42 protein-coding genes, 2 tRNA genes and 1 other RNA gene (2 of these 45 running past the window's edge) are annotated in these 57,671 nt (G+C 48.1%); 23 read left to right on the top strand and 22 right to left on the bottom strand.

Annotation, left to right across the window (positions count from 1 at the left end; all coding sequences use genetic code 11):
- Nucleotides 1–83: the final stretch of a LytTR family DNA-binding domain-containing protein gene (locus EXU85_RS15745; RefSeq protein WP_142773005.1), read on the top strand. The gene continues 643 nt to the left of window position 1, outside the view; the window shows 83 of its 726 coding nt (coding positions 644–726); its start codon lies off the left edge, out of view; the stop codon is at nt 81–83.
- A gap of 93 nt (nt 84–176) precedes the next feature.
- Here EXU85_RS15745 and EXU85_RS15750 read toward each other — a convergent pair whose 3' ends face one another.
- The gene (locus EXU85_RS15750) at nt 177–578 is read right to left on the bottom strand and encodes a LytTR family DNA-binding domain-containing protein (RefSeq protein ID WP_142773006.1); all 402 of its coding nucleotides are present in this window, start codon (nt 576–578) and stop codon (nt 177–179) included.
- Nucleotides 579–1,174: 596 nt separating this feature from the next.
- Between EXU85_RS15750 and EXU85_RS15755 the strand changes: the two genes are divergently transcribed.
- A tRNA-Arg gene (locus EXU85_RS15755) sits at nt 1,175–1,246 on the top strand.
- Nucleotides 1,247–1,691: 445 nt separating this feature from the next.
- Here EXU85_RS15755 and EXU85_RS15760 read toward each other — a convergent pair.
- Nucleotides 1,692–1,765, bottom strand: a tRNA-Met gene (locus EXU85_RS15760).
- Between the two features lie 109 nt (nt 1,766–1,874).
- On the opposite strand from EXU85_RS15760, the gene EXU85_RS15765 reads away from it, so the two are divergent.
- The 7 genes from EXU85_RS15765 to ssrA all read left to right on the top strand — a co-directional run bounded on the left by EXU85_RS15765 (nt 1,875) and on the right by ssrA (nt 8,819).
- Entirely contained in the window at nt 1,875–2,270 is a 396-nt protein-coding gene (locus EXU85_RS15765; RefSeq protein WP_142773007.1) for an START-like domain-containing protein, read from the top strand.
- A gap of 113 nt (nt 2,271–2,383) precedes the next feature.
- Nucleotides 2,384–3,892 (top strand): LptF/LptG family permease, encoded by a 1,509-nt coding sequence (locus tag EXU85_RS15770; protein ID WP_142773008.1) that lies wholly within the window; start codon nt 2,384–2,386, stop codon nt 3,890–3,892.
- Nucleotides 3,893–3,999: 107 nt separating this feature from the next.
- Nucleotides 4,000–4,275: a 30S ribosomal protein S15 gene (gene rpsO / locus EXU85_RS15775; protein WP_142773009.1), complete on the top strand. Its 276-nt coding sequence runs from the start codon at nt 4,000–4,002 to the stop codon at nt 4,273–4,275.
- A 191-nt stretch (nt 4,276–4,466) separates the two neighbouring features.
- Complete coding sequence (locus tag EXU85_RS15780) at nt 4,467–6,593, top strand: polyribonucleotide nucleotidyltransferase (RefSeq protein ID WP_142773010.1); 2,127 nt, start codon at nt 4,467–4,469, stop codon at nt 6,591–6,593.
- A gap of 75 nt (nt 6,594–6,668) precedes the next feature.
- A complete protein-coding gene (locus EXU85_RS15785) occupies nt 6,669–7,532 on the top strand; it encodes an RNA polymerase sigma factor RpoD/SigA (RefSeq protein WP_009282104.1) in 864 nt (287 codons plus the stop codon).
- Between the two features lie 524 nt (nt 7,533–8,056).
- Nucleotides 8,057–8,257 carry a hypothetical protein gene (locus EXU85_RS15790; protein WP_142773011.1) on the top strand — a complete coding sequence of 67 codons (201 nt, stop codon included), beginning with the start codon at nt 8,057–8,059 and terminating at the stop codon, nt 8,255–8,257.
- Between the two features lie 188 nt (nt 8,258–8,445).
- Nucleotides 8,446–8,819: a transfer-messenger RNA gene (gene ssrA / locus EXU85_RS15795) on the top strand.
- Nucleotides 8,820–8,935: 116 nt separating this feature from the next.
- Here the strand turns inward: ssrA and EXU85_RS15800 are convergent.
- The 3 genes from EXU85_RS15800 to EXU85_RS15810 all read right to left on the bottom strand — a co-directional run bounded on the left by EXU85_RS15800 (nt 8,936) and on the right by EXU85_RS15810 (nt 14,949).
- Nucleotides 8,936–10,090, bottom strand: a complete 1,155-nt coding sequence (locus EXU85_RS15800; protein ID WP_142773012.1) for an SPOR domain-containing protein — start codon at nt 10,088–10,090, stop codon at nt 8,936–8,938.
- A 20-nt stretch (nt 10,091–10,110) separates the two neighbouring features.
- Complete coding sequence (locus tag EXU85_RS15805) at nt 10,111–11,787, bottom strand: TonB-dependent receptor (RefSeq protein WP_142773013.1); 1,677 nt, start codon at nt 11,785–11,787, stop codon at nt 10,111–10,113.
- 90 nt (nt 11,788–11,877) lie between these two features.
- On the bottom strand, nt 11,878–14,949 hold the full coding sequence (locus EXU85_RS15810) for a tetratricopeptide repeat protein (protein WP_142773014.1): 3,072 nt from the start codon (nt 14,947–14,949) through the stop codon (nt 11,878–11,880).
- 222 nt (nt 14,950–15,171) lie between these two features.
- On the opposite strand from EXU85_RS15810, the gene EXU85_RS15815 reads away from it, so the two are divergent.
- Nucleotides 15,172–17,043 carry a M61 family metallopeptidase gene (locus EXU85_RS15815; RefSeq protein ID WP_142773015.1) on the top strand — a complete coding sequence of 624 codons (1,872 nt, stop codon included), beginning with the start codon at nt 15,172–15,174 and terminating at the stop codon, nt 17,041–17,043.
- 136 nt (nt 17,044–17,179) lie between these two features.
- Here EXU85_RS15815 and EXU85_RS15820 read toward each other — a convergent pair whose 3' ends face one another.
- From EXU85_RS15820 to EXU85_RS15890, 15 genes are all read right to left on the bottom strand, one after another.
- Nucleotides 17,180–17,665, bottom strand: coding sequence for a GNAT family N-acetyltransferase (locus EXU85_RS15820; RefSeq protein ID WP_142773016.1), 486 nt, complete (start codon nt 17,663–17,665; stop codon nt 17,180–17,182).
- A gap of 161 nt (nt 17,666–17,826) precedes the next feature.
- Nucleotides 17,827–20,016 carry a penicillin acylase family protein gene (locus EXU85_RS15825; protein ID WP_142773017.1) on the bottom strand — a complete coding sequence of 730 codons (2,190 nt, stop codon included), beginning with the start codon at nt 20,014–20,016 and terminating at the stop codon, nt 17,827–17,829.
- A gap of 161 nt (nt 20,017–20,177) precedes the next feature.
- Nucleotides 20,178–21,173, bottom strand: coding sequence for an XdhC family protein (locus tag EXU85_RS15830; RefSeq protein ID WP_246859572.1), 996 nt, complete (start codon nt 21,171–21,173; stop codon nt 20,178–20,180).
- The gene (locus EXU85_RS15835) at nt 21,130–23,445 is read right to left on the bottom strand and encodes a xanthine dehydrogenase molybdopterin binding subunit (protein WP_142773018.1); all 2,316 of its coding nucleotides are present in this window, start codon (nt 23,443–23,445) and stop codon (nt 21,130–21,132) included. The genes EXU85_RS15830 and EXU85_RS15835 overlap by 44 nt, the downstream gene beginning before the upstream one ends.
- A 103-nt stretch (nt 23,446–23,548) precedes the next feature.
- Nucleotides 23,549–24,967: an FAD binding domain-containing protein gene (locus tag EXU85_RS15840; RefSeq protein WP_142773019.1), complete on the bottom strand. Its 1,419-nt coding sequence runs from the start codon at nt 24,965–24,967 to the stop codon at nt 23,549–23,551.
- A 171-nt stretch (nt 24,968–25,138) separates the two neighbouring features.
- Entirely contained in the window at nt 25,139–26,494 is a 1,356-nt protein-coding gene (locus EXU85_RS15845; RefSeq protein ID WP_142773020.1) for a uracil-xanthine permease family protein, read from the bottom strand.
- 111 nt (nt 26,495–26,605) lie between these two features.
- A complete protein-coding gene (gene preA / locus EXU85_RS15850; RefSeq protein ID WP_142773021.1) occupies nt 26,606–27,874 on the bottom strand; it encodes an NAD-dependent dihydropyrimidine dehydrogenase subunit PreA in 1,269 nt (422 codons plus the stop codon).
- A 75-nt stretch (nt 27,875–27,949) separates the two neighbouring features.
- Complete coding sequence (locus EXU85_RS15855; protein ID WP_142773022.1) at nt 27,950–29,296, bottom strand: NAD(P)-dependent oxidoreductase; 1,347 nt, start codon at nt 29,294–29,296, stop codon at nt 27,950–27,952.
- A 104-nt stretch (nt 29,297–29,400) separates the two neighbouring features.
- Nucleotides 29,401–30,267: a nitrilase-related carbon-nitrogen hydrolase gene (locus EXU85_RS15860; protein WP_246859574.1), complete on the bottom strand. Its 867-nt coding sequence runs from the start codon at nt 30,265–30,267 to the stop codon at nt 29,401–29,403.
- A gap of 125 nt (nt 30,268–30,392) precedes the next feature.
- Entirely contained in the window at nt 30,393–31,775 is a 1,383-nt protein-coding gene (hydA, locus tag EXU85_RS15865; RefSeq protein ID WP_142773023.1) for a dihydropyrimidinase, read from the bottom strand.
- A 95-nt stretch (nt 31,776–31,870) separates the two neighbouring features.
- Entirely contained in the window at nt 31,871–32,248 is a 378-nt protein-coding gene (locus tag EXU85_RS15870; protein WP_142773024.1) for a GxxExxY protein, read from the bottom strand.
- A gap of 65 nt (nt 32,249–32,313) precedes the next feature.
- Nucleotides 32,314–33,837, bottom strand: a complete 1,524-nt coding sequence (locus EXU85_RS15875) for an NCS1 family nucleobase:cation symporter-1 (protein WP_142773025.1) — start codon at nt 33,835–33,837, stop codon at nt 32,314–32,316.
- Between the two features lie 102 nt (nt 33,838–33,939).
- Complete coding sequence (locus EXU85_RS15880; protein ID WP_142773026.1) at nt 33,940–34,995, bottom strand: nucleoside hydrolase; 1,056 nt, start codon at nt 34,993–34,995, stop codon at nt 33,940–33,942.
- Between the two features lie 103 nt (nt 34,996–35,098).
- Nucleotides 35,099–36,445 (bottom strand): aminotransferase class III-fold pyridoxal phosphate-dependent enzyme, encoded by a 1,347-nt coding sequence (locus EXU85_RS15885; protein WP_142773027.1) that lies wholly within the window; start codon nt 36,443–36,445, stop codon nt 35,099–35,101.
- A gap of 116 nt (nt 36,446–36,561) precedes the next feature.
- Nucleotides 36,562–38,019, bottom strand: a complete 1,458-nt coding sequence (locus tag EXU85_RS15890; protein WP_142773028.1) for a CoA-acylating methylmalonate-semialdehyde dehydrogenase — start codon at nt 38,017–38,019, stop codon at nt 36,562–36,564.
- 109 nt (nt 38,020–38,128) lie between these two features.
- On the opposite strand from EXU85_RS15890, the gene EXU85_RS15895 reads away from it, so the two are divergent.
- Nucleotides 38,129–38,599, top strand: a complete 471-nt coding sequence (locus EXU85_RS15895) for an Lrp/AsnC family transcriptional regulator (protein ID WP_142773029.1) — start codon at nt 38,129–38,131, stop codon at nt 38,597–38,599.
- A 96-nt stretch (nt 38,600–38,695) separates the two neighbouring features.
- Here EXU85_RS15895 and EXU85_RS15900 read toward each other — a convergent pair whose 3' ends face one another.
- Nucleotides 38,696–39,601, bottom strand: coding sequence for a DUF4349 domain-containing protein (locus EXU85_RS15900; protein ID WP_142773030.1), 906 nt, complete (start codon nt 39,599–39,601; stop codon nt 38,696–38,698).
- A 252-nt stretch (nt 39,602–39,853) separates the two neighbouring features.
- Here EXU85_RS15900 and topA point away from each other — a divergent pair, with 252 nt between their 5' ends.
- The 4 genes from topA (at nt 39,854) to ribA (ending at nt 46,658) form a co-directional block, all read left to right on the top strand.
- Nucleotides 39,854–42,505, top strand: a complete 2,652-nt coding sequence (gene topA, locus EXU85_RS15905; protein WP_142773031.1) for a type I DNA topoisomerase — start codon at nt 39,854–39,856, stop codon at nt 42,503–42,505.
- A gap of 416 nt (nt 42,506–42,921) precedes the next feature.
- A complete protein-coding gene (locus EXU85_RS15910) occupies nt 42,922–45,225 on the top strand; it encodes a family 20 glycosylhydrolase (protein WP_142773032.1) in 2,304 nt (767 codons plus the stop codon).
- Nucleotides 45,226–45,353: 128 nt separating this feature from the next.
- Complete coding sequence (locus tag EXU85_RS15915; RefSeq protein WP_142773033.1) at nt 45,354–46,052, top strand: NAD-dependent deacylase; 699 nt, start codon at nt 45,354–45,356, stop codon at nt 46,050–46,052.
- A gap of 93 nt (nt 46,053–46,145) precedes the next feature.
- On the top strand, nt 46,146–46,658 hold the full coding sequence (gene ribA / locus EXU85_RS15920) for a GTP cyclohydrolase II RibA (RefSeq protein WP_142773034.1): 513 nt from the start codon (nt 46,146–46,148) through the stop codon (nt 46,656–46,658).
- Nucleotides 46,659–46,852: 194 nt separating this feature from the next.
- Here ribA and pucL read toward each other — a convergent pair whose 3' ends face one another.
- Nucleotides 46,853–47,698, bottom strand: coding sequence for a factor-independent urate hydroxylase (gene pucL / locus EXU85_RS15930; RefSeq protein WP_142773036.1), 846 nt, complete (start codon nt 47,696–47,698; stop codon nt 46,853–46,855).
- Between the two features lie 64 nt (nt 47,699–47,762).
- Between pucL and allB the strand changes: the two genes are divergently transcribed.
- The 8 genes from allB to EXU85_RS15970 form a co-directional block, all read left to right on the top strand.
- Entirely contained in the window at nt 47,763–49,121 is a 1,359-nt protein-coding gene (gene allB, locus EXU85_RS15935) for an allantoinase AllB (RefSeq protein WP_142773037.1), read from the top strand.
- Between the two features lie 74 nt (nt 49,122–49,195).
- The gene (locus tag EXU85_RS15940; RefSeq protein ID WP_246859575.1) at nt 49,196–50,470 is read left to right on the top strand and encodes an allantoate amidohydrolase; all 1,275 of its coding nucleotides are present in this window, start codon (nt 49,196–49,198) and stop codon (nt 50,468–50,470) included.
- Between the two features lie 26 nt (nt 50,471–50,496).
- The gene (gene allE, locus EXU85_RS15945; RefSeq protein ID WP_142773038.1) at nt 50,497–51,243 is read left to right on the top strand and encodes a (S)-ureidoglycine aminohydrolase; all 747 of its coding nucleotides are present in this window, start codon (nt 50,497–50,499) and stop codon (nt 51,241–51,243) included.
- A 119-nt stretch (nt 51,244–51,362) separates the two neighbouring features.
- Nucleotides 51,363–51,869 carry a 2-oxo-4-hydroxy-4-carboxy-5-ureidoimidazoline decarboxylase gene (gene uraD / locus EXU85_RS15950; RefSeq protein WP_142773039.1) on the top strand — a complete coding sequence of 169 codons (507 nt, stop codon included), beginning with the start codon at nt 51,363–51,365 and terminating at the stop codon, nt 51,867–51,869.
- Complete coding sequence (gene uraH, locus EXU85_RS15955) at nt 51,866–52,201, top strand: hydroxyisourate hydrolase (RefSeq protein WP_142773040.1); 336 nt, start codon at nt 51,866–51,868, stop codon at nt 52,199–52,201. The genes uraD and uraH overlap by 4 nt, the downstream gene beginning before the upstream one ends.
- 106 nt (nt 52,202–52,307) lie before the next feature.
- Complete coding sequence (locus tag EXU85_RS15960) at nt 52,308–53,540, top strand: M20 family metallo-hydrolase (protein ID WP_142773041.1); 1,233 nt, start codon at nt 52,308–52,310, stop codon at nt 53,538–53,540.
- Between the two features lie 172 nt (nt 53,541–53,712).
- Entirely contained in the window at nt 53,713–57,054 is a 3,342-nt protein-coding gene (locus EXU85_RS15965; RefSeq protein ID WP_142773042.1) for a CotH kinase family protein, read from the top strand.
- 395 nt (nt 57,055–57,449) lie between these two features.
- Nucleotides 57,450–57,671: the 5' portion of a hypothetical protein gene (locus EXU85_RS15970; protein ID WP_142773043.1), read on the top strand. 42 nt of this gene lie beyond the right edge of the window; only the first 222 of its 264 coding nucleotides appear in the window; the start codon lies at nt 57,450–57,452; its stop codon lies beyond the right edge, outside the window.

Here is a 57,671-nt window from a genome sequence, read left to right on the forward strand (position 1 = left end):
CACTTCCAGTTGGGAGAAACTATAGGAACCAGGTGTTAGAGCAGTTACAGGTACGGCATTTCTTCAGGCGGGGCCAGGTTTAACCTGAAAACCCTCCTGTTGGTCCATCTGGTTACTGGTAAACAGGTAAATTATATCGTCATCGGCTAGATAAATATAGTTTATGTTCGTTTGGTCTAGGCAGCTTTTGAATGGGGTTGCACATAATCACGCCATTCTGGTTTGGCCTGGTATGAACCGGTATAGGAATTCTTGGGGAGTTCAATACCTAATTGATCGACAACCGCACTTATTCGTCTACGCCCTATAGGAAGCCGAGCGCCATTGCGCATAATCAAATGGGCAACAATGGAAGAAACGACTATACAGCTATGAATATGTTGTGGGTTAATAAGATTGGCTTTATGAATACGAATAAAATGGGGCCAGCGATCATTATACCATTTTAATGTCCTGCTGGATAAGATGGCTTTACCATTCAGGAGGTGTACGGAACAGTAATTTACATCCCCCGTTAAATAGAGGACCTGATTTGGATCAAACTTATGCTGAAGTTGAGCAGCAGCTAATCGCTTCATGACATAAATGGCTAAAATGGGTGGTAAAATTTCTACAATACGTATCGATAAAAAATAGGAAAATACAACAGGAACTGGTAACTGAGAAGCACAAATAAAATCCAAAAACAAAGAATTAAACTAGTGTGTACTTGCAGGTAAGTTACTACATGTTCAGTAAAGGTAATAAGTTATATAGTTATGCGAATATAACTAATATTAGAGAACTGAAAAGTGATTTTTGAGGAGTTTGATACACTTTTTGTAAAGTATATACATACAAGTATAATAGAAACTTCTGAAATAGTCCAATAATATGCTTGATAGTTTACATAAAAAAAGATCAAAGACGCTATAAATGCACATTTTGGATATAATGGGTGTCGAATTAGTCTCCCAAGGCCGCAGCTTCAAAACTTGATTAAACGGCCCAAAATTTTTCCGTAAGTTGTCCGGCAGCTGTATTTTGTATTTAAAAGATGGGTTTATAAGTAAGTCTAAACGTGAGGTACTTGACCTCTGAAAATCAAGCTTTTTATCCTAACCATAAAGTCCTTGCCTAAATCAATGACCTTTTTTCTGAGAAATCAGGGAAATTGGCTTACTTTTGCAGAGATGGCTTTATGGTGTAATGGATAGCATCACAGTCTTCGGAACTGTTGGTTGGGGTTCGAGTCCCTATAAGGCCACTATTAGCACAGCCCTCTTGGTATTTTAACCGAGAGGGCTGTGCTGGTTTATTGGTAGACCCAAGGTAACTCCTTCAACTGCACGTGCCTAGCCAGATACGTTAAAACTGACTTGTTCTAATCAGCTTGGCAACCCTACCCACTAATCAATTCCGGGTTTTACGCTGATACTTTCGTCGTCATTCGAATTCGTATCCTCAAGGCCATCGTAAATAAAAAAAAACCGGAGACTTCTCGAAACGTCTATTTTTTGCTTGACTCGCGGATAATACGGCATTTTAAAGCAGGCCGTAAGCCCGGATAATAGCTATAAGCGGCCAGAAGAAGCGTATGGATATGCCGAATTGGCGGGAGAGAAAGGATTGAATTTGTATGCCAATTCGTACTTTTTGGATAAAAGAAAACGCCTAATCAATTAGTTGTCAATTGATTAGGCGTTTAGCTGTAGCGGGGAGCAGGATCGAACTGCCGACCTTAGGGTTATGAATCCTACGCTCTAACCATCTGAGCTACCCCGCCGTTTGATTTCACAAAAGTAAGGAAAAATCGGCTTAAGACAAAAAACAGCGTTGACTTTCGCAAAAAAAATCGTTTACCTTTGCCAATGTCCCCTTTAGTATAATAAGTTATGGAGAAATTTAAATTCATCACCGAATATGAACTTCGGGCCTCTCCCAAAATGCTGTTTCCCTACATTAGCACGGCATCAGGCCTGTCGCAATGGTTTGCCAGCAAAGTGAATACCATGCCCGAACAACGGTTCGATTTTCAGTGGGACAATGAAAGCCACATCGCCCGTCAGGTATCAATGCGGCAAAACAAAGGAGTACGCTTTGAATTTTTAGATACAGATGAGAATAACGCTTCCGACAATAACTATGTGGATTTTCGGGTCGATCAGAGCGAACTAACCCAATCGACCTTTCTCCGCATAACCGACTACTCCAGTACTACCGACGAAGAAGAACTCAAAGATCTTTGGGATGGTTTAATGGATAAACTGAAGGAAATTGTAGGGAGTTAAATTTTGTTAATGAATAATGGAAAATGATTAATGAACAACTGATTGACGTTCTATAAGTAAGCCAATCGCCATTTCTCATTCGGAGCCGCCTGTGTGGCACATTATACATTAGAATGAAAAGAATAGATAAATTAATACTCGGCTCGTTTTGGGGGCCGTTTTTTTTGACTCTCGGTGTCGTCATCTTTATTTTTCTGATGCGGCTACTGATGTTTTATATTGACGATTTTGTTTCTAAAGACCTCGATCTGGCCACCTTCGGTCGATTGCTCTTCTATTTTGCCCTCCTCACTATCCCGACTGCCCTGCCATTAGCTGTATTACTATCATCGTTGATGACATTCGGAAATCTGGGTGAATTTTTTGAGTTGACAGCCCTCAAAAGCGCTGGAATTTCGCTTACAAGAGCCATGCGGCCGCTGCTTATTGTCGCCATCGGTATTAGTGCTTTCTCGTTCTGGTTTAATAATTCGGTATCTCCCTGGGCAAACCTGAAAGGATACAGTCTGCTCTACGATATAAAAACCGCCAAAGCTACGCTGAACTTAAAAGAGGGTATTTTTTACAATGATTTGCCTGGTTATAGTATTAAGGTAGACCATAAAATTAAGGGGCCGAAAGACAGTAAAAATGGTGATTTGCTGAAAGGGTTGGTTATTTACAAGCATCCGACAAATGGGTTGGATGCTGGCAATCGCGAAATTATCCTGGCCGATTCGGGGCGGATGTATACCGATAAAGACCGCTCGTATCTTGTTTTTCAGCTGTTCAACGGCAACGATTATCAGGAATATTCAGACAATAATTCCGTTAGTTTCACCGGAGGTGGAGTACCTAACAAAGGCGCCCAGTTCATGCGGAATGGCTTTAAGGATTACCGGCTTGTCATTAGCCTTGAGTCGTTTGGTATTAAGCGTACGGATGAAAATCAGTTTGAGTACCATGAGTACATGAAAAACCTGAACGAACTATCAACGCTAACCGACTCGTTACGAAAAGATTACACGAAGACAAGCCTGAATGTAGCCAGCACATCGAGACAATACTATAATTATCAATTTAAGGCCGATGCAGCCCTTCGGCAAAAGGTAGTGAAAGATGGAAAGTGGGTTGACTCCTTAGTAAAAAAGCGGGCTGTTGCTACTCCCGATTTAGCACAGGCGGCCTTGAGCCAGGCTCAAAATATTCTGTCTTATTCAACGTCCAACGTAACCTACCTGACCGAAAAAGAAAAGGGAGTTTGGAAGTATCAGTTAGAAACCCACCACAAATTCACTCAGTCGTTTTCAATTTTTGTGATGTTTCTGATTGGAGCATCCATGGGCGCTATTATTAAAAAAGGTGGATTTGGCCTGCCAGTTTTGATTGCGATTGTATTTTTTATTTTCCTGTATGTATTGACTATTGCAGGTGATAAGTACGCCAAAGACGGATTAGTCTGGGTTCCCTTGGGTGCCTGGCTGGCCAACATCGTGTTACTACCCATTGGCCTGCTACTTATGCAGCGAGCCCGACACGATTCCCGATTGTTTGATAAAGATGTGTACGTAATTGCCTGGGAACGATTGAAACGGAAATGGAATGAGCGAAAAAGCCAGCAGGCAATGGTCGTTAGTCAATAGGTAGGGTATGCGTCTTAGAAAACTATCGACTTAGGACTATCGTTTATTAACTAATTTCCCTATCTTTGCACCCAAATTCATTTTTTCATTTTATTAGCTGTCTGAAGATGTATCTAACGACCGAAAAAAAACAGGAGATATTCTCCACCTCGGGCCACGCCAAAAGCGCAACGGACACCGGGTCGGCCGAATCCCAGATCGCGCTGTTCACTTACCGGATCAGTCATTTAACTGAGCACCTAAAAGTTCACAAGCACGATTACGGCACCCAATTGGGTCTTTTAAAATTAGTAGGTAAGCGTCGGCGGTTGCTGAATTACCTCCTTCACAAAGACATCACGCGTTACCGGGCTATTCTGGCCGCGTTAGGATTGCGGAAGTAATCGGCTACTTCAAAAAAAGGGAATCTGCTACATAGTAGATTCCCTCATTTTTGTTGTTTCTACAGGGATGTGGTGAAAACCCGTTAAGAGTTAAGAAAAAAAAACGGCAGGCCCGACAGTCGGAGATTTCCGGTGCGCCGGGCCGCCGAAGCGGTTTAAAGCTGTAAGAAGACGTATTCAAAATCTGCTGTATGTTTCAAATCACCACGCAATCCGTTGCGCTGCCCGACGGGCGGGAAATTACCATCGAAACCGGAAAAATGGCCCGTCAGGCCGACGGAGCGGTGGTTGTCAGGTTGGGCGACACGATGCTGTTAGCCACTGTCGTATCGAGTAAAGATGCCAAAGAAGGTGTTGACTTCCTTCCATTATCTGTTGATTATCAAGAAAAATTTGCTTCGGCTGGCCGGATTCCTGGTAGCTTCCAACGGCGTGAAGGCCGCCTGGGAGATCACGAAATCCTGATTAGCCGTTTAGTTGACCGCGCCTTGCGGCCCATCTTCCCGGATAATTACCATGCGGACACGCAGGTAATGATTACTCTGATTTCGGCTGATCCCGAAGTTCAGCCCGATGCGCTGGCCGCGCTGGCTGCTTCGTCGGCTCTGGCTGTTTCGGATATTCCCTTCAACGGTCCGATCTCGGAAGTACGCGTTGCCAAAATTGACGGCCAGTATAAGATCAATCCTAAAACGTCGGAACTCGAACGCGCTACCATTGATCTGATTGTAGCGGCTACTGAGAAAGACATTTGTATGGTAGAAGGCGAAATGGACGAATGTTCTGAAGCCGAAGTGGTGGAGGCTCTCAAAGTCGCTCATGATGCCATCAAACAACAGTGCCAGGCTCAAAAAGAACTGGAAGCCAAAGTAGGCAAAACCGAAAAACGGCAGTACAACCACGAAACGCACGATGAAGTACTTCGTGCCGCAGTTCGTGCTGCTACGTACGATAAAATCTATGAAGCGGTTAGTCGGCAGAATCCAAGCAAAAAAGGCCGTTCTGAAGCGGCTAAAGCGATTCGTGATGAATATATAGCGTCATTTCCGGAAGGTTCGGACGTGAACGTAGGTCTTATAAAGACTTATTTCCACGATCTGGAATGGGAAGCATCCCGTCGATTAGTGCTCGATGAGCGTGTACGCTTAGATGGTCGGAAGCTGGATCAAATTCGTCCAATTACTGCTGAAGCTGGCCTTTTACCGGGTCCGCACGGCTCGGCCCTATTTACCCGTGGCGAAACGCAGTCATTGACTACGGCAACGCTGGGAACCAAAACAGACGAGCAAATTGTGGATCAGACTATGTATCAGGGATACAGTAAGTTCCTGTTGCATTATAACTTCCCTGGTTTCTCTACCGGCGAGGTAAAACCAAACCGGGGAGCCGGTCGGCGTGAAATTGGTCACGGTAACCTGGCTCACCGCTCACTGAAGAAAGTATTGCCACCAGCCGAAGATAATCCATACACCATTCGGATTGTATCGGATATCCTGGAATCGAACGGTTCGTCGTCGATGGCGACGGTTTGTGCCGGGACGATGGCGCTGATGGATGCCGGTATCAAAATCAAAGCACCCGTAGCCGGTATTGCGATGGGGTTGATTTCGGATGGTGACAAATATGCCGTATTGTCGGATATCCTCGGCGACGAAGATCACCTTGGCGATATGGACTTCAAAGTAACTGGTACCGAAAAAGGAATTGTTGCCTGCCAGATGGACTTGAAAGTGGATGGGTTGTCGTACGAAGTACTGGCCCAGGCGCTGGAACAGGCTCGTTTAGGCCGGTTGCACATTCTTGGGGAAATGAAGAAAGGCATTGCCGAAGTGCGTGCTGATCTGAAACCGCATGCACCCCGTGCCATGGTTATCAAGATCGATACCAACCAGATTGGTGCCGTGATCGGACCCGGTGGTAAGGTTGTTCAGGATATCCAGAAAGATTCGGGTGCTGTAGTGAACATTGATGAACACGACAATGCCGGCTGGGTAAGCATCTTTGCGACGAGCAAAGAAAGCATGGACAAAGCCGTTTCGCGTGTGAAAGGCATTGTGGCAGTGCCTGAAGTTGGTGAAACATATGTAGGTAAAGTTAAAACAATTCAGCCCTTTGGTGCCTTCGTGGAATTCATGCCAGGCAAGGATGGGTTATTGCACATTTCCGAGATTAAGTGGGAACGCTTAGAAACGATGGATGGCGTCTTGCAGGTAGGGGAGGAAGTAACGGTAAAATTGATTGACGTGGATAAAAAGACAGGAAAGTACCGTTTGTCGCGCAAAGTTTTGTTACCGAAGCCAGAGAACAAAAATGCGTAAGTCATTGTTACTTTTTTGTGTAATGCAACGTCAAAAGTTAGCGTTATATAGTCACTCCACCGGAGGCAACGTAATATGAGACAGCTAAAAATTTCAAAACAGATTACCAACCGTGAAAGTCAGTCGTTAGACAAGTACTTACAGGAGATTGGTAAAGTGGACCTGCTTACGCCCGATGAGGAAGTAACTCTGGCCCAAAAGATCCGGGAAGGTGATCAACTATCGCTGGAACGGTTAACGAAGGCAAACCTGCGCTTTGTGGTCTCGGTTGCCAAACAATATCAGAATCAGGGTTTATCTCTGGGTGACTTGATCAATGAAGGTAACCTTGGTTTGATTAAAGCCGCCCAACGGTTCGATGAAACGCGTGGATTTAAGTTCATTTCCTACGCTGTTTGGTGGATTCGTCAGTCTATTCTACAGGCTTTGGCCGAGCAGTCCCGGATTGTACGCTTGCCCCTAAACAGGGTTGGTTCGCTGAATAAGATTTCTAAAACGTTCTCTGATCTGGAACAAAAGTTCGAGCGCGAACCATCGCCCGAAGAACTGGCGGCTGTATTGGAGATTTCGGCGGCAGAGGTTGTCGATACCCTCAAGATTTCGGGTCGCCATGTATCAATGGATGCACCGTTTGTACAGGGTGAAGAAAACAGCCTGCTCGATGTACTCGAAAACGACGGCGAGGATAAGCCTGATTCGGGCCTTATAAACGATTCGCTTCGTAAAGAAGTACAACGTGCTCTCTCAACGCTAACACAGCGTGAGGCCGATGTAATCACACTCTACTTCGGTCTGAATGGTGAGCATGCCATGACGCTTGAAGAAATTGGTGAAAAATTCAACCTGACCCGCGAACGGGTTCGGCAAATAAAAGAAAAGGCCATCCGTCGTCTGCGCCATACCTCACGGTCAAAGGCGTTGAAGACTTACTTAGGCTAAACTTCCTGTTTGCTTAGGCAAAGCGGTTCCTGCGAAAGTGGGAGCCGTTTTGTTTTTTAAAGAGGTTCTGGAAACAGACACGGACATGACTCAATTTGCAATTCTGTCTCCGTAGACTAGCGCTGGATGGTTTTACATAACACTGCTACCGGTCTAAATGACTTCTATTCCCGTTCTGTACACCCCGTTTTACTAATCTGATCTCCTTTAACATCAGCTAGTTTTGCCGTTTAATAAATTGGACGATAATCTATATACGTTTTTCGCTTTGTAGCCCCTATCTTGAACACGATACGTATAGGCTGAAAGGCCAACGTTAGTAGAGTGGAAGCTATCTAACTAGTTTTCACTCACGGTGTGGAATAATCCGGAAAGTCCGGCTACCCTGTGGCCGGTTTTTTTATAGCTAGCCAGAACGCTGTGATTGCTAATGGCGGTTCGTTGGCTATTCAGGTTCATTCCACAAAGGCCCAGAAAATAGGTAGGTAATAAGTTTACCTTTGGCATGATTAATCTAATCCATTATGACATCTAATTATAATCCTTTATCTGAATCACAACCCTTTGGACCATGGCTGGAACAAGTCATCAGTGAACTCTCTGAGTTTGGCCACCTTGAGGAGCTAACGATCAAAGAACGCAACTGGCTCTTTACTACCTGGGATAAGTACGACCTATCACCTGCCGAAGCAGCTCAATCGTTTATTAACGAAATGCCTGATTGATGGAGGCCTGGTAGATCAAGACCACGAGTCAGCGACTCAGCTGAATGTCAACTAGGTATCATTATAGTCCATTTTTATACGAACAAAAAGCACCTGCTGGTGAACTAAACAGGCGGGGTACCGGTTAATTCAAACACACGTCATGATAAGATGGCTATAAACGCTTTTTGTTGTGATGTGGTCAATATGGGGGCGACTGGAATTGACAGCTTGCTGAGGTCGCGTGTAAGCATGCCGGGAGTTGACGGTATTTCCCGCCCAAACAAATCGTCAAAACAATAACTGGCGAATATAACTACGCCATGGCTGCCTAATCCGGAGGATTAAGCAATAGCCATTGTCTCCCCGGCCTACGTGCTGCTGGCTGGATCAGGAGGCATCGACTCGCAGCGCTGGCTCGGTTTATGGTGTTAACGGCCGAGTGAGACACAAGCACCTACGGATGAAGCTTGGTCTGGTATACACCGGGCCGATTCCCGACAATCCTAAGTGTACCTAAGCATGTAGAAAGCGCGTTGGTTTCCTTGACTGGACGAGGGTTCAAATCCCTCCGTCTCCACTTTAAATCGAAAAGCCCAAAATTCACTTGATTTTGGGCTTTTCGTTGTATATATCTTTCCTTATACACAAAAAAGACAGCCATATATAGCTGTCTTTTTTGTGTATAAGGATAAAATTTTAATTCTTTAAAATCCAGGATTCTGCACCGGATAGCTCATTGATGGCCGCCATCTTGGCAACCGCTTCATCCCGAACGGCAGAGCCAGCCGCAGCCACTTTATATAATTCTTTCTCGTTGGGAGCAGGCATAATAACAAACGCATCGTCATAGCCCGCTTTACGTAATTGACGTCGTAATTTCAACGCATTATGCTTGCTGAGGAAAACACCGGCAATCACAGTGAAGTGGGGCCCAGTTCGAACAGGCTTGATAGCAGGCGCTACGACTTTTGCCACTGCTTCTGCTTTTACAACGGGTAGCGCTTCTGGTTTCGCTTTTACGTCAACCGAAGCAGGTGCCGGTGTCTCAGCAGGTGCTGGAGTCGGCGTCACGGCTACCGGCTCCGTTGAAAGGGTCGTCGGCTTAACGTCTGGAATGATAGCAGGCGTAGTTTTCTCTACGACAGCCAGCTTTGCTGTTTCTTTTACGTCCGTAGTTCGCTCGAAGAAAGAGGCCGTAACACGAAACAGGCTGGCTGGATCAAGACTGCTTTGAAAAGGTTGCCCTGGCTGGATAACCGAGAAATAGCTAATGGCACCTAACGAACCAACCAGTAGCGCAATGGCTGCTACCCGCCAGTACGGGCGAGCTGGGCGATAAGGCGTTAGCATTACTTCATCTTCCCGAACCAGCACTGGGCCAAGCGCGGTAGTTGGTACCGCTTCGAAAGCAGGTTCAAGTTGGGGTTGACGATTGATCGCCTGAACCGACAGGGCACTCATCCCGTAGGCTTCGCCAAAAAAGTTATGCCGTAAGCTTGGGGAAAACTGCAGGCGACTTTCTTCATTATAGGTGAAAGTACCAATGCCTTCCAATTCAAACTTCCCCGTTGACTCCACCTGCTGCCGTAATTCAGCGACAAACATACTAACATGCCGTTGCGCACCTTCGCGGGTAACGGGTTCATGCAGCATGATGTAGTTGGCCAGAATGCCATCATCGAAACGAAGAGCTTCATTGAACGCAACCCGTTTGCGGGGGGGCAAATACAGACCAGAAGTTTCCGTAAAACTTGCCGATTGATAATGGGTCAGGAAAGCTCCTAACTCAGGTACGACTACGCAGTCGTACTGAAACAGCAACTTTTTAAGGTAGTCGTTGACGGAAGCCATAGTGTGCATCGGTGGAGCGATTAGAACGAATAACTGATTCCTCCGAGAAAGTTAAGTCCTTGTGTTTGATAATACAAATAACGCTGGTAATTCTGGCTAAAGATATTATTCAACGCCACAAAAGCGGACACCTGTTTCCCTAAGAAATAGTCAATTTTTAGGTTCGCATCGTAAATGGGTTTCAGCGTATAGGTGATGCCTGACGTGAAGTTTTTGTTTTGGATGCCCTCATAAAAATACAAATCGGCAGTGACGAATAATTTTTTATTCAGGATGTATGAGTTCGTCCAGGTTGCCGTTGTGCGAGGGCGTCCCCAGGCGGCTTCGAGCCGGTCGAGACCGTAGTTGAAGAAGTTAGCCTTCAGCGTTGATCGGAACTTGTCTTTCTGGGCATAGCTGAGTTGACCCGATACCGTCAGCACATTTGTAATGCCACCATCGTACAGAACAAAGAATTTTGTAGTATCAGGAATGGTGTTGTTAAAAGTCGAAAAGTTTCGGTACCGGGCATAAGACACTTTGCCTTCGTACGAAAAACCGCCACCCAAATCTCCTTTTGTACCTCCGTAAATATCGATTGACTTAACAGTGTTAGCCAATAGGACTTGTGGAGCAAGCCACTTATTCTCACCGAGTAACGAGCGGAGCGTATTGCGATTAATATCGCCGTCGACACCCGCAAAAATGTGAATGTTGCCAATTGGAGCCACGTCAACATCAATCACCGGAAACGCACGTGTTTCATTGATACCCTGCCGTTGATCGGTTTGGTTCACGGCATTGATACCCGCCGTTATCGTGAAGAGTGAAGATGCGTATTTAAACGTCGGCTTTACCCGAAACAGGTTGCGGTTATCAATGATGGAACCATCCGTTCGTTGGGTTACGTAGGCATCGGCGGCTACGAGTGCGTAAACGTTGTCGGTAATGCCAAGCGACGCATTGAGGTTTGTGCCCCAGTCAGTTTCAGACGCATTGAATCGGTCACTCAGTGAGGTAATTCCCGTACGAAGCGAGTAATCAATCGCGTTGTCCGAATTCGTATTTTCAATGCCAAGTTTAAAATTGATTGTATTGAGCCGCTGTTTGATCAGGTCAGGATTGAAGGTAGATTGGGCGGCATATTCGCGACTATAGCCGTAAAAATTATAGGCGTTACGATCAAAGCCGAGATCGGCTTGTAGTTTGAACGCATCGGTCAAGTATTTCCCCGTTACCCGAACCCGTGTATCGCTTTGCGCTGAATTCTTACCATCGACCGGGCCAAGTCCTGAAGACAAATGTCGAACTGATCCTTCTAACGCAAGATTCGATAGCGCATTGATACCCACGAAGCCTTCGCCCAGAAATGAACTGTAATTCCCTGCCCCCAGCTTCACATAGTTGCTGTAGGCAGGGGTATCATCGGCCTTCCCCAGGGCGGGGTCCAGTACACCGGGCGTGATTTTAGGGTCGCCAATGGTTAGTTTCCGATCTTCGAATTCGTATGTCAGCTTCCGTTGTTCAGCCGACGGTTTTACCGATGGAATCTTATTAAAGATCCGGTTAGCGGGTGGCAGCTCAATTTTACGGCTTTTCTCGACAGTAATTTCCTGATTATCGACTTCGCCTTCTTTCACCGGCCGCGTAGGCTTAGGCTGCTGCGCATAAAGCGTTGCCGACAGGGAAAGGAGGGTAAGGGTGAGACGGTAGTGCATAATGGATAATGTAGAATGACTAATGGATAATGTAAAATGATAGGGTATGCGCAAGGCATTATCCATTAGTCATTTTACATTATCCATTGGTTAGTTTTTAGACTCCAGCGTGGCTAGTTTTTGTTTGGCTTCGGCAACGATGGCTTCGTCGGATGAGTTTTCGATGATGGAATTCAGAACGGCTTTGGCCTGGGCGGGTTCGTCGAGGGCGACATTATTGTCGGATACCAGAATGAACGCCTTGCCTTTCCAGTATTCAAAATCGCTGAACTGCTCATTGAACTTTAGCAGCAGTGCCACCGACTCTTTGTACTTTTTCTGTTTGTACAGAATCTCGCCGAGGTGATATTGAGCTTCAGCACCGTTTACGTCTTTGGCGAGCGCGATGGTTTTCTCGAAATCAGCCTGCGCGGTTTTGAAGTCGCCTTTCCCCAGGGCCACTTTCCCGAGCATTAATTGCGCCCGGTTCTGCGCGCCAGGCACCACATTACCCGTGGCAACTAGTTCGCGGGCCATTGCTGCGGCTGAATCAGGTTTTGGATAGGCAAAATAGGTATCCATCAAGCCCAACTGAGCCGCTACCTGTTCCGCTTTGCCATTGGCTTTGCTAATGATGATCTGGTAATTCCGAATGGCACGTGGGTAGTTTTTCTGTTTAGCTTCCAGCTCGGCCGCCCGTGTAGCCGCCCGAACCAGATAATCCGATTTATTATCGGCAACAACTAAGTTATAGTACCGAAGCGCACTGGCAGGGTCGTTGGTCTGGCGATACGATTCGGCCAGATAATAGCGAGCTTCGTTGGTGCTGGGGCTGTTTGGATACTCCTGCATGAACGATAGCAACGACTGAATAGCCTGTGGGTATTTTTCGTTGGCGTAGATATTCTTGGCGTTCTCGAACTGAACCCGCTCCACATCTGTACTACCGGGATTGCTTTTCTTATACTGACCCAATACCTGCGAAAACTCTTCGGGTCGACCGGCGTCGTTCAGTGTGTTCTGAATACCAAGTAGTGCACTTTGCGCCTGTTCCGAATCGCCGTAATTATCTAAAATGCGTTTGTAATCGGCTACGGCGGGGTCATATTGCTGGACGTTGCCGTAAGCAATAGCCCGCTTCAACAGAGCCGCTGGAACGAGTGTGCTATTGGGCTTATCCTGAATTAGCTTTGTATAACCCTGGATAGCCGCCTGATAGGAACCTTTCTCAAAATCGACGTTCGCTTTCTGAAGGAGTGATTCATCGACAAAGCGGGAGTTCGGAAACTGACGTTGCACCTGATCGAACTGGGCTTTGGCTTCAGCGTCGCGGCCTACGTAGCTCAAAATGACAGCTTTCTGGTAGGCCGCGTAATCTTTATCGGCCGCATTCTGTGCAATGGCCTGATCGTAGTAACGCATTGCGTTTTCATACTGCTTGGCCGAAAAATAGGTATCGGCTAACCGGATCGTTGCATCCTGAAACTGCGCTCTGTCGTCGGAGCCCGCACCACGACTCACAAAATCGCGGAAGTAGGGGAGCGCACGGGCGTAGTCCTTTTTATTGTAATACGCATAGCCGAGGGCATATAAGCTTTTGCTGGCATAATCGCCGGAGCCTGATTTGGAAATGCTGGCGTAGAGCGGAATCGCCGTATCATATTGCTTTCCTGCCGAATACGATTCGGCTTTCCAGAACTGGGCGGCCTGTTCCAGGCTTTTATCGACCGGGAATTTTAATGACTTGTCCAGATTCGCCACCGCTTGCGGATAACGTTCAGCATTGAAATCGTTTACGCCCTGATTATAGGTCAGACGTTGGTAAGTCGCGTTGATTTTGGACGTCCGTCGTTTCAGTCCTTCAATGTAGGAAATAGCCGCAGGGTAATTATTGGATGCATAATACGCTTCACCGACCAGTTCATTCGCTTCATTTTCAAACTTACTGTCGGGATATTGCTTCAAAAAAGCAGTCAACTCTTTCACGGCATCAGCCCCGTTATTCTGATCCAGTTGCAGTTTCGCATGGGTGAACCGAGCTTCTTCCTGAATCGTACGATTGAACGACAGCCGTCCCGCCTGATCGAATGCCGTCAGGGCGTAAGTTGGGTTCTGAGTCTGTAAGTAGCTTACTCCCAATGTATAAGCAGCGTATTGGGCCGTTGTGTCTTTCCCGCCCGCTAAGGGTTTAAGCTGAGTAATGGCATCGTTATAGGCCCCGGTACGGAACAGCGACTGGCCATACCGGAACTTTACGGCACTGGGCGCTTTGGCACCTGCCGCATTGATATATTGCTTGTAATACGGAATGGCTCTGGCAAACTGATTTTGCTGGTAAAAGACTTCGGCTGTAAACAGAGCTACTTCGTTCAGGCTACCACCACTGTTTCGCTTAAGTAGAGGCTCCGTATATGCCAATAAATCATCGAATCGGCCCTGCTTGTAGAGCGCCTGCGCAATCCAGTTCGGAACCTGATTTTGGTAGGTTGGGTTGGTTTCAATCCGGCGGAAATCGGCAACGGCTTCGTTGTAATTCCGGTTTCGGAAATTAATCACTCCGGCATAATAAGACGCAGCTGGTGCATCGGCCGAGCCAGGGTCGAGTTTGACTTCATTCAGAAGCGGCAGGGCATGCTGTAAATCCTGCGTACTATAATAGGAGAGGGCAAGCTGATATTTATAGGTGATCTGCTGGGCACTGCTACCACCTTGCGCTACAGCCTTTTCCAGAAAGCTAATAGCTTTGGTATAATCCTGACGGTTGTAATAATACGTTCCTAAATCGCCATATAACTGCCCGGCTTTAGGGTGCTGGCTGTGGTTTTTGACGAAGCGATCCACCAGCAGCTCTGCTCCTGGCTCATCGATGTAAAGGCTCGTCAGCGCAATGTAATACTCGGCTTCAACCGCATTTTGGTCACCGGTATTGAGTAAAGTCTGAGAGCCGTCGCCCCGGCGGGGTTCGAGATATTGTCGGAATTCGTAGCGGGATGCGGCATAATTGGCTTTCTCGAAAAGCTCAAGCCCATTTCGGTAGTGATAATCGGGTTCGGCATTACTCTGGGTACGTTGAGCTAATGCTGGTAGTGTAGTAAATAACCCAACAGTCAGAGCGAACAGCAACCGATACGAAATTCTGCGGTTCGACTGGTGTTGATCTGATTGGGTGGTTGAATAGGGCATAAATAAATGTATGGTTGGTTTGAGGTTTACGGTTTACGGTATTCAGCTAAATGGCGTGAGCATGTTGGCTCGCCTGTAACCGAAAACCTTAAACCGAGAACCGAAAACTGTAAACTTTGAACCTGGAACTACCATATAAGCCGATTGCGTCGTAGTTTCGCCTGGGAATTGACAAATATCAGGTCAATTCTGGACAAAAAACGAAGGTATTCCTGTTTCCGTATGAAAAAAAACGCCCGGCTTCTGTATTTACTTACTGTCTGGACATTTTTTATTCCATTTTCATCAACTGCTACCGGCTTACTGGCCGATGACGAAAATCCCCCAGCAACTCCGCCCAGTGTAACGTATGTGCTCTCGATGCCCGAACCACAGACGCACTATTTCGAGGTTGAAATGCAGCTGAAGAACATAGCAGCCGCAACAAATGCCAAGAAAAACGGCTACGTCGACATTAAAATGCCCGTCTGGACACCCGGTTCGTATCTGATTCGGGAATATGCTAAAAACGTGGATAGCTTCAATGCTTACGTTGGGGACAAGAAAGTGCCGAGCGAGAAAATTCGTAAAAATGCCTGGCGGGTATCTACAAATGAGGATAACCTGACCATCCGCTATAAAGTATATGCCAATGAACTCACAGTGCGGACGAGTTTCGTGGATATAGAACATGGCTATGTGACACCCGCTGGCGTGTTTATGTACCACGACGCGCTTAAAAACATTCCCTTGCGCGTGGTTGTGCAACCGTACAAAACCTGGAAAAACGTGGCAACGGCGCTGGAGCCAGTAGCCGGGCAAGTCGGACGCGACGCCAGCTTTACCTACGAAGCGCCTGATTTTGATTTGCTGGTCGATTCACCTATCGAGATTGGAAACCATAAAACGTTCAGCTTTACCGCTTCGGATATACCGCATACGGTATCGATGTTTGGCGATGTTGAGTATAACGAAAAGCGGTTAGCTGAGGATTACAAACGGGTTTGTGAAGCCGCGGCTACCGTAGTGGGTGAACATCCGTGTAAGCACTACACCTTTATTGTGCATCATATTCCACCGGGCGGGGGCGGACTGGAACACCTTAACTCCACTACACTCGAAACGACGCGTAACGCCTATGCTACGGAAGCCAACTACAAACGGTTTCTGTCATTGGTAGCGCATGAATATTTCCATCTCTGGAATGTAAAACGTATTCGGCCAGTTGCGTTGGGGCCGTTCGATTATGAGAATGAGAACTACACGCACATGCTCTGGTTATCTGAAGGCTGTACGTCCTTCTATCAGGAATATATTCTGCGCCGGGCCGGATTCCACACGCCCGAGGCCTACCTGACTCTGGTTGCCAGCGGAATTACGGAGATTGAAAATCAGCCGGGTACGCGTATACAGTCGGCGGCCGAATCGAGTTGGGACGCCTGGATTAAAGGGTATCGACCAAACGAAAATTCGGCCAACACCCAGATTTCGTATTACAGCAAGGGGAGTGTATTAGGAACCCTGTTGAATCTGGCAATTCTGTCAGGAAGCAACGGCCAACGCAATATGGATGATCTGATGCGACTCCTGTACAACGAGTACTATAAAAAGCAGAAGCGCGGTTTTACAGATAGCGAATTTCGGCAAGCGGCTGAACAGGTTGCGGGGCGTAAACTCGACGACTTTTTTAACATCGGCGTCAACACGGCAGAACCCATTAATTACGACGCGTATTTTGCACCTGTTGGCATGCAATTAGTGAATCTGGCGAGCAGAACGCAGGATGGTTTTCTGGGTGCGGCCACAACGATTGCCAATGGTAAATCAACGATTTCGAGTGTTCGACGCGGGTCAGCGGCTTACAATGATGGACTGAACGTGGGCGACGAAATTATTTCGGTCGATAAAGTTCGGGTGGGCGATGATCTGCTTCGGGTTATCAGCGGTCGGCGGGTTGGTGAGACGTTGAAAGTGTTAGTGAACCGGGCCGGTTTCGTCCGCGAAATACCGGTTACGCTTACCACAAACCCCTTGGTGAGTTACCGCCTGGAGCCCTTGCCGAATCAAACGGCAGAGCAGAAGGCATTGTATAGCAAGTGGTTGTATATCAAGTGAGTAAAAGGATTTAACCACAGAGGCACAGAGAACGCAGAGATAAAAATGCTAGAGTGTTAGCTGTTTATTTCTCTGTGTTCTCTGTGTTCTCTGTGCCTCTGTGGTTAAAAATTGGTTGATTTTTTGGTTTTACCCGTCAAAGCTTTCGGTACATAATATAGGCGTTTGTCAGGCCGTTTTGCTGATGATTAAAGGCTTCCGGGATTTCTCCGATGATCGTAAACCCTAATTTTTCCCAGAGCCGCACCGCTTGTTCATTGCTCTTGATCACGATATTGAACTGCATGGCTTTATAGCCGAGTCGTTTCGCTTCCTCTATCGAAAACGCGCCCATCGCTTTCCCAACGCCTTGCCCTGACGCACTGGGTGCGGTCATATACGAGCCATTGGCGATGTGTGAACCAAGATCAGGTTGATTGTCTTTCAGCACGAATGTTCCGACGATGATGCCGTTTCGTTCAGCTACATAAGTATGTTTATCGGGGCCACACCAGTAAGCCAGCATTTTTTCTTTCGATGAGTTTGGGTCGAACACGTAGGTGTCACCACTGGCAATTACGGGTTTGATAATTTCCCAGATTGGCTCCTGATCAGCCGGGGTTGCCTTTCTTATGTCAATCATACAGTTAGCTCGTGAAAAAGAAAGATAGCATGCTAGTTAAACAAAAATTTTAACCACAGAGGCACAGAGAACACAGAGTAATAAAAAGGTTGGCTTTTGCCTTTTAAGACTCTGTGTTCTCTGTGCCTCTGTGGTTAAAAAAACACAGTTACCAAAGTTTGTTATTCGCCAGGGTGGTAGGTTTTTTCGGCAGTGGCCATGACATCTTTCTTGTAAAAAAGAATGTCTTTGTAAACGCCCTTCCGATACCCATCCACCTGATCGGTAAAGTGGGATGAGTTAGGGTCAGAGCTGGAGCCGCCGGTAAGAATCGATTTGCCTTTTACAGTTTTACCAAATTCAACGACAGCCGCAAAGGTGTTTCCTGTGATTCCGTAACGCTTCTGGGTTTGAGGGCCTTTTTTGCTGACGTATGCGTTGAGTGAACCCATAAAACCCGGTGTGCCATTTACCGCCCAGCTTGGTTTAGCATCACTAAATGACGTTCCTTTATCCACTCGCTGGTAGCGATTGATCGTGCCCCAGGCGATTTCCCAGGTGCCAAAGTCTTTCTTTAAATCGCTGATAACCTTCGTAAAGGCATCGAGCATCTCTTTGGCCGACAGTACATCTGTCGAAATCGTAGCCCCGTTCGTGATGGAATAGCGTTCCTCCGTTGAAACGGGCTTTTTCAGCCGTGCTACATTTAATTCAATGATTTTTTCCAGCCAGGAGACGGCAAGTATCGTTGCTACAGAGCTACTATCTGCCCGAAAATTCCAGGCTTGCAACGTTTGAATAGGTGCAGCCAGAGCCGCATAAGCTGTATCGGCTTTTAGAGTTTCGTAGGCGGCAATTAACTTCGGAATATGGCGCTCACCATTGGGCAAATAAGGATCATGGGCAGCGGTGATCACATCGTCGATACTGGCGTTGGTGAGGTTAGTCAACACCCGGATGGCACTGACCGCTCTGGGCGTCTGTCCATCGGGAAGCATATACACCGGTTTTTTGCTCATCAGCGAGTCGAATACACCCGTGCCGTATAAAGGAGTCGAGTTGCAGTTTTGCACCCAGCCGTTGGCCGGATTGATGTACTGCGGAATAGCTGCCAGCTCATGCGTGCCCTGCCAGTCGTTCGTCAGGATGCTGCCGTCTACAGGTCGTTTCCAATCGAAGGAAGGATTCTTTTTGGGTACAAAATTTCCGTGCCAGTACGCGATGTTACCATCCCGGTCGGCATAGACCACATTACTGCCCGTCATGGCCCGCTTATTGATCGACGCCTGGAATTCCTTGAAATTTCGGGCTTTCATCTTTTCCCAATGCATGGCCAGCAAATCAATGTTCGCATCCAGGTTTTTAAGCGTAACCCATTTTTTGTCGAATGAGGCTACGACCGGTCCATGATGCGTGCGGTAGGTAACAAATTTTCGGGATGACAGCCCCCCTCCCTGTTTGTACTGTAGCGTGATAGCTGTACTGTCAACCGGGCGCATGGTGCCATCAAAGCGGTAGAAATACTGCCCGTTCTTCTGTTCAACCTGCTCTGTAAACAGATCTTTTGCATCGGAAAGTGAAACCGGATGCATCCAGCCCAGAAATTCGTTAAAACCCTGAAAGATGTTGAATTGACCCAGAAACGGAGCGCCGTAGGCATTCAACCCCTGTTTGCTCACGACCTGAATTTCGATGCGACCGTAGAACTCCGCGTGCGGGTTGATCAGCAACATGGCGTTCTTACTCTGTGTTCGTGACGGTGCCAACGCCCAGCCGTTCGACCCACTGGATTCCTGATATTCCTGAGTAATAAGTGGGCTAAACGACAGTGCCTTACCCAAGCCATCTGCGTAAAAAGCCCGGAAATCGGCCTCGCTAATATTACTGCCTTCCAGCGAGGGAATATTGTTCATTAAAGCAACCCAGGGCTGCACGCGGGTGATCAACTTAGGTTTCTTACCGGGGTGCGAAATCATGTAAAAATTAATACCATCGGCATAGCCATCGCAGAGTTTCCTGAGCCAGTTGGGCGATTGCTGATATAGGGCAACGGCTTTGCTGGAGTCGATGAACATGCGCGACCATAAGTCTTTATACAAAGCAGACTCCCCATCGACCTCCGCCTGTCGACCCAGCCGACTGATAATGGACGATTCTACATTATCAAAAAACTCTTCGCACTGGACGTACATCATGCCGAACACGGCCTCGGCGTCGGTTTTTGCATAGACGTGCGGAACGCCCCATTTATCTTTGATAATGGTGATCCGTTTTGCCTGTTTATTCAAACCGCCGATTTCTTCGGGAGAGAAGGGCTGGGCCTGAACATGGATTGCTAAAAAGAGGAGAATAAGTACTGCTACAGGTTTCATAAACCGTTTGTGATTGAGTCCTAAGGCGTCATTAGCCTAACAGGAACTGTATGAGGTATTTAAGATAAAATCAAATTATAATTTTGAATATAGCTCTATTGGTAGAATATTATAGTTGTATTTGTTTGGATAGATCGGTTTTGTTTAAAACTTGCAGATTATTATTGGTTCGCTCCATTTTTCACCCGGATAATCTCACCCGCAATGCTAATGGCGATTTCTTCCGGTGTCTGGCTGTTGATGGGGAGGCCGACGGGTGCATGAATACGATTTAGCTTTTCTTCATCCAGTCCCTCCGCTCTGTATTCGCTAAACAGCTTATCAATCTTGGTCTTACTGCCCAACACGCCCAGGTAAGTAAGTTCCTTATCCAGCAACGCCCGTATGGCCAGATCATCAGTCCGGTAACCAAAAGTCATCACGACGACGTAATGGTGATCGCCGGAAGGTAGTTGATTGGATAGTTCGCCATAACTGCTGACCACGATTTTCTCATGAACTGAGTCGTTCAACTCCACAGTATGCAAATCCGGGCGGTCATCGAACAGGCGGATATAGAAATCCATCTGGCCCATAATGCGCGATAACGCCAGCGCACAATGCCCGCCACCGATGATGAAAAGCTGATTTTTATAACCCAGTCGCTCCTGATACAACCAATTTTCTTCTGATTCCATCGTGAACCGATAATTGATTTCGGGCAGATGATCAGCGAAGAAATGAATTCCTGAGGGCGATAATTCGAGTAGCCCGTTTCGGTTCTGTTCTAGACAGCTTATAATAGCCTGAACCGCTAGTAGATCAGTCGGTTGGACACGATACAGAAGGATGGTTTGATCGCCGGAGCAGATCATCCCGCTTTGATTACGGGCCGCACTTTTGTCGTGGTATTGGGTTCGAATGGAAAGCTCAGGGCCGTGTTGGAACGCCGGACCGTGATTCAGCTTTTCTTTGGCCATTTCCACAAACTTATGCTCCATGATGCCCCCACCGATGGAGCCTTCCATCTCACCAGTTGCATTGACAGCCATTAGAAAGCCCTGCCTGCCAGGGCTGCTTCCGTGACTTTCGAGCACATACAGCAGCATGACGGGTAAGTTTTGTTGGCCACTTTTATGGATTAACTGCCAGGTCGTTAGCTGTTTGGGTCTTGGCATGGGGCGGGGAGCAAGGAGCAGGATGGGGATTGTATAAAGCCAGCAGGACTTTTTCGGGCGTCATGGGTGCATCAAACGGAATAGTAGCGGATGGATTGAACGCTAAGACCGCATTCCGTAAGGCAAAATAAGCACCGATGCCGTATAGTAAGGGCGGTTCACCAACGGCTTTCGATCGAAAAATGGCCAGATTCTCGGATTCGGTCTGAAGTGGTTCAATCGAAATTTCTTTCGGAACGGAGTAAATAGCGGGCACTTTGTAGGTCGATAAGGCATTTGAGCGTAGTCGACCCGCTTTATCGAACACGACCTCCTCCATCGTCATCCAGCCGATGCCCTGTACAATACCACCTTCAATCTGGCCCCGGTCAATGAGCGGATTCATGCTGGTTCCGAAGTCATGCACCACTTTAACGGCGTCGATTTCGTAGGTTCCCCGCAGACAATCCACCGTCACTTCAACGATGGCAGTCCCGTAAACGTGGTACGCAAACGGATGGCCTTTTTCCAGCGTTTTGTCATAATGAATGTCCGGCGTGGCATAATGGGCGTGTTCAGACAGACTTACCCGTTGTGCGTATGCAGCAATCAGAAGTCGAGGCCAATCCCAGTCCGTTTGTTGCCCGTTGACATAAACCCATTCGTCTTTCAGACTGATCGTGTTTATGTCAACTTGCAACTCATCAGCCGCAACGGCCTTCAGTCGATCCATGATGGCGATGCAGGCAATCTCTACCGCTTTGCCGTTCAGATCGGCGGTGGCGCTGGCGGCAGAGGGGGACGTATTGGCTATGCGGTAGGTGCTGGTCGATTGAATTTTGACCCGTTTGGGATCAATGGAAAACACATGAGCGGCCACCTGGAGCATTTTGGTATTTACGCCCTGGCCCATCTCCACAGCACCGGTACTAACGCCCACACTACCGTCGGTATAGGCGTGAACTAGGGCCCGTGCCTGGTTCATTCGGGTGTTCGTGAACGAAATTCCGAAGCAAATGGGCATTAACGAAATGCCCTTCTTATTCAGTAGGTTAACAGTGTTAAACGAGGCTGCTTTAGCGCGAATATCGGCTATCGTATAGAGTTCATCTGCTTTATTCCAGCAGGCATGTGCTTCGCTCTGCGCTTTCTGCCCGAACGGAAATTCATCGCCTGTTTTTTGCAGATTTTTCGCCTGAATAACGGCGGCATCGATGCCCAGTTCTTCGGCGGCTTTGGCAATCGCGGCTTCAATCACGAACATGCCCTGCGGCCCGCCGAAACCCCGGAAGGCCGTGTTGGGGGGTAAGTGCGTTCGGCAACTGTAAGCTGTTGCGGTTACGTTCGGAACGAAATAAGTGTTTGTGCAGTGGAACAACGTCCGTTCCAATACGGCGGGTGATAAGTCGGCAGCGGCACCTGCATTCTGGTAAAAAGTGGCTTCGTAAGCGACCATATTCAGGTCTTTATCGAGGCCCAGTTTAAAGTCGGAGGAGTAGGGGTGGCGCTTGCCCGTCATGGCCATATCCTCCATCCGGTGGAGCGCGTATTTGACGGGTTTCCTGAGTACGTGAGCGGCCAGCGCGCACAGGGCGGCCCACATATTAGCCTGATCCTCTTTTCCACCAAAACCACCACCCAGTCGCGTCACATCGACGTCAATCTGGTGCATGGGCAAGCCCGACGACTTGGACACTGCTCGCTGCACCGCCGTTGGGCCTTGTGTAGAGGAGTAAAGCTTTATGCCGTCATTCTCCTGAGGTACGGCGTAGGCCCCCTGCGTTTCAATGTACAAATGCTCCTGCCCATTGGTGTCGGCGGTGCCTTCAACGACATAAGCACACTGCGCCCAGGCGGTTTTTGTATCACCCAAGCGGAACGTTCGCGGTGGAACAATTAACTGGCCGTTTGCCTGCGCTTCCCGTGGGTCGGTGATGATGGGCAACGGTTCGATATCTATCGTAATTCGTTTGACAGCAGCTCGGGCGGCATCCTCGGTTTCGGCAACGACAAAGGCAACTGGCATCCCGCAATAATCAACATGATGCTCAGCCAGCAGGGGTTCATCAGGAATGATGCCGCCAATCTGATTTTCGCCGGTTACGTCTTTGTAGGTAAAGATGCGAACCACACCCGGCATGGCTTCGGCCTTTGACAGATTCAGATTTTTAATAAGTCCATGCGCTACCGGCGAACCGAATGCCGCTCCGAACAGCGTGCCCCGAATGACCGGAATATCGTCCAGATAAACCGACTCGCCCCGTACGTGTGTTCTGGAATCTATGTTTTTCATACTAGAGATTTTAACCGCAAAGGGCGCAAAGGTTTCGCAAAGTTCGCAATGAACAATCTGTTTTTCCTTCGCGAACTTTGCGAAACCTTTGCGCCCTTTGCGGTTAGGTTATGTTTAGCAACAGCTTCACTTCTAATGCCGGAAACAGCTTGATAAAGTGTGCTTTGATCAGTTGGCTGAGCAGCAGTCGTTTATAGGCTTCGGTGCCACGGGCGTCGCTGATGGGCGCGATTTCGGTTTGGGCAATGGTTATGGCTTCCAGAATCAATTCTTCGGTCAGCAGCTTTCCGGTTAGAAACTCCGCTGTTTTTGTCAGTCGTTTGGGGATCGGCGCGATGCCTCCGGCGGATAACCTAACGTTGGTAATGACATCATCTTGTACAGTGATTTGAATCGCCGAATTAACGCTGGCGATGTCGAGATGCGTTCGTTTGCTGACTTTCTCGAAATTGAATCGGGTGCCTTTGTCGGGCAAGTTAAACCGGATTTGTTCCAGATGTTCTTCGGGACGTTTATCGAGTGTTTTGTAGCCTTTGTATAAATCCCGGAGCGCTACCTCCCGCAACAGACTACCATCGCTAAACGTAAGCGTAGCATCTAATGCCAGGAAGAAAATGGTAAAATCGCCTATGGGGGAGGCATTGATGAAATTGCCGCCAATGGTCGCCATATTCCGAATCGGCGTAGACGATACCAGTTTCGTATAGTCTTTGAAATCAGGAAAGTAGGCCTGCATTACCGGCGATTCGATCAGATCGGTCACCGTTGTGGATGGGCCGATCAGGCATTGATTTTCTGCCTGCTTAATGCCTTTTAGTCCAGCAGTATCGAACAGAAACCGGATAGAAGCATCCTTGATTTCGTCGTGTTTCTGAACATAGACGTCTGTTCCACCCCCAACGCGCTGAGCACCTGGGTTATCATTCGCCAATTCACCGTTCAGGCTTGTCGATAACGTTTGTAAACGCTCCTGAATAGTGGCAAAGTAGGCAGGAAGAATAGTCTGGTTCACGGCATAGTTTACCGGAACTTGCTCGTTCCGTTCTTCCAGTAACTGGGCAACGCGGGCAGCGGCCCGTTCGATGGATTTATAGCCCGTGCATCGGCATATATTGCCATCTACAGCAGCAATGGCATTTTGTGGGGTTGGCACTTTTTTGCTTAGGCAGAAGCCAGCCATCGATACAACAAAGCCCGGTGTACAAAATCCGCATTGCGTTGCTGATTCGTCGGCCATGGCCTGTTGTATTGGGTTCAGCTCGGCCATATTGAGCCCTTCGATGGTCACGATATGTTTCCCATGTGCATTTCCCAGCGGCATCAGGCAGGAAGTGGCTGAGCGGTAGCGTAATTCTCCGGTAGACAGATCACCAACTAATATCGTACAAGCTCCACAATCGCCTTCCCGACAGCCAATTTTTGTGCCGGTCAGGTACTGAGTATACCGCACAAAATCAAGCACTGGCGTGCTAGGGGACAGTGCCGTACTGACTTCTTTAGTATTGAGGATGAAAGTAATCAAAAGTAAATGCGAGGCTTAAATAAAGTTAAAATTAACCACAGAGCGGTCCGCCGATGCGGCACAGAGACACAGAGATTACAATGGATTTTAAACTCTGTGTTCTCTGTGCCGCATCGGCGGACCGCTCTGTGGTTAATAAATTAGTGTCTTAATAGTAAAGGATTTCAATTACTATAACATTTCGGCAGGTTCTTTTCCCATCATCTTCTTTCGTCCTTCTGCTGGTAGTAACAGATTGAGCAGTAAGGCCGCTAATCCACCTGCCGAAACGCCCGATTCCAGGAACGTCTGCACAACGGTGGGAAGCGTTTTTAACCACTCCTCCTGCGATGGAACCCCAATGCCAACGCCTAAAGAAATCGCAGCAATCAGCGCATCCCGTTGCGATAACCCGCCAGATACCATCAGGCGAAGTCCCGAAACGGCCACTAAGCCAAAAAGCATGATAGCCAGCGCGCCGAGTACACAGGATGGCATTACGGTAATCCAGCGCCCAACTGGTGGAAAGAGGCCCAGACATAGTAGAATAACCGCCATGATCCAGCCGATTCGGCGAGCCGCAACTCCTGTCATTTGAATCACCCCGTTGTTCTGGGCGTAGGTAGCACTCGGAAAGCCACCAATCAACGTCGATCCAATGCAGGTCAGTCCGTCGGCTAGGATACCCCCACGAATTCGAGCCCAATGGTCAGGGCCATCGGTCGGTAAGCCTGACAGTTGAGAGGTGGCTGTAATATCGCCCATCGCTTCCAGCACGCAAACGAGGTATATAAACGCGAATGGAAACAGTAATTCCCATTTAAAGGCCAAGCCATATGGAAACAGCTGCGGAAGGGTGAGCCAGGAACCATTGCTCGGAGCAGGAGATTGAAGCCAACCCATGAGTCCACAAATCGTATAACCCGTAACCACGCCAACGAGTACAGCAGCCATTCGAGCCCAGGCTTTGCCAATCGATTGAGCAATGATCATGACCACAATGACAATCAGGGCAACCAGACCACCACTCCAGGCCGGGGCACCTTCGGCCGGCAATTGGGCAATACTTCGCATACCCGTCGGAATCAATGAAAGGCCGATTAGCAACACCACAATTCCCGAAACTAAGGGTGTGAAGACTCGTTTTAGTTTGGGCAGAAAAGGGGCTAATGCCAGCTGTACCGGCGTTCCTGCCAGCGACATACCGACCATAAGCGGCAAGCCGCCCGTTACACCCGCCTGAATAAGCGGTGCCAAAAAAGCGAAGCTGGTACCCGTGATGCTCAGTAAGCCAGAGCCAATGAAACCGAGCCGCATCGTTTGCAAAAACGTACCCAGTGCCGACGCTACCAACGCCATGCTTACTAAATAAGCGGTATCCTGTGGGTCAAAGTGAAGGATACCCGACAATATCAGCGCTGGTGTGATGGTGCCGACCACCATAGCCCCAACCTGTTGTAAACTCACTAAAAGCGCCGGAACCAAAGGAACCTTGTCTTCCAGACCGTAAACGAGACGGGTAGATTGCGCGTTAACGGGTTCGCTCATAGTCTAGTTGAAAAGGATAATGGATAATGAAAAATGTATAATGTATAATGGTAAATTCTTGAGCTACTTAACCGCTTCCCAATTATTCATTGTTCATTTTCCATTAAATGCTTAGTGATCGTTCAAGGGCAGGCCGCGCCGTTGGAACTCTTTCCAGTTCAGGTACTCGTCGCCCTTGCGTTGCTCCACCATCGTGATACAGCTATCGACCGGACATACTAATTTACATAAATTACAGCCAACACACTCATCTTCTTTAATGGAATAGGTGTTGTATGGATTGCCAAACGTCAAATTAATGGATTGGTGGGAGGTGTCTTCGCAGGCGATGTAACATAGGCCACAATGGATACACTTGTCCTGATCGATGTTGGCAACGATGTGGTAATTGATGTCCAGGTCTTCCCAATGCGTGATTGTTGGCACCGATTTGCCGATGAAATCGTCGAGGGTGTTGAAGCCTTTTTCGTCCATCCAGTTGTTCATGCCATCAATCATATCCTCAACGATTCGGAATCCGTGTTTCATGACGGCCGTACAGACCTGCACATTCGAGGCTCCCAGCAGCATAAACTCAACCGCATCTTTCCAGGTGCTCACCCCGCCAATGCCCGAAATGGGCACGTGTGCTGTCATGGGGTCCTGTGCAATGGTCGTCAGCATTTTTAGGGCGATTGGCTTAACGGCAGGACCACAGTAACCGCCATAAACTGACTTGCCTGCTACATATGGATTGGGCACAAACGTATCCAGATCAACACCCGTGATCGACTGAATGGTATTGATCAGCGACAGTGCGTTGGTGCCTCCTTCGACCGATGCCCGGCCCGTTGGCACCACCGAATGGACATTGGGCGTCAGTTTGGTAATGACTGGTAGTGTGGCTTTCTCCATCACCCATTCAACCACCATTTTAGCAATTTCGGGGTCTTGACCTACAGCCGCACCCATACCGCGTTCGGTCATGCCGTGCGGACAGCCGAAGTTGAGTTCGAGGCCATGTGCGCCCGTATCTTCGACCTGAGCGATCAACTCGTGCCACTTTTCGCGGGAGTTGTCTGCCATGAGTGATACGATCATCGCCCGATCGGGGAACAGACGCACGCACTCAGCGATTTCACGGAGGTTGATGTCGAGCGGACGGTCGGAAATGAGTTCTATATTGTTGAAACCCATCATCTTCGTTCCGCCATAATCAATGGACGAATAGCGGGAGGAAACGTTTTTGACCTGACTGCCCAGTGTTTTCCAGACTACACCACCCCAACCCGCTTCGAAAGCCCGGAGCACGTTATATTGTTTATCCGTCGGTGGGGCACTCGCCAGCCAGAACGGATTTGGCGATTTGATGCCGAGGAAGTTTGCGCGTAAATCCGCCATGAATTAGTAGAAATTGATAATGCATAATGTAACATGAACAATGAAGTGTTAGTAGCCTTCATTATTCATGTTACATTATGCATTAAACATTAAAAAATTTACTATCGCCCTTGCCCCATCCTTGCCCGCCTGCACGGCATCGACCACTTCTTTGCCGCCGTTTACGCAGTCGCCACCGGCAAAGACGCCGGGAATGTTGGTGGCACAGTTGCTGTCAATCGCTACTTTGCCGTTCCAGTGGTTGAGCTGATTACTGTTGACCAAATCCTCATACGGAACCTGCCCCGCGGCTTTGATCACCATATCGACATCCAGCGTAATTGTTTCGCCCGTTTCCACCGGCGACCGACGGCCGCTCGTATCGGGAACGCCGAGCTCCATTACATTGCAAATCAGTTGGGTAACCTGTCCATTTTCGCCTATGATTTCTTTGGGCGATGCCAGCCAGATGATGGTACAGCCATCCAGTTTAGCCAGATTTAGCTCGACTTCGGTGCTGGGCATTTCGGCCTGTGTGCGTCGATAAACGATGGTTACTTCTTTAGCTCCCAGTCGTTTGGCTTGCGTAGCTGCATCGATGGCCGTCATGCCAAGGCCAATAACGGCTACTTTGTCGCCAACGGGGATAGACGGATAGCCCTTCTCGCGGATGTCGTAAATGAAGCGGATCGCATCTTCAACCCCTACGAGGTCTTCGCCGGGAATATCCAACTGTCTGGCAACGCCCACCCCGATACCGATGTAGACTGCATCGTAATTGGCCTGTAATTCTGCCAGTGTGACGGTTTTGCCAAGTTCCTGTTGATACTTAATATCGATACCGCCTAATGACGTGATAAAATTGACCTCATCCTCACAGAATTCAGGCGTCACTTTATAGGCCGCAATGCCGTAGGTCATCAGCCCACCGCCTTTCGCTTCCTTCTCGTAGATCGTCACGTCGACCCCCTCCCGACTCAGGACATGGGCGCAACTCAATCCTGCTGGACCAGCGCCTACGACCGCTACTTTACGACCCGTAGATGGCTTGCGCTGGAAGAGCGGCCATTTGTTCTCAATGGCTTTCTCCGTCGAATAGCGTTGCAGTTTGGCAATCGGAATGGGTGGTTCTTCCAGAAAGTTATAGACGCAGGAGCCTTCGCACAATTTCTCGACCGGGCACACTTTCGAGCAGCCGCCCCCCATGATGTTGGCGTCGAGAATAGTAAATGCTGAACCCTTTACATTATCAGTCGTAATCTGCTTAATGAACTTCGGAATGTTGATGCTCGTCGGGCAGCTTTTTATGCACGGGGCATCATAGCAAAACAAACAGCGATTCGCTTCCACCAGAGCCGCTTCACGGGAATCGAAGGGCGGGTGAATATCGCTGAAGTTTTGCTCGTATTGTTCCGATGTTAAGCGGTTGTTGAGGATGGGCATTTTAATGGATAATGTACAATGAATAATGTAAAATGAGTACCATCGAAAAATAATGAATTCCTGCACTGGCATTATCCATTATTCATTTTACATTATCCATTAAGTTATAACTCTACCAATTTGCCATACGTCTCCGGCCGTCGGTCGCGGAAGAACTGCCAGGTGCTGCGGACTTCGTCGATCATATCGAGGTCGAATTCAGAGATTAGCAGTTCATCTTTGTCTTCCGAAGCCAGAGCGAAAATCTGCCCGCGTGGGTCGACAAAATACGACGAGCCGTAGAACCGACCGAGATTCCAGGGTTTTTCTTCACCAACGCGGTTGATGCACCCCATAAAATAGCCATTGGCAGCCGCATGGGCAGGTTGCTCCAGTTTCCAGAGGTATTGCGACAATCCAGCGACTGTTGCCGACGGATTGTACACGATTTCGGCCCCATTCAGACCGAGGCACCGTGCTCCATCCGGGAAATGCCGGTCGTAACAGATATAGACGCCGACTTTGGCATACATCGTCTGGAAAACCGGATAGCCCAGGTTACCGGGCTTGAAGAAAAACTTCTCCCAAAACCCATTCGTATGGGGAATATGATTCTTGCGGTATTTGCCCAGATAGGTGCCGTCGGCGTCAATGACAGCTGCTGTATTATACAGTACGCCCGCCTGTTCTTTTTCGTAGACGGGCACGATCATTACCATTTTGTATTTCTTCGCGTACTCGGCCATCCGGTCGGTGGTTGGGCCGGGAACGGACTCTGCCGACGCATACCAGGCGCTGTTCTGGCCCGGACAGAAATAGGGGGTACTAAATATCTCCTGTAAGCACAGAATCTGCACCCCTTTCTCACCAGCTTCTTCAATGAGCGGGATGTGCTTTTGGATCATTGCCTCTTTAATTTCCTCCATCGTGCCTTCCCCTTCGGTCATCGGCAGACTCATTTGTATCAATCCAGACTTGATAATTCGTGGCATGTTGGTTTTGTGTTAGTTGTTTGCTAGAGTTTGAGGTTTGGAGTTTGATGTCTGAAGTTGGCTGGCGCATGAACAATGACGCGTCAGCCAACTTCAGACATCAAACTCCAAACCTCAAACCTTTTTTAAATCTTCCCGCTCACTTTACTTCTCTTAATAAACTTCCCGTATCCTTTATCAACCAGGCATTTATCGCCATCGATAGCTACCTGACCACGTAACAGGACGGTCTTTACTTTTCCGGTTAATTCCCAGCCTTCGTAACCCGAATAATCGACGTTCATGTGGTGGGTTTTGGCCGAAAGGGTATGTGTTTCGTTGGGGTCAAAAATGACAATGTCCGCATCGCTACCCACAGCAATCGTTCCTTTTCGCGGGAACATACCGAAGATTTTAGCCGGGTTCGTACAGGCCACTTCGACATACTTATTCAGCGTGATCTTACCTTTGTGAACGCCCTCGCTGTACAGTAATTCCATCCGATTTTCGATGGCCGGATGCCCGTTGGGAATTTTTGAGAAATCATCTTTCCCCATCAGTTTCTGCTCCCACATGAACGGGCAATGATCCGTTGCGACCACCTGTACCAATCCCTGGTTGATACCGGCCCAGAGGGATTGCTGATCTTTTTTCTCCCGTAACGGCGGGCTCATCACCCACTTAGCACCTTCGAAATTTTGCTCATAAAGTGATGCATCAAGAACCAGGTACTGGATACAGGTTTCAACGAAAACTTTCTGATTACGTCGGGTCGCATTCCGAACCGCGTTTAAGGCTCCTTCACAGGTCATATGGACGATATAGCCGGGGCAACCTGTGTAATCGGCCATGTCGGAAAAACGGCCGCTGGCTTCGGATTCGGTTACTTCGGGTTGCGAGAGGTAATGGTAGAGTGGGGCCAGTTTACCTTCCGACCGATGTTTGGCCGTGAGATAATCGATCACATCGCCGTTGGTCGCGTGAACGGTGACCATACCGCCCTGCTTTTTCACCTCCTGCATCAGGCCAATCATCTGCCTGTCATCGATCATCAACGCGCCTTTGTAGGCCATAAAGGTTTTGAAGGACGTGATCCCTTCTTCCTCAACCATTACTTTAATTTCAGCCTTCGTATCTTCATTAAAATCCGTCACGGCCATATGGAAGCTATAGTCGCCAACAGTGGTACCCTGAGCGCGGGAGTTCCAATCGGCAAGGGCTTCTTTCAGCGAATGCCCCTGTTTTTGCAGCACGAAATCAATAACGGTCGTTGTGCCACCATACAAAGCTGCACGCGTTCCGGTTTCGTGGGTATCGCTCGAAAAGGTGCCCATGAATGGCATGGCTAAATGCACGTGTGGGTCGATACCGCCCGGAAATACCAGCTTACCGGTGGCGTCGATAGTCGTATCGGCCTGAACGGGTAAGTTCTTGCCGATAGCGCTAATCGTTTCACCTTCAATGAAGATATCAGCAACGTAATCGTCGGCCGCTGTTATAATTTGACCGTTTTTAATCAGTATAGACATATTCCTTGTGTTCTTTACGAAAAATTCTGTGCTCTCTGCGGTAAATTTTTTAAACCGCAAAGCACGCTAAGGTTTTCGCAAAGTATCGCTAAGATTTAAAGACCATTTACGACTCGTTTTATTCCATCCCTCAATCGAAGTACATTGAAATTCATAAGCAGCCCTAATTTATAATTCCCCAACTTCATGTAGGTCAGTGTTTGTGCTAAATGAACATCGGTTAAAGTCTCTACACTTTTTATCTCTAGGACTAATTTATTCTCTACGAGTATATCTATCCTATAGCCGCATTCCAGCTTTACTTCTTCAAAAATCAATGGCATTGGTTTTTCTTTTTCAACTACTAGCCCGGATTTTATGATTTTATAGTATAAACATTCTTTATAAGCACTTTCTAACAAACCTGGGCCTAATGCTGAATGCACCTCCATCGCAAGCCCAATAACTTTATGTGAAACTTCATTTTCTATCATATAATCTTTGTGTTCCTTTTGGGTTACTTCAGCCGCAAAGAACGCAAAGATTTGCCCAGAGTTCGCTACGTATTTATAGATAAATCCTCTGTGCTCTTTGCGATAAACTCCGTGTTCTCTGCGGTTAAAAATTTATTCCTCATCAGCCCCAAATACACCGCACCACTAACAAAAAAACCAACAAACCAGGCGTAGTTGTACAACTGCGTAATCCAGCCGGGAACACTGTCCGTCGGAATAACCTGAATGGTGGTTAGAAAGCCGGGTATGTTTGGTAGAATCCCCACAAGAAGGGCGATGATGGCTGCGTTGTTGAATCCACCTTTAAAACGATAAATCCCCGTTTCACTGTACAGATCGGCCAACACCAGTTTCTGTTTACGAAGGAAGAAATAATCGGCAATCATGATGCCGCCGACCGGCCCTAGTAAACTGGAATAGCCGACCAGCCACGTGAAAATGAAGCCCGTTGGATCGGCGATGAGCTTCCAGGGAAAAATCAGGATACCAATGATGCCGGTAATGTAGCCACCTTTTCGGAAATCAATTTTGGAGGGAGCCAGATTGGCGAAATCATTGGCCGGACTGACAATATTAGCGGCAATGTTGGTCGCCAGGGTTGAAATAGCCACCGCAATCATGGCAACACTGACCAGGAGTTTGCTGTCGAACTTGCCGGCCAGAACGAGCGGGTCCCAGATAGTAGTGCCGTAGATAATGGTCGTAGCTGAGGTAACGACTACGCCGATAAATGAGAAGAGCGTCATGGCGGGCGGAAGTCCAATAACCTGCCCCTTAATCTGTGCCCGCTGACTGGTGGCATAGCGTGTAAAGTCAGGAATGTTCAAGGATAAAGTTGCCCAGAAACCAACCATGCCTGTTAAGGCTGGGAAGAAAAACGCGAAGAACGCTGCCGAGTCAGCGAATTTAGCGGGTTGCTCCAGAATAGGGCCGAGGCCGTTCCCGGCGGAGATTGCCCACCAGAGTAACGCCAGTGCCGCTACGGGTAAAAAGAACGCCTTAAAAACCAGTAACTTCTTGATGCTTTCGACGCCGAGGTACACAACGTACATATTTAGCAGCCAGAACAGAAAAAAGCAGATTGCAGGACCCGTCTGTAAACCAAAGGAAGCCGGAAACAACTGGGGCAGTGTTTCCAATGATGGAATCCATAACCGAAGCATCTGGTAGATCGAAAAGCCGCCAATCCAGGTCTGAATGCCGAACCAGCCACAGGCTACAATGGCGCGTAACAAGGCCGGGATATTTGCGCCACGAGTGCCAAAACTGGATCGAACCAAAACAGGGAACGGAATACCGTATTTAGCACCGGCATGGCCATTCAAGACCATAGGAATCAGGACAATCGTATTGCCCAGAAAGATGGTGAAAATGGCCTGCCACCAGTTCATGCCGCCCTGAATGAGTGAACTAGCCATCATATACGTAGGAATACACAGGCTCATACTGATCCATAAGGCTGCATAATTCCAGGTATTCCACGTTCGTTTCGACGCAGGAATGGGGGCTAAATCTTCGCTGTAGAGAGCCGATGACTCGTCTACAGTTGTTTCTTGGGCTAGTTGCATTTTTGTAGTTTAAGGTTTCTAGTTCGAAGTTTGTAGTCTGAAGTTCGTAGAATAGTACGGGATAACATAACTACAAACGTCAAACTTCGAACTACAAACTTGTTAACTCAATTTCAATGTATCAAATACCATTTTCTTGAACTTGGCTTCGTCGGCTTCGACGCTGATGTTCGTATTCGGTGGTTTTTTCCAGACACCCAGTTCGTCGATTGCCAGAGCACCAACCGTCAATTCTCCCTTTGTTTCAACATCTACATACCGAAATACGGATTGTGTAATGAGGCTAGGGTCAATGACAGCGGCAACGGTGATGGCATCCGGGTGATTGGAGCCATTCATCTTCTGGTGCTCTTTGCAATACTTCCGACGAACCTTATTGATCTGCATGAAAAAATCGGAATACTTCGTGCCCAGCTTTTCCACTTTGTCATAATCGTCATCGGTAAAGACCGAACTCTTTACGCTCACATCAAACCCGACCGTCCGGATCGGGATGCCCGATTGAAAAACAAGTCGGGCGGCTTCTGGATCGACCCAGGCATTGTAGGTGGCTAATGGATTGACGTTGCCATAAAACTTATAGAAACCACCCATAAAATACACCTCTTTAACCTGTTTCGCGATGGACGGCTTTTTTTGCAGTGCCAACGCAACATTGGTAAGCGGGCCAATGGCAACAATCGTTAGCTCATTCGGATACTTCTCCACTAATCGAATTATCGCATCGACCGCATGTTCTGTCTCCGGCTTCTGAACTGGGTCCGGGAAAAACGAATCGCTCATGCCATCCTTACCATGCACATAGGTCGCATTGCCAAAAACCTCCCGAACCAGTGGACGATCAGAGCCTTTATAAACAGGGATTTGTCCTTTCTTACCCGCTACCTGAAGCGTATACAGCGCATTTTTCGTTTGCTGCTCAAAACCGACGTTTCCACAGGTAATGGTAATGGCTTCAACTTTCAATTTGGGAGACGATACCGCCAAAAGAATTGCGAGGGCATCGTCCGTAGCCGTATCACTATCAAGAATAATGCGTTTTGCGGGATCGGCAGCAATTGGCATGCCTCCGAACGACGTAAACGTTGCCGCAGGATAGATTGCCGTAGCCGTTCCCAAAGAAAGTACCCTGATAAACTTGCGTCTAGATGTGCGCATAATGTTGTTGAGTAGTTGTTGGTTTACAGTGATCGATCCATGTTATCGATAGATCATCATGTATACCGAAAAGAGCCGCGAAAACCGTGCCCAACACCACTTTCTATGCTACATATTCATCCGCAATTTTTATTGCCTCACTGATAATCGCCAATCCTTCGTCGATTTGCTCTTTGGTAACGCAGAGGGGAGGGGCCACGAAAATGTAACTCCAGCGAACAAAGGTGTACATGCCTAGCTCCTTGATCTTGGCAGCTACTTTGCTCATCACAGCCATTTCTTCAGGCTTGGCATTGAACGGAGCCATTGGTTCTTTAGTCGTTCTGTTTTTGACCAGCTCAAAGCAGCCCAGTAGCCCCGTATTTCTAAAGTCGCCGATGCTTGGATGCTTTTCCATTAGTATGGCCGCTTGCTCATCCATATACTTGCCCATTTCGACCGCATTCTCGATCAGATTCTCATCTTCATAAATTTTCAGCGTTTCCAGCGCAGCCGCACAACCAACCGGATGAGCGGCATAGGTCATGCCGGTTGCCAGGACGGTATCGTCGTATCGAGACGCAATTTTATCCGTCACCATTAGGCAGCCGAATGGGATATAACCACTGGTAATCCCTTTCGCCATAGTTACCAGATCCGGCACAATGCCGTGATTTTCAAAGCCAAACCATTTGCCCGTTCGTCCGAAGCCGCTCATGACTTCATCCATGATGATCAGAATGCCGTGTTTATCGCAGATTTCCCGAACGGCGGCTAAATAACCGACCGGATACTGCAAACAGCCCGATGTACCCGATTCTCCTTCCAGCATGATGGCCGCAATGTTACCCGGTCCTTCGTAGGCGATAACGCGCTCTAACTGAGCAACTGAATCCGTCAGCATGCTTGCCTCGTCGTGATTCCAGCGATACTTATAAGGAATATCGATATGCACGAAATTAGGTGCCTGTTGCGAATCGTCGGGTAGTTTGCGGGGGTCACCGCCTACCGATAACGTACCGTAGGTGGCACCGTGATAGGATTGGTAGCGGCTTATGATCTTGTGCCGTCCCGTGTACAAGCGAGCCAGTTTAATCGCGGCTTCATTGGACGTAGCACCACAGAGCGTGAAGAACGCTTTGTTCAGATCGCCGGGGCATATTTCGGCTAATTTCTTGCCTAACTCCCCCCGAACTTTGGTCACGCAGTAGGGCGTCACATAACTCACTTCCTGCATTTGCCGAACAACAGCCTCCGTAATGCGCTGATTACCATGACCAATGTTCACATTCATCAGGCCCGACGAAAAGTCGATGTAGCGTTTGTCATCGTAATCATACAGGTAAACGCCTTTGGCATATTTCACGGCAATGGGTGAAATATTTTTCTGTTTGCTCCAGGCAAATACAGTGTAATCAAAGCTGTCCTGAAGGACTTCCTGCGTTTCGGAAAGCGTTGCTGTGTCGATCATTTTGGTTTTGTTAATGGTTTGAAGTTCGTAGTTGGAAGTTTGAAGTTGGCTGGCGCGTTAGCATTCTTGCGTCAGCCAACTTCGAACGTCAAACTCCAAACATCAAACTAATTAGTCTAACTCATCCAATTTATCCCCGCTTCGGGGTTCCACTTTGTGGTGCTTTTCTTCAGTTTAGTCCAGAATTCGATGGAGCTTTTTCCAGTGATGTCGCCCACACCGAAACGGCTTTCGTTCCAGCCGCCGAACGAGAACGGTTCGCGCGGAACGGGTACGCCCACGTTGACGCCCACCATACCGGCGCTGGCTTTATCGATCACGTACCGCGCCATGCCGCCATTCTGGGTAAATACCGAAGCCGCATTTCCATACGGATTGGCGTTTTCGATGGCCAGCGCTTCATCGACCGTGTTGGTCCGCATGATGCTGATGACTGGACCGAAAATTTCCTCTTTGGCAATGGCCATATCGGGCATGACATAGTCAATCACCGTTGCACCCACATAGGTGCCATTTTCTTTCCCTTCGACAATCGGGTTCCGACCGTCAACCAGCACTTTGGCTCCCTGGCTTTCGGCTTCCGTAATATAGCGCTCAATGCGCTCTTTGGATTCGCGATTGATGACTGAGCCAAGATTTTTGCCCGGCACCATTTTTTGTGCCTCTTCGCAAAGTTTGGCAATAATATGATCCACCGGCCCAACGGCAACCATTGCCGATGCAGCCATACACCGCTGACCAGCGCAACCGGCCATAGAAGCCGTGATGTTTTGGGCCGTCATGCCCGGAATGGCGTCTGGCAGCACAATGAGGTGGTTTTTAGCGCCACCCAGTGCCAGACAGCGTTTGTAATTACTGGTTGCCCGCTTATAAACGACTTTGGCAATTTTGGTCGAACCCACAAAGGAAACGGCTTCGATGCCCGGATGATCGCAGATGGCTTCGACCACCTCACGATCCCCTTGAACTATGTTGAAAACGCCCGCGGGCAAGCCAGCTTCCTGCAATAGTTCGGCTAATCGGCCAACGCTTAACGGTACTTTCTCGGATGGCTTAATAATCATGCAATTACCCAGCGCAATTGCATTTGGAATTGTCCAGTTCGGTACCATACTCGGAAAGTTGAACGGCACGATACTGGCGACAACACCCAGCGGCACATGTTCGGTCCGGCACTCAACCCCACGGCTTACTTCCAGAATCTCGCCCGTCACGATCTGGGGTAATGAGCAGGCAAATTCGGCCAGTTCGGCACCTTTCTCGATTTCAGCAACGGCTTCGTCGTAGGTTTTGCCGTTTTCTTCCTGAACTAATAAAGCCAACTCTCTTAAGTTCTTTTCTAACAGGGCTTTATACCGGAAAAAGACCTGAACTCTTTCCTTAATTGTCGTTCGGCTCCAGGCTGGGAAGGCGGCTTTAGCCGCTTGTACCGCAGCGTCCAGATCAGCAGCAGTCGATAGCGGTACGGTCGACAGTAGGGTGCCATCGACTGGGGAAATTACGGCTAACGTCCGGTCGGTCGTGGGATCGACAAACTGCCCGTTTATATAGTTTTGAATAGCAGCGTATTTCATGGTTTTGTTGTAGGCCTGCATTTTTTGCAGAAAAGAGAAATGCAAACTAAAAATTATATAGATACCAGTCAACTATTTGTATTATTTTTAACCCAACAAAATCACAGAAATGGAGAAGAACCACACTACATTGGATGATTTAGACTTTGCCATCCTCTCGTGTCTTCAGAAGGATGGGCGAATGTCGTTTACAGAAATTGCCGAACAGTTGAATGTATCTGTCGGCACCGCCCGCACCCGCCTGAATCGGTTACTGGAAGAAGGGATAATTAGTATTGTCGGTCGGGTGGACCCGGAAAAGGTCGGCTTTCGGGCTTATGCGCACATTGCCATATATATTCGGCCGGCTACGTTAAAGGAGCCTGTGGCGCAGGAAATTTCGAGGAAGCCTGAAGTTAGTTTCCTGGCCAGCACCTCCGGCGATTACGACTTGGAAGTGGACGTGATGTGCCAGAGTAACAATCACTTAGTAGAATTCGTGAATGAAATATCCACGATTGAAGGTGTCTATCAAACGAAAACAACGCTCTATTTTAAAGTCTATAAATACGCCCAGCCCGACTTGAACCTGCTGAAATGATTATAACCGCAAAGGCGCAAGAGAAAGCGCAAAGCACGCAAAGTGAAAAAGTATAATTTCTTTGCGTGCTTTGCGCTCCCCTTTGCGTCTTTGCGGTTAAACCTTACTCCGCCGTTTCCGACGCCAGCGCAGAAATAGCCACACAACACCGATTCCAACGATTCCGATGGGGAGAAAATAAAATACGCCAACCAATACATCGCCCATCAATCGAAATCCGTCGGTGAAATTGTGCCAGATTTGGGTGTAGAAAGGCTCTTCTGGATTCAGGGCAACTTCGGTTTGCTGATAATACGACAGATTGATCGTACTTAGCGCCACTTCATCTTTAAGCTGACGAAGTTCGGCTTCCTGTACCTCGCGCTCTTCCCGAAGTTTCCCCAATTGCTCTTCAACCTTTAGCACATCGGCAACCGAACGAGCCTGTTTCAGAAGTTTCAGATACGTCTCTTCGACAGCTTTTTTGCTACGAATCCGGGCTTCCACATCGACGTACCGGCGCGTCACATCCTCCGACGTGATGGTTTTCATATCAGTGAAAATCGACTCCTTCAAGAGCAACGCCAGAAGTGCATCTAATCGACTGGCAGGCACTCGAATAACGAGTGCGTTTTCGATACTGTTACCGGTTTTGGTTTCGTTCGAGCTGGTAATCTGGCCACCACTCTGACGGACAACCTGTTCAATAGCCTGCCCTGATTTCGTGAAATCACTCACCCGGATACGCACCTGGGCATTACGGATGATCTTCCGATTGATGCCGATTGATGGTTGCGTGGGAGAAGCAGTGGGCGATTCAGGCATCTGTTCCTGATCAGGAGAGGCTTGGTCCTGCTCGGGAGAAGGGGCTTTTAAGGCCGCCATGCTACGGGGTGTTAGGTTAATCTCTGCCAAAGCTTGTTCTGATTCCTGCTTCGACTGGCAGCCCGTAACTGTCAGGAGCACGATGAGCGTCAAAAAATAATTCATACCCTTAAGATGCGCACCCAGGCTAATTTGCATACGTGTTGACTCGTTTTTTATTCGACCCAAAATACGGCTTATTTGCTCATTAATAAGGATTTCATTGTGCCAGGCCGAACGATGCGTTACCACATGTTGTTGTATAAATATAACTAATCACCAGTCTTACGTTTGCTGCATATAACTTGTGCATTTGCATAAGTCAGTGCTTTTGCGTCTATATTTGGCCCGGGCCACGTAGGCCATTCGTGTCAAATGGCAGCGGAGACAGTATCAACCTGAACATCGATTATGTCGAAAAACTTAGTCATAGTGGAGTCGCCAGCGAAGGCGAAAACCATTGAAGGCTATCTTGGTAAGGACTTTACAGTGAAGTCAAGCTTTGGTCACGTACGCGATTTGCCCAAAGATGGGCTGGCTGTGGACGTCACGAATGGGTTCCAGCCATCTTACGAAATTTCGCCCGATAAAAAGAAATTAGTTAGTGAATTAAAGGCGCTCGCTAAAGCTGCGGATGAAGTTTGGCTGGCGACTGATGATGACCGCGAAGGGGAAGCTATTTCGTGGCACCTTAAGGAAGCCCTCGGCCTGCGCGACAATACCAAGCGGATCGTATTCCGGGAAATTACCAAAAACGCGATCCAGAATGCCATTAAATCGCCCCGCACCATTGATGTTGATTTAGTGAATGCCCAACAGGCCCGACGCGTACTCGACCGGTTGGTTGGTTATGAACTGTCGCCGGTATTGTGGCGTAAGATCAAAGGTGGGAGTACAGGACTATCGGCAGGACGGGTTCAATCCGTGGCCTTGCGACTGGTTGTAGAGCGCGAACGCGAGATCGATAAGCACTCCGCCAAATCGTCTTTTAAGGTTACGGCCCAGTTTATCGTGGATGGCAGCAAAGTCCTGAATGCCGAACTGCCCAAAAACTTTGCAACCTCCGGTCAGGCACGGGCCTTTCTGGAAGCCTGTATCGGAGCAACATTTACGATCAAAAATTTAGAGGTTAAACCCGCTAAGAAATCACCCGCGCCACCGTTTACGACCTCGACCCTGCAACAGGAGTCGTCGCGTAAACTGAGCTATTCGGTTGATCGGACTATGCGGATTGCCCAGAACCTGTACGAAGCGGGTAAGATTTCGTACATGCGGACGGACTCGACGAACCTCTCAACCGAAGCTATCGATAAGGCTGTCGCTGAGATCGGTTCGGAGTTTGGTGAGAAATATATACAAACGCGCCAGTTCAAGACGAAGAATGAATCGGCGCAGGAAGCACACGAAGCCATCCGTCCGACGAATTTCAATGATCGGAATGCCGGAGCCGACCGTGATCAGAAACGCCTGTATGAGCTGATCTGGAAACGGGCAATAGCTTCGCAAATGGCTGATGCCCAACTCGAACGAACAACGGTAACCATCGGGATTAAATTCGCCAATGGAACGACGACGACATTCCAGACGCATATTGACGATAGCCCCTTTGTCGATACGCCACCAGCCGCTTCGGGCCAGAGCTTTCCAAATGAGCTGGTTGCTCAGGGGGAAGTCATCAAATTCGATGGGTTCCTGCGTGTTTACCTCGAATCGAAAGACGATGAGGATGATGAAGATGCGAAGGGAATGCTTCCTCCGCTGACCATCGGGCAAGGCCTGAATCTCGGACAGATGAAAGCTACCGAGAAGTTTACGCGTCCACAGCCTCGCTATGCGGAAGCCTCGCTGGTGAAAAAACTGGAAGAAATGGGCATCGGTCGCCCGTCTACGTATGCGCCGACCATTTCGACCATCGTGAACCGCGGCTACGTCGTTAAGCAGGACAAACCCGGTCAGGAACGGAAATATACAGAGTACACTCTCCAGCAAAATAAGATCAGCGAAACCAGCGGGAAGGAAACCTTCGGCTCCGAAAAAGCCAAGCTGTTCCCAACCAATACAGGCATTGTGGTCAATGACTTCCTGGTTGAATATTTTCCGGACATTGTCGATTATCAGTTCACGGCAACGGTTGAGAAGGAGTTTGACGAGATTGCCGATGGCAAAATGAACTGGAAGACCATGCTGGAAGGCTTCTACGGTGATTTCCATAAAAACATCGAAGATATTCAGGGCTCGTCGATCGTTTCGTTCAAGACAGGTGCCAAAGACCTGGGACTCGATCCGCGAACCGGTAAAAAAGTGTCGGCACGGCTGGGGAAATACGGAGCCTATGCGCAAATCGGCGAATCGACCGACGATGAGAAACCACAATACGCGAACCTGCGCGATGGTCAACTGATTGAAACCATCACCTTGCAGGATGCGCTGGATTTGTTCACGTTGCCTCGTGAGGTTGGTTTCTTTGAAGACAAACCCATGACCATCGGCATCGGCAAATTTGGCCCGTATGTAAAGCATGATGACAAATACGTATCACTCACAAAAGAAGACGATCCGTATTCGATTGACGCCGACCGTGCCGTTCAGCTTATCCAGCAGAAGCGTGCCGAAGCCGTTAGTGAGGCCATAGGAGAATACGAAGGTAAGCCTGTTACGACCGGTAAAGGGCGTTTTGGCCCGTATGTGAAGTACGAAGACAAGTACATCTCCATTCCGCGGAATGAATCGCTGGCGAGTATGACACTGGATCGGGCTATAGAACTGATTCTGGCCAAGCGACAAGCCGAAGCGAATAAATACATCAAAGAATTTCCGGAGAATCCGGCGGTCAAAGTTGTCAATGGTCAATACGGGCCGTATCTGGCGGTTGGCAAGCGAAACGTCAAAATTCCGAAAGACGTTGACCCCGCATCTTTAACGCTCGAAGATTGCCTGAAACTGGCGGGCGACGAACCGGCACCTGCGAAAAAGGCAGCTCCGGCCAAAGCCAAGGCGACAGCAACAACTGCCAAGAAGCCAGCGGCCAAAGCACCCGCCAAGAAAGCAGCCGCGAAAAAGTAAGAATTGAAGATAATTTGTCATTCCGACCTTAGGAGGAATCTCAATCTTGACTAATATAAAAGTTTGAGATTCCTCCTAAGGTCGGAATGACAAGCCTTCCGGTAGTGAGTTAGTTACTCACTACCGGAAGGCTTTTTGTTTTTAATACTTCGTCATTCGTTCACGCTTGGCTTTGCCGAGTGTGGCCTATGCAAAGGGCGTCCCGCCCGTTGTGTCCATGTCTAACCAATTAAAATGAGTACGCTGGTTGCATTCCTAACTTTAGCTGAGGGAAATTACGGGCGGGACGGCCTTTGCATAGGCCACATTCGCCATAAGCGAGCATGAACGAGCAACACTGTATTTTGTGTTTTTAATACCCTTTGGAAAATCATCACTATTTTGCCAACTGAACCAACCGCTACCGAACTGGCCGCATGAAACATCTGCTTATTTGTTTGCTACTTTCTTTTCCAATCTTTGCTCAAACCCCCGACAATCAATATAATCTGATTCCATTCCCTGCTCGTTTTTCCGGGCAAAACGGTCAATTTACAGTCTCTCCGAGTACACGTATTGTAATCGCCCCGGCTACGGATGCCAGCGTTAAGGCGGTGGCTCAACTATTTGCCAGTCAGGTAAAAACGGTGAATGGTTTGGCGCTATCTGTTGCGCCAACCAGTCCTGCACTAGCGAAAGCCCCCCACATTTTTTTTACGCTCAATAAAAAGTTGGTTCTGGGCGATGAAGGCTATAAACTGACCGTTACGCCGACGAAAGTGCTTGCCGAAGCGGCCACGACCAAAGGCCTGTTTTATGCGGCTCAAACCATGCGGCAATTATTGCCAGCGGGCAAATCGGCCACGGCGGCCATGCCTGCCTGTGCCATAACCGATAAACCCCGCTATGGTTATCGGGGACTAATGCTCGATGCCGGTCGCTATTTCATGCCGGTGCCGTTCGTCAAGAAATTCATCGACCTGATGGCGATGCACAAGCAAAATACGTTTCACTGGCATCTGACCGAAGATCAGGGGTGGCGGATCGAAATCAAAAAGTACCCGAAACTAACGCAGGTTGGCAGCAAACGGGCCGAATCGATCGTTGGTCAGTATAGCGAGAATTATCCCCAGAAATTCGATGGAAAACCATCGGGTGGATTTTATACGCAGGAAGAAATTAAGGACGTAGTGCGCTATGCCCAAAGCCGGTTTGTAACGATCGTTCCTGAAATCGAAATGCCTGGCCATGCGCAGGCAGCCCTGGCTTCGTATCCGGAATTAGGTTGTGACCCTGCCAAAGGCTATCAGGTAGCCACTAAATGGGGCGTTTCGGAAGAAGTGTACTGCCCGTCGGAGAAGACGTTTACCTTTTTGCAGGATGTACTGACCGAAGTAATTGCCTTATTTCCTGGGAAGTACATTCATATCGGTGGCGATGAATGCCCGAAAACGGCCTGGAAAAACAGCGCGTTCTGCCAGGATCTGATGAGGAAAAACAACCTGAAAGACGAGCATGAACTGCAAAGCTATTTCATCCGGCGTATCGAGAAATTCCTGAACAGCAAAGGCCGTTCTATCATTGGTTGGGATGAAATTCTGGAAGGCGGACTCGCACCCAACGCAACCGTCATGAGCTGGCGTGGTACGGCGGGTGGCATTGCGGCAGCTAAACAAAAGCATAACGTAGTGATGTCGCCAAACGGCACCTGTTACCTCGATTATTACCAGGGAAATCCGGCCACCGAACCACTGGCGATCGGCGGTTACCTGCCACTGGATCAGGTCTATGCCTACGAACCCATGCCCGCCGAATTGACCGCCGATGAACAGAAATACATTGTGGGGGTTCAGGGGAATGTCTGGACAGAATACCTGCCCACACCGGAAGCGGTTGAATATTCCACCTTCCCGAGAGCGATTGCGCTGGCCGAAATTGGCTGGATGCAGCAGGGACCGCATAACTTCGAGGATTTTGCCCAGCGACTAAAAAATCACTTGCCTAAGCTCGATGTTATTCCCGTCAATTATGCGAAACGACTATTCGATATTTCGGCCACTACGCAAGCTAATGAGCAGGGCCAGATTCAGGTGCGCCTGAGTAAGCTGGATTCAGACAGCCGTATTTTCTACACGACCAACGGCAAAGAACCAAACGAGAAAAGTACCGAATACATCGGACCCATCACGCTCACGAAAACGACAACGATTCGGGCCATGACTCAGACTGGAGGGACGCCCACGGGTGGACGGCTAACCCAAACCTTTACGCTTCATAAGGGTAAGAACAAACCCTATACCTATACGATCGCTTCAGATCTTAATAGTGATCCCAAAACAACCAAACTGACCGACGGTGTTCGGGGAGAAACCCCACGGGATCGGCGTCAATGGGCCAGTTTCTCCGGCGATATGGATGTGATGGTCGATCTGGGCGATGTGACGAGTGTGACGAAAGTCTCGCTGAATTTTTTGAAGATTATAATGAGTAGCAGCTTCCCGCCAGCGTCGGTTGATATTGCTATTTCAAAAGATGGTAAAGACTTTAAGGAAGCTATTTCTCAGCCCGTTACCTATGATCTGAATGGCCCCTGGGATATTTTGCCCGTTGTCGCCGACTTCAAGACGGCGCGAGCGCGTTATGTACGTGTCCGGGCGAAAAACGCGGGTATTTGCCCCGCAGGCCATCCCAACGCAGGCGGAAAAACCTGGTTCGCCACGGATGAAATTGTTGTGGAATAAGTGTAAATTAGGGGAGGAAGGAGGAAGGGGAAGAGAGGGAGAATGGAGAACGAAAAATTATGTTGATAAAGTATTTTTCTTCCTCCCTCTCTTCCCCTTCCTCCCTTTTCTCCCTAACTATTAATTGTATGAAAAAAATCGTTGTTCTATCTGGCGCAGGTATTAGTGCGGAGAGCGGGATTCCAACCTTTCGGGCATCGGACGGGCTTTGGGAAAATCACCGGATCGAAGATGTGGCCACGCCCGAAGCCTGGCAACGGAACCCGGCTTTGGTACAGGATTTTTACAATCAGCGCCGGAAACAGGCGCTTAGTGTAATGCCCAATGCGGGGCATCTGGCGTTGGTGAAATTAGAGGAGAAATATGACGTGACGGTTATCACCCAAAACGTTGATAATCTGCATGAGAAAGCGGGTTCATCGAAGGTGGTTCACCTGCATGGTGAGTTGTTTAAATCGCGCTCATCGATCGATGAATCTTTAGTTTATGATGTTGATGGGTGGGAGATTAAACAGGGTGACCTCTGTAAGAAAGGCTCCCAGCTTCGGCCACACATTGTCTGGTTTGGTGAAGCTGTACCCATGATGGATGTAGCCGTAGACATCACCCAGGAGGCCGATATTTTCATTGTTGTGGGCACCTCGTTAAATGTATATCCAGCGGCTGGCCTGGTCTACGCCGTTCGGAATGGCGTGCCAATCTATGTCGTAGACCCAAACATGCCCACCATGCAGAAACGCCCGAACGTCACCTTCATTGCCGAACCAGCCACCATCGGGCTGACAGAGTTGGCGGAAACGCTATTGGCAAAGGCAGATACAGAGTAGCTGATTAACTAGTTGAATCTGTGGATTTTATAGATTCTACAAGCTCCGCAGGATCAATAGAATCCACAGAATCTTTTATTCCCCAGTACCACCATGATTGTTAAACTTGCTGAAGGAAACCTTAAAACCAAATTTGGTGAATACCGTGAAGTTCTCTTTTACGACGGGCAAAACGAATCGATTGCCTTGTTAATGGGTGATGTGGATGGGGCAGAAGAGGTATTGTGCCGGGTTCATTCGTCCTGTCTGTTCGGACATGCGTTTAACAGTATCGAATGTGATTGCCGGGAGCAGATGGAAATCTCTCAACAACTTATTCAGCAGGAGGGAAGAGGCATCGTGATTTGGCTCGATCAGGAAGGAAAAGGAAATGGTCATTTTGCCTTACTAAAAAGCGTTGAGTATAAACGAATAGGACTGGCTCAAGCCGATGCGTACGAAGCGGTAGGGTTTAAACGAGATGCCAGAGACTACAGGGTAGCCGCCGACATCTTAAATGAACTGGGCGTTAAGTCGATTCGTATGTTGACGAACAATCCCAAAAAAGTAGATACGCTTACAAAATATGGTATTCGTGTTGCTGGCATCAAGGCAACAGAATTGTAAACGGCACTAGCAAATAAATAGGTCATCCAGATAACAATGAACGATTGTCTGGTACATTATTCATTATTCATTATTCATTATTCATTATTCATTATTCATTATTCATTATTCATTATTCATTATTCATTATTCATTATTCATTATTCATTATTCATTATTCATTATTCATTATTCATTATTCATTATTCATTATTTTACTCCCTCGTCACCGTTCCCGTAATGTACCCGTACGGCTCGTCGGTGGCTATGAAAATCTCGTTTTGGTTGTCCATGCCGAACTGTTCCAGGTTAAACGGGATGTGATGTTTGTTGGGCATGATCAGGCTTATTTCGCTTACTTCCTGATTCTCTTCCAAGACGGCCGATCCCATAGCCAGCAACGTTTGCTGCACCGACAGACTCTTGTGATGCGCGAAGGTTTTTAGTAGCGTTTCGCGGATTTTGCCGAACAGACTCGTAAAGTCAAGGTTGTGGGAAGTGTACACCCAGTTGGCCTCGCATTGGGTCGCGAAAATGCGGTCGGCCGTTTCTTTCAGGGTTGTGTATTGGTCTTTGACGTAGCCCTCAAATCCCGAATCGGTTGTTTTTAGAATCAGCAGATCTTTGATGCCCGAGGTCACACGAATTGCTTCGGTAGTCTGTACTAAGGTTGTTGTCCGTTTTTCAGAACCGCCACCCACATAGGCATGATGATGCGGCTCTCCATCGAAGGCCATGCGAGCCCAGGGATGCTCGATAATATGGACGGTGGCCTGCGATACCTGCGGATTATTGGTGATAAAATAATTGGCTAAATAGAGGCCGAAATTTTCGATAGAATCCACAAAATGCTCTTTGGCCAGCGCATACACCGTGTTTTTCTGCGTATCGGTAGGTACTATTTTTGAATTGTCGCCGAGCGTGTGGGCCGTTTCAAAGTCTCCTTCCAGCGATACGTTGACGGAGATCTGTCTGAATTCATGGTAGTTAGGGTGCCGAATGATTTTTGACAGGTTCACGGCATTCTTTCCGTACGCATTTTTTTTCAAGGTGAGCTTCATGGTTGTTTCGGCTGTTTTGGGTAGTATTGACCTCTAGTATAGAAATTAATTTTCTATTTTTAGTATGATCGATCGTGCCATCAAAGGAAATAAAATCTGTACGCCAGAAGGAATCAGAAAAGCCGTTGTTTTACTAAAAGACGGTCTGATTGCTGATGTTCTACCGGAAGTACCACAAGGGTTCAATGCCGAGGTCATCTACATCGGAGATCGTGTGCTGATGTCGGGCGTCATTGACCCGCACGTCCACATTAATGAACCCGGTCGAGCGGATTGGGAGGGTTTCAACACGGCCACGCGTGCCGCCATTGCGGGTGGCTTGACCACGCTGGTCGATATGCCTTTGAACTCATCGCCCGTAACGACAACTGCCGAGGCTTTCGACCAGAAGATGGCGGCCACTAAAGGACAACTCCATACGAACTGTGGTTTCTGGGGAGGCCTTGTGCCGGGCAACACGGACGACATTGAACTGCTGATCAATAAAGGCGTATTGGGTTTCAAAGCGTTTCTGACCCACTCCGGTATCGACGATTTCCCGAATGTGACAGAAGCCGACCTGCGAAAAGCGATGCCAATTATTGCAAAACATGGGTTGCCTCTACTGGTTCATTGTGAATTATCGACGGACGAAAAACTGGCCACTGGTGATGCCCGTTCATACGCGAACTACCTGTCTTCCAGACCGAAAGAATGGGAAGATAAAGCCATCGATAGGATGATTCGGCTTTGCGAAGACTACAATTGCCGGACGCATATTGTCCATTTGTCGTCGGCTAATTCCATTGAGTCCATTGACAAAGCGAAACAAAAAGGCTTGCCACTCACGGTCGAAACGGGGCAGCATTACTTGTATTTCACTGCTGAAACCATTCGGGATGGGCAAACGCAGTTTAAATGTGCGCCACCCATCCGCGAAAAAGAAAATAACGACCAATTATGGGAAGCGTTACGCTCCGGAATCATTGATTTTGTCGCTACTGATCATTCACCCGCACCACCCGATTTGAAGCAGATGGAAAGTGGTGATTTCATGAAGGCCTGGGGGGGCATCGCGTCCCTACAACTGGCTTTGCCCGTGCTCTGGACAGCTGCCCGCCAACGCGGTTTCATGGTAACGGATATTGCCAGGTGGCTGAGTGAAAAACCGGCTCAATTAGCGGGATTGGATCATCGAAAAGGGCGAATTGCAAAAGGCTACGATGCCGATTTAATCGTCTGGAATCCTGAAAAATCGTTTGTCGTTTCAACAGATTCCTTGCAACACAAGCATAAAATGACGCCGTACTTGAACGAAGAGCTATTCGGCGTTGTCGAGCAAACGTATCTGGGGGGTGAACTGGTTTTTAAGGATGGAAGCTTTGTTGTGTTGAACTCCGGAAAATTTATTGTCCACAGAGGCACAGAGAACACAGAGAAATAACCGATTTAAATTTTTATTTCTCTGTGTTCTCTGTGCCGCATCGGCGGACCGCTCTGTGGACAATAAATCTATACATGAACGTTATGATCGACTACCTGCTCCGAGCTGAGAACGTACTGAACAAGATTAACGAACTGGCATCAATCAGTGATGATCCTGCCTGCGTAACCCGTACGTTCGGGACCGTTGCGTTTCAGCAGGGGAGTGCCCTTATTCAGCGATGGATGCAGACTGCTGGCTTGCAGACGCGGGTCGATGCCATTGGTAATGTCAGAGGCCGGTTAACAAGTTCAATAGCGGGCGCTAAAACGTTTGTCATTGCCTCGCACATGGATACGGTCGTGAACGCCGGAAAGTTTGATGGACCATTGGGCGTAATCATGGGGCTGGATTTACTCGAACAACTCAGACAATCGGGTAAAGCGCTGCCGTTTCATCTGGAATTGATTGCCTTCAGCGATGAAGAAGGTGTTCGCTTTCATACGACATACCTGGGTAGTAAAGTCGTTGCCGGTTCGTTTGATACGAGCCTGTTGGCTAAAAAAGATGAGTCGGGCACGGCACTGAGCGAAGTCATTCAGGCAATTGGTGGTGGTATCGATCAACTGCCAGCCGATGCGATTGCGCCTGACGATTGGCTAGGCTATGTTGAAATACACATAGAGCAAGGACCTGTTCTATACGAACGAAATGTGCCTGTGGCGGTTGTGACAGCCATTGCGGGTCAAAAACGAGTGGAAATTAAGTTTAGGGGTATGGCTGGCCATGCTGGAACCGTGCCCATGGATATGCGGCAGGATGCGCTCTGTGCTGCTGCCGAATTCATTCTGGAGGTCGAACGATTTGGGAACGCAACTAAACAGAACCTGGTGGCTACGGTTGGTAAACTAAATGTAGTGAATGCCGCCAGTAATGTTATTCCCGGCGACGTACATTGCAGTCTGGATGTACGGAGCAACGATGAGACCGTTTTAGCGTCGGCCTACCAAACGTTACAGTTGACATGTTATGCCATTGGCGAAAAACGGGGCGTTCCGGTTACGTGGAATCTGATTCAGGAAACCGATCCAGCAGCGTGTGACATTCTACTGACTGAATTACTAGCCAAGTCGATAAACGAGTCTGGTTATGAATTAATTGACTTAGTGAGTGGCGCTGGGCATGATGGCGTGCCGATTTCGCAGGTTGCTCCGGTATGTATGCTATTCGTGCGTTGTTTTAAGGGCATCAGCCATAATCCGTTGGAAGATGTTGAAGTAAGTGATATGGCAGCTACCCTTCAGGTTGCTGATCGATTTATAAACCACCTTATTGATAATTTTTTGTCATTCCGACCTCAGGAGGATTGACAAAAATTACCTCGAAAGTAAAACATATGGAAATTTCAGCACTTACCCGGTCCGTTGTCAAACGCAACCACGCCGTCATTAGCCCCGATGGGTATATCAATAGTCGCGTACCTGGTTGGGACAACTGTACGGTAAACGTCATCATCAATGAGCAAATGGGCGCTAACCTGTGCCAGACACTCATTACGCTGAAGGAAGACGGTAAACTTGTTGGCGCGACTAAGCAGTCTCAATTGTTTTTCTATGTCATCAGTGGCCAATGCACGGCAACGGTGAGTGGGATGGGAAAAACGCTGAAAACGGGCCAGTTTGTGTATATTCCTATAGGCAACGACTATCTGATTGATAATCCGGAAGTAGGCACGCAATTGCTGACATTCCATAAACTCTACGAAAAACTGGAAGGCTACAACGTTCCGTCGGTGCTGTTCGGCGATGCGGCAACCATCGCAGGGCCCAGTTACATGGGCGATCCAGCCTTACGGTTGCAAGTGCTGTTGCCCGATGATTTATCGTTCGACATGGCCGTGAATATTTTCACCTACGATCCCGGCGGACACTTGCCACTGGTCGAAACCCACATCATGGAACATGGCCTCATTTACCTGCAAGGGCAGGGCGTGTACATGCTCGATCAGAACTGGTATCCGATCAAAAAAGGCGATTCAATCTGGATGGCGCCGTACTGTCAGCAATGGTTCACGGCAATGGGCAAAGAACCCGCGGTGTACATTTACTACAAAAACGTAAATCGGTTCCCAACGACAATCTAAAGAGATAACAGAACGCAGATTTTTATGATTTATAGGAGTGGTATTGATTTTACAACAACATGAAGTAATAGTGTATTTGAATTTTTAAATCATATTGATCATAAAAATCTGCGTTCTATATGACACTGCCTGAATTAAATCAACTGCCAATCCCTCAACTAAAAGAGGCTCTGTTTACTTGCTGTGGATCAACGACATGGGTGAACGAGCTGGCCAACTTGTTCCCGTTTGAGACCAAAGAAAGTCTGTTTGAACAGGCTGAGGTTATCTGGTTTTCCCTAGCTGAAAGCGACTGGCGGGAAGCCTTCGGCCATCATCCCAAAATAGGCGACATTAATTCCCTGCGCGAAAAGTACGCGTCAACGGCATCCTGGGCCGAGGGTGAACAGGCGGGCGTTTCGACGGCGTCGGTGAGTGTTTTGGAAATGTTAGCCGAAGGGAATCAATTTTATGAAGAAAAGTTTGGCTATATTTTTATCGTTTGCGCCACCGGAAAATCGGCCGAAGAAATGCTGAATAGACTGGAGTCGAGGTTACTGAATTCGCCGGAAGACGAACTCCAGATTGCGATGCAGGAGCAGAATAAAATCACTAAACTTCGGTTGGAAAAACTTCTGGTTTCATGAGCGCTATAACCACCCACATCCTCGATACAACCCGCGGTCAACCCGCAGAAGCCGTGAGTATTGTCTTATACCATCAACAGCGGGAATGGATAGAAATCGCCCGCGGGGTAACTAATTCAGATGGCCGGATTAGTAATTTACTACCCAAAGAAACGGTCTTGCCAACGGGTACCTATAAATTGCGTTTTGAAACGGGTGCCTATTTCGAACAACTGGGCGTGGCAACCTTTTATCCATTTATCGAAATTACCTTCGCCATTACCACCGGCGAGCATTACCATGTCCCCTTGTTAGTAAACCCATTTGGTTATTCGACCTATCGAGGGTCGTGATTTGAATTTTTAATGAACAATGTAGAATGTAGAATGAATAATGGCCCAGTAACCTGCATTATCCATTCTACATTCTACATTCTACATTATCCATTATCCATTAATTATGAACATCAACCCAGCACGTCTACAGCATTTCTTTGAAGTTTCGAGTGAGCTCGGAAAAATTGGCGAAACCGGTATGTGTCGACCGGCTCATTCGGCTTTGGAAAAAAAGATGTTTGAGCACGCCAAAGGCTGGATGGAAGCCGCTGGATTGACAGTGCGCATCGATAGCTTTGGTAATTTAATTGGTCGGCTTGCTGGCAAAAATCCGGATGCGCCAATTTTAATGACGGGCTCACATCTGGATACACAACCCTACGGAGGGCGTTTTGATGGGATAGCAGGCGTGTTATGCGCGATTGAAGCCGTCTGTACCATTGCCGGGCAGGGTATTGTTCCCGAAACCAGTATCGATGTCATTGCCTTTGCTGATGAAGAGAGCTGGCGATTCAATAAAGGCCTTTTTGGGTCGAGAGGTATTCTGGGGAAACTGGAAGCCGGGGAGCTACAACGAAAAGACAAAGACGGTATAACCCGCGAGCAGGCCCTGCTTGACTTTGGCTGCGACATTACCAGATTTAAGGAGGACGAATATGCCCCCGGCAGCATTCGGTGTTTTTTAGAGCTGCACATCGAGCAGGGTCCAGTGCTGGATCAATCCAATAAACCCATCGGTATTGTAAGCGGCATTGCTGGCCCGCTGTTGATGAGCCTACAGTTGAAAGGCATGGCCGGACACGCCGGTTCGGTACCAATGCCCCTCAGAAAGGACGCGCTGGTAGGGGCGGCCAAAGTAGTGGTGGCCGTCAACGAGATCGCATCGCAGTTTGCACCCGCGCCTACGGTGGGTACCGTTGGAACGTTGAACGTATTTCCAGCATCCCGGAACATTATTCCCGAGACTGTCAGCATGACCATGGAGTTCAGGGACATCGATATGGAGCGTCGCAATACCTGCGAGCGTCAATTAAACGAAGCCATTGCTGACATTACGCAAACACATAACTTATCCTACGAGCTGACCGTCGATACGGATATAAAATCAAGCTACTGTGCCGATTGGATTAAAGATACCATCCGTGCCAGTTGTATGGAATTAGGTCTGGATGCCCCCGAACTGGTTAGTGGCCCATTTCACGATGCCCTGGTGATGTCGGAAGCCTGCGATTATGGAATGATTTTTGTGCGCTGTAAAGACGGAATCAGTCACAATCCGCTAGAGTATGCATCGTACGAAGATCTGGCGTTAGGGAGCGAAGTGCTATACCAGACAATTCTGAAAATTGTTGGTTGAAAATTATACGTAGAACATGTTTTTGGGTTCCCAAGCCCCTTTTTCTATATGAAAGGGGGCTTTTTTGAGTTATAATCCCTTGTGCATCTGGATAAGTGTAGCTGAGGACAGCTAAAAATGGCGTGAGTTTTGTGCCTATTTAAGCTATAACGCTTGATAAAACTCACGAAAAATGAAAAATAATCCACATCCTTTTATAAAACGGTTAATTAATGTGCTACTGACCTCTTTGTTCGTTGTACAAGGTTTTTCCAGTACAGCTCAGCAACTGTACATCAATGAACTAATGGCTTCCAATGCCCGAACCATTACCGACGCTTCGGGTTCGTATGAAGACTGGTTTGAGATCTATAATCCGAACTCCACAACTGTTAACATTGCGGGCTATTATCTTTCCGACAATGCTACCTTAACAAAATATCGCCTGCCTACGGGATCGTCGCAGACCATTATTCCGGCCAACGGCTTTCTGTTGGTATGGGCTAGTGATGTTACCAGCCGGGGGCCACTACATGTTGGCTTCAAGCTTTCTGCCGATGGAGAAATGCTTAGTTTGGTACGACCGGATGGCATTACGGTCGTTGATCAGGTAACGTTTGGCCCGCAGCGTACCGATGTTTCCTGGGGACGAAAGCCCGACGGCTCAACTACCTGGCTTTATTTTCAGCGTACTAATTCTATTAACAATACCAGCCCAGGGGCGAGCAATAATACCAAGACTGGCTACGCTAGCGTTCAGAGTGCGCCGGTTTTCTCGCAGGTGGGGGGCTTCTACCCGTCCGGTTTTAGTTTGAGTATCACCTCGTCTGATCCCACAGCTACCATTTACTATACGCTGGATGGTTCAGAACCCGATCCTGCCAGCCCCGGCCCCAATACCTATCAGTATAAAAATAACTACGCTGAACACCCTGGACAGGGCAATGGAGCACTGTTGAACGGGAGCTACCAGTCATTAACGTATTCCAGCCCTTTATCGATTAGCGACCAAACCAGTTCGCCTAATAAAGTATCTATTAAATCATCTACATTCAATTCGTCACCTTATTACGCGCCAACTACGCCGGTTTTTAAGGGAACTGTAGTAAGGGCGGTGGCTTATAAGGCAAATGCACTGATAAGCGACATTGTGTCGGAAACGTATTTTATTGCGCCTGCAACACGATACGGAAATCTGCCGGTTATCTCAATCAGTACCAATGAGAAATCGTTATTTGCCTATTCGAACGGTATCTATACGGCTGGCTCAACATTCGAAAGCTGGCGAGCGACGAATCCAACAGCCGAAACTATTTTCTGTACACCTGGTAACTTTTCAAACACGGGAGATAACTGGGAGCGGCCGGCACACGTTCAGTTTTTTCTGAATGGCAGTTCGATCCTTAATCAACGAGTGGATATTGCTATCAATGGTGGTTGCTCACGGTCTGTTCCGCGCAAAGCTGTGCGACTATACGGTGACGACGATTTCAGTTATCCATTTTTCAGCAATCGACCTATCAATCAGTTTTACAATCGATTATTGCTCCGTAGTGGTGGTAACGACTGGGATTTTACGACCCTGATCGATTCGTACATGCAGACAATGGTGCGGCATCTACCCTTCGAGACCCAATCGAACCGGCCCAGTGTTGTGTTTATGAATGGCGAATATTGGGGTGTTCATAACCTAATGGAAAGGTATGATCAATACTATCTGAATCGAAACTTCAACGTTGACCCAGATAGTGTTGATGTGATTAAATTCGATTATGGGGCCTACGTTGCTGACAACGGTGATCTGACAAAATTTTACGCCCTTAAAGATCACTTTGTAGGGTCACCTACCATCGATTATACGTTTGTGAATACCCAAATGGATGTAGAGAGTTTTTCGGATTATCAGATTTCTGAAATCTATTCAGGAAATTTCGATTGGCCCTACAACAATCAGCAACTCTGGCGCAAACGAACCAGTCAGTATCTGCCCAATGCACCTAAAGGCCATGATGGTCGTTTCCGCTGGATGATGAACGATATGGACTGGACACTGGGCGCAGGGAACGGATATACGTCCAATTCGCTTGATCGCGCCACTTCAACTTCTGGTTATGGTACTGACGTTACTGAGTACACACGCTTTTTGCGTCGGCTATTGGAGGTGACTACCTACAAATCGTACTTCATTAACCGCTTTGCCGACCTGCTGAATACAACCTTTAACCCTACCCGAACCACCGATCTACTCACTACGTTTCAGCAGGATTATCAACCCTATATGGATGAACATTTTGCCCGATGGAAGACCGGCAACTCGGTTACTAAGTGGCTTACGAATATGAATACAGTCCGTACATTCCTGCAGCAACGCCCGGCCGCTGTACGTGATCACATGCGCGCCCGATTTGGTCTTAGTGCTAATCGGACTATTACCCTGGCAGTGTCTGATGCTACACAGGGCTATGTTAAAATCAATACAATCGACATTTTGCCTACTACCGTCGGTGTAGCCACTAACCCGTATCCCTGGAGTGGCGTCTATTTTCAGGGTAACACGGTTCGGGTTGTTGCCAAACCGCGTGTTGGATACCGATTTATTGCCTGGCAGGAGAACGGAGCTACCATTTCGACCGACACTGCCTATAGTTTCAATCCCACCACTAACCGAGTCCTCACTGCCCTGTTTGATATTGATAATGCGTTTGTTGGTAAACCATCCGCATTCAGACTAAGTACTTGCGAGTATCGATTTGATAATTTCTCGCCCACTACGCCAGCAGGCACCTATCCGCCTAACATGCATTTTGTGAGTATGAACCAGGAAGACCCGACTCTTTCGGCTACGTTTGCGCTAGCCGACACGGTGAAAGGGGCTTACAACCTTACCAGCGCAACACGTATAAATGGGTTGAATACAGACGGAGTCGCCTTTATCAATACTGGTAGTGCTCCAGCCGGTTATGTTGCAACCGCGTTGGGCGGTATGGTACTGGCACTGCGTACCACCAATCTGACCGAAGCCACTGTGCAATGGACTGGCGGTACCGTTGTACCCAACCCGCGCCAATACAAGATTCGACTCCGGTACCGAATTGGTAATTCAGGCCCCTTTACGGATTTGACAGACGGGGCCAATAATCCTGTTGAATACGTTCGTAATGCAACAGCGGGCCACAGTCAGGTAATCGGACCAGTGGCTCTGCCAGCGGCACTGCTTAATAAGCCGTATATTCAACTCGTATGGCAGTACTACTACACAGGAGTAGGCATCTCAGGCGCACGAGATCAGTTGCGAATTGATAATATAATCATAAGCCGGGGAGGCTGCCAGAGTATATCGTCGGGAAGTTGGCACACGGCCAGTACCTGGGGTTGTGGGCGAGTGCCGAGTGTATGTGATGATGTCGTGATCAAAAACGGACATGTGGTGACGGTGAGTATAAACGGCGCAACGTCCCGTAGTATTCGCTTTGAGACGACAGGGCAGTTGCAGTATCTGAACGACAGTGCGTCAGTCTTTTTAGACAATCACTAACTAAGTATGTACGCCGTTTTGCTTCGGTTTGTCCAATAGAGTGAAACGTTTGCCAGGATTGAATCAAAAACGAGACCAACCAAAAAAACGACCCCTGAACGGTCGTTTTTTTGGTTCTACCAAATTCGCTATATTTTTTGTTTATGTTAATTAAGTGGTTGATAGTTAGTTTTTTACAGATAAAAAGGCTGATTGGGTGATGCGAAAAACAGGTGATAATTGACTGTACCTAAAAAAAGTTTACGAATTTTTAAAGTAAAAGCACAGGCTTTACCGTCATCCCTACCAAAGACCCAAATCAGGAACCAGGAGTATCGAAAAATCGGCCGTCTATTTCGTCACAACTGACTTCCTCGTGAATTGAGCTTTTCGCAAACCATTAATAAATAAACAACATGAACATCATTTGGAGAGTAGCTGGCCTTGTGCTGGCAGTTGGGTTGGCCCTGTTTTTACTAACCCTTATTTTAAAAGTCCTGCTGGTTGGTTTAGGGGCATTCTTGCTGGTTCGGGTAGTGGGAGCCCGGTTGGCAGGTCGAACCTTCGGAAGATTTGATCGCGGTGGCTGGCAGTCATCAGACATTATTTCCATCGACAATCCAAGTTACCGGTTACCA

Source organism: Spirosoma sp. KCTC 42546 (genome assembly GCF_006965485.1).
In the GTDB taxonomy this organism is placed as follows: Bacteria; Bacteroidota; Bacteroidia; order Cytophagales; family Spirosomataceae; genus Spirosoma.

What these genes read in the sequence shown, in the direction of transcription:
- EXU85_RS15860 (WP_246859574.1), bottom strand. Translation starts at nt 30,267, where the DNA reads ATGCCACGAATTATCAAGTCTGGATTGATACAAATGAGTCTGCCGATG.
- EXU85_RS15765 (WP_142773007.1), top strand. Translation starts at nt 1,875, where the DNA reads ATGGAGAAATTTAAATTCATCACCGAATATGAACTTCGGGCCTCTCCC.
- EXU85_RS15810 (WP_142773014.1), bottom strand. Translation starts at nt 14,949, where the DNA reads ATGCCCTATTCAACCACCCAATCAGATCAACACCAGTCGAACCGCAGA.
- EXU85_RS15910 (WP_142773032.1), top strand. Translation starts at nt 42,922, where the DNA reads ATGAAACATCTGCTTATTTGTTTGCTACTTTCTTTTCCAATCTTTGCT.
- uraH (WP_142773040.1), top strand. Translation starts at nt 51,866, where the DNA reads ATGAGCGCTATAACCACCCACATCCTCGATACAACCCGCGGTCAACCC.
- EXU85_RS15805 (WP_142773013.1), bottom strand. Translation starts at nt 11,787, where the DNA reads ATGCACTACCGTCTCACCCTTACCCTCCTTTCCCTGTCGGCAACGCTT.
- EXU85_RS15750 (WP_142773006.1), bottom strand. Translation starts at nt 578, where the DNA reads ATGAAGCGATTAGCTGCTGCTCAACTTCAGCATAAGTTTGATCCAAAT.
- EXU85_RS15800 (WP_142773012.1), bottom strand. Translation starts at nt 10,090, where the DNA reads ATGGCTTCCGTCAACGACTACCTTAAAAAGTTGCTGTTTCAGTACGAC.
- preA (WP_142773021.1), bottom strand. Translation starts at nt 27,874, where the DNA reads ATGGCGGATTTACGCGCAAACTTCCTCGGCATCAAATCGCCAAATCCG.
- EXU85_RS15880 (WP_142773026.1), bottom strand. Translation starts at nt 34,995, where the DNA reads ATGCGCACATCTAGACGCAAGTTTATCAGGGTACTTTCTTTGGGAACG.
- EXU85_RS15830 (WP_246859572.1), bottom strand. Translation starts at nt 21,173, where the DNA reads ATGCCAAGACCCAAACAGCTAACGACCTGGCAGTTAATCCATAAAAGT.
- EXU85_RS15895 (WP_142773029.1), top strand. Translation starts at nt 38,129, where the DNA reads ATGGAGAAGAACCACACTACATTGGATGATTTAGACTTTGCCATCCTC.
- EXU85_RS15815 (WP_142773015.1), top strand. Translation starts at nt 15,172, where the DNA reads ATGAAAAAAAACGCCCGGCTTCTGTATTTACTTACTGTCTGGACATTT.
- EXU85_RS15940 (WP_246859575.1), top strand. Translation starts at nt 49,196, where the DNA reads ATGAACGTTATGATCGACTACCTGCTCCGAGCTGAGAACGTACTGAAC.
- EXU85_RS15885 (WP_142773027.1), bottom strand. Translation starts at nt 36,445, where the DNA reads ATGATCGACACAGCAACGCTTTCCGAAACGCAGGAAGTCCTTCAGGAC.
- rpsO (WP_142773009.1), top strand. Translation starts at nt 4,000, where the DNA reads ATGTATCTAACGACCGAAAAAAAACAGGAGATATTCTCCACCTCGGGC.
- EXU85_RS15845 (WP_142773020.1), bottom strand. Translation starts at nt 26,494, where the DNA reads ATGAGCGAACCCGTTAACGCGCAATCTACCCGTCTCGTTTACGGTCTG.
- EXU85_RS15785 (WP_009282104.1), top strand. Translation starts at nt 6,669, where the DNA reads ATGAGACAGCTAAAAATTTCAAAACAGATTACCAACCGTGAAAGTCAG.
- EXU85_RS15870 (WP_142773024.1), bottom strand. Translation starts at nt 32,248, where the DNA reads ATGATAGAAAATGAAGTTTCACATAAAGTTATTGGGCTTGCGATGGAG.
- EXU85_RS15835 (WP_142773018.1), bottom strand. Translation starts at nt 23,445, where the DNA reads ATGAAAAACATAGATTCCAGAACACACGTACGGGGCGAGTCGGTTTAT.
- EXU85_RS15770 (WP_142773008.1), top strand. Translation starts at nt 2,384, where the DNA reads ATGAAAAGAATAGATAAATTAATACTCGGCTCGTTTTGGGGGCCGTTT.
- EXU85_RS15855 (WP_142773022.1), bottom strand. Translation starts at nt 29,296, where the DNA reads ATGCCCATCCTCAACAACCGCTTAACATCGGAACAATACGAGCAAAAC.
- EXU85_RS15890 (WP_142773028.1), bottom strand. Translation starts at nt 38,019, where the DNA reads ATGAAATACGCTGCTATTCAAAACTATATAAACGGGCAGTTTGTCGAT.
- ribA (WP_142773034.1), top strand. Translation starts at nt 46,146, where the DNA reads ATGATTGTTAAACTTGCTGAAGGAAACCTTAAAACCAAATTTGGTGAA.
- allE (WP_142773038.1), top strand. Translation starts at nt 50,497, where the DNA reads ATGGAAATTTCAGCACTTACCCGGTCCGTTGTCAAACGCAACCACGCC.
- allB (WP_142773037.1), top strand. Translation starts at nt 47,763, where the DNA reads ATGATCGATCGTGCCATCAAAGGAAATAAAATCTGTACGCCAGAAGGA.
- uraD (WP_142773039.1), top strand. Translation starts at nt 51,363, where the DNA reads ATGACACTGCCTGAATTAAATCAACTGCCAATCCCTCAACTAAAAGAG.
- EXU85_RS15960 (WP_142773041.1), top strand. Translation starts at nt 52,308, where the DNA reads ATGAACATCAACCCAGCACGTCTACAGCATTTCTTTGAAGTTTCGAGT.
- EXU85_RS15900 (WP_142773030.1), bottom strand. Translation starts at nt 39,601, where the DNA reads ATGCAAATTAGCCTGGGTGCGCATCTTAAGGGTATGAATTATTTTTTG.
- EXU85_RS15780 (WP_142773010.1), top strand. Translation starts at nt 4,467, where the DNA reads ATGTTTCAAATCACCACGCAATCCGTTGCGCTGCCCGACGGGCGGGAA.
- EXU85_RS15965 (WP_142773042.1), top strand. Translation starts at nt 53,713, where the DNA reads ATGAAAAATAATCCACATCCTTTTATAAAACGGTTAATTAATGTGCTA.
- EXU85_RS15825 (WP_142773017.1), bottom strand. Translation starts at nt 20,016, where the DNA reads ATGAAACCTGTAGCAGTACTTATTCTCCTCTTTTTAGCAATCCATGTT.
- EXU85_RS15820 (WP_142773016.1), bottom strand. Translation starts at nt 17,665, where the DNA reads ATGATTGACATAAGAAAGGCAACCCCGGCTGATCAGGAGCCAATCTGG.
- hydA (WP_142773023.1), bottom strand. Translation starts at nt 31,775, where the DNA reads ATGTCTATACTGATTAAAAACGGTCAAATTATAACAGCGGCCGACGAT.
- EXU85_RS15875 (WP_142773025.1), bottom strand. Translation starts at nt 33,837, where the DNA reads ATGCAACTAGCCCAAGAAACAACTGTAGACGAGTCATCGGCTCTCTAC.
- pucL (WP_142773036.1), bottom strand. Translation starts at nt 47,698, where the DNA reads ATGAAGCTCACCTTGAAAAAAAATGCGTACGGAAAGAATGCCGTGAAC.
- topA (WP_142773031.1), top strand. Translation starts at nt 39,854, where the DNA reads ATGTCGAAAAACTTAGTCATAGTGGAGTCGCCAGCGAAGGCGAAAACC.
- EXU85_RS15915 (WP_142773033.1), top strand. Translation starts at nt 45,354, where the DNA reads ATGAAAAAAATCGTTGTTCTATCTGGCGCAGGTATTAGTGCGGAGAGC.
- EXU85_RS15790 (WP_142773011.1), top strand. Translation starts at nt 8,057, where the DNA reads ATGACATCTAATTATAATCCTTTATCTGAATCACAACCCTTTGGACCA.